This is a genomic window from Tabrizicola sp. (assembly GCF_016792905.1).
In the GTDB taxonomy this organism is placed as follows: domain Bacteria; phylum Pseudomonadota; class Alphaproteobacteria; order Rhodobacterales; family Rhodobacteraceae; genus Tabrizicola.
In genome coordinates, this window is the sequence record NZ_JAEULP010000021.1 from 1 (window position 1) to 55,932 (window position 55,932).

Sequence of the window (55,932 nt, forward strand, 5' to 3'; positions counted from 1 at the left end):
CTGAACGCTGAAACAGTGATCTCGCCGCATTCGGCATGGGCCATTCCACCCGCCAGCGCGAAGCTGGTGAAGGCGGCGGAGAGTAGCAGTTTCTTCATTGATTTCCTCCCTGAGGGGTTTGCAGTTCTTTACTTCGGCCGCAGCTGCGTCATTGGCACATGGCCGGCTGACACGCAGAGTTTGGCGTCGGTTCCCAACCTGACGACCACGAATACGGGGTCGCATGAAGAGCGATTCTCGTCAAGAAAAACGTATCCGATTTTGGCTTTTCGTTTTCCTTTTTGTCCATTTTTGTATTCCAGAATCCTGCCGATGGCGCCATCTCTCCCAAAGGAGCCGTGGCCACCACCCTGCTAGGAATCCGGTCCGAGTTCACGGCGCGTACGCGGAAATCGGCGACCCGTCTGCGCCGATGGTCTTCATGAGTCCGATGACCTTCTTCAGGTTCTCCCGAAAGTCTCCGCCCGGAACGAACCGCGCATCGAAAAGCGCGCTTCCCATCGTGAAGGCAAACGGGCCGATCTCGGCGACCAGGCGCATGCGGGCTTCGCTGGTGATACTTCCGGCAATTATGACGTCGGTGCCCGCTCCTGTGACCACCGAACGCGCCAAAGCCACTGGATCACCATCGGCATACCGCCAGGCTACGAGATCCAGCCCGTGGACGGCTTTCGCCGCAACCAGCCGTCGTGCATCCGCGACGATCTCCTCGACCGTTCCTCTGAGCGTGACCGGGCTGCCGGAGACGTCGCCGAAGAATGGAAAATACCGGATCGGCTTGTCCCTGAGGTATTCCGAGACGGACGGATAGAAGAGCGTGCCCGTGAGATAGTCGAAGCCCAGGTCCACCGCCATACGGGCATTCTCCAGGCAGGACTCCTCGTCATAGGTTACGACTTCGAGGCAGGTCACTTTCCCGGCGGCCTTCATATCGGCCAAGAGCGCACGCGTTTCCTCGGCAGAGATGCCAACGTTCTTGAAACCCCAAAACTCCACCGGCAGGTCCCGGCAACTCCGGAAAACATCCCGCGCGTTCGGGACGGTCACGTCGTTCAACGTGAGCATGACAATCAGTTTGGCGTCCATTCCCGGAGCGTTCCTTGTATCTGAGGCATGGAAGGGAAAGGGCTGCTGGGCACCCCTTTCCAGTTTGCGGCGCTAGACCCGGACAGACCCCGTGCCCGGCGCGTTGTCCCTGATCGAGTAATTCGCCAGAGCCGGGACGAGGTGCAGCACCCAATAGAGCGCGCCCGCGACCGCGAAACCGAGCAGGCTTGATGTCGTATAGTCGAAGATGGGCAGCCGACCGCGGTAGGCGATGGGATCGAAGACCGCCAGACCGACCGCCACGCCGGCAGCCAGGCAGACAAAGCCGATCAGGTTATAGCCGCCGGTGTATTCGTAGGCCCGGTTGCAATCGACTTCATAAGCTGCCCGCAGGTTCAGCCGCTGTTTCCGGATCACGAAGTAGTCGACGAAGAGAAGGCCCATGACTGGCCCGTACACATAGGCCGCGACCGAGATCATCGCTCCGAAATAGGTGATGATTTCACCCCACAGGACGATAAGCGCGGTGTAGGCCCCAAGCACCAGCACCAGCAAGTTGAACGAGGCGCGCGGAAAGGCCGACTTGTAGACGACCGACCACATGTAGGCGCCGGTGCCGTGCGTTCCGATGTTTGCGAAGGCGACCATCAGCAAGGTCATCAACGCAACCGGCGCACCACCGACGGCCGACAATTCAAGCGCGAGGTCCGACCCCATCGTACCGGTCTGGATGAACATGACGATGGCCAGCGCGCCACCCGCGACGATGAAGAGCGGAGTGACGACGCCGTAGGCTACTACGGTAGCCCAGTAGCCGTTCGACTCGGTCCGGCAGAGGCGGGGAATGATTGCGGTGCTGGCACACCAGGAAAAGGCAAAGGCGAAAGACGCCTCGACCCCGGCCGCATACGGCTCCAACGGACTGCGATAGGAACTGATATCCGGTTGATAGGTCAAAAGATCCGCCATCGGCACTGCAGTGAAAGCAAGAATCACGGCAATGACGCCAACAGCAAACAGGGCCGGAACCACCAGTCGGTTCACCCACTTGATGGCGATTGGCCCGACGATCGCCAGCCAAGTTCCGACGCCCACGCAAAGAAGGCCCAGAGGCTTGTGCAGAGCGGGCGAGAGTTCGACACCAAAGATGTGGAACAAGTTGATCGTCGTGCTGGCAAAGATGTCCGCATTGACGCCGAACCAGGGGAAGTTGATCACGATGATCAACACGATCATCACCCGGATTCCCTTGGTTCCGAACACCGCCTTGAGCCACTGCCACATGTCGATGCCGTAGCGAACGGCGAATACGACCGGAAGCATGTAAAGGGCCAGCGCGAAGATATTCCCGGCGAATGCCGCCACCGTCAGCTGCTTGAAGTTCAGCATCGATGCCATGAACCCGCCCTGGGTGTAGCACCATGTCGCAACGCCATAGCCGCTCAGGACAAGCATCGCGTCCCAGAAGCCGAACTGCCGCTCCCCCGGCATTACGGGAAGAACGCCGAACTCGGCCTCCTTCTGGATTGCTGTATTAATTGTTGATTTTCCAGACATCTTGTCCTCTCCCCGCCCGACAGCCCGGGGGCCGTCACATTCCCGCGCCTGCGATCAAGAACCCGCCACTGACCATGATCGTAAGCAGTGCAAGTGCCCAGTCCGTGCCCGAGAAGCTGCGTGGGAACACGTGCTCCCGCCGCTCCATCGCTTCGACACGCTGCCTGACTTCCTGGTTGAAGCTGGCGCTCCATTCATTCTCGTTCATCGGACTCCCCTCCCTCTTGGTACGTGGCCGGCATGATCCGACTCAGCACCAAAGTTGTTGTACAACTATCCAGATGATGGACTACATTTCGGACAACACGTCAAACAAAATCGCACAAGCGGGCCAGAAACAGCTTCTCGGGACTTGCAGACCGACCAACCGATGACTAACCTTTGGGCATGTCTGTTTCCGCCGGTCCCACACAAACCAAGCCGACGCGCCTCAGCACCACCTCACGCATCGGCGATGTTCTTCGCCAGCGGATCGAGGCGGGCGAATGGCCGGTGGGTAAACGACTCCCGTCAGAGCCGGACCTCGCGCGGGAACTTGAGGCAAGCCGAGGCTCGCTTCGCAGCGCACTTGCTGCCCTCGAAAATGAAGGGCTCCTGCAACGCCGACACGGCTCGGGCACCTATGTCGCTCAGCCCCGTCAATTGGTCAGCAGCCTGCACGTGAACAAGAGTGCAGACCAGATGATCTCCGAGACGGGGCGCACCCCGGGGACATCGGAGCTGGCATGGCGAAGGCTGCGCGCCAGCACCGATGTCTGCAGGCACCTGAACATTCCCGACGGCAGCGAAGTCTTCGAGCTCTTCCGTGTCCGCACCGCCGACGGTCGTCCGGTGACCGTTTCGTTCGACTATGTCTCGACTGCCGTGATCCCGGACCAGCCGGCGCTTCTCGGCCCTTCGTTCTACTCCTTCCTCGCCGACGTCTGTGGCGTGCGGATCCGCTATGGTGTTGCCGAGCTGATACCGGCAACTGCCGACGCTACGATCGCAGCGCATCTCGGGACCGCACAAGGTGCGCTTTGCCTCCTCTTGCGGCAGGTCGATTTCGACGAAGGGAACAAGCCGATTTCCTATTCGGTCGAATACCACCTCGCCGACGCGTTCCGTTTCGAACTCCTGCGCTCCGGTCCCAGCGCGTCCGCAGATGCCACGGGCTGACACGGCATCAGGCAGTCTTTCCCTGGAAAGCCGAGCGAGAGCCCTCCAGGACCTCCAGACGACCGAGATCGACCTTTTGGTCGTCGGCGGAGGGATCACCGGTGCCGGCACTGCCCTCGACGCGGCAACACGCGGACTTAACGTCGCGCTGCTCGAACAGGGGGACCTCGCCAGTGGTACGTCCTCCAAGTCCAGCAAGATGATCCACGGCGGCTTGAGGTACCTTGAGCAGCTTCGGTTCGGCCTGGTTCAGGAAGCGCTTGCGGAACGTGAGCTTCTCGCGACCGTCATCGCGCCGCACCTCGTCCGGCCGATCCCGTTCCTGGTTCCGATCAATGGCTGGATCGAGCGGTTCTATTACGGGGCCGGTGTATGGCTTTACGATTGGCTGGCGCGAAAAGGCAGCTTCCCCAAAGCCAGACACCTCTCTCGCGAGGAGGTCGCGCGCATTGCATGTTCGCTGCGTACCAATCGTCATTCCGGCGCGATCCAGTTCTGGGACGCTCAGGAGGACGATGCCCGCTATGTTGTCGAGACCGCCCGAACAGCGGCCGCCCACGGTGCCCGGATCTGCACCTATTTCCGCGTCGAGAATCTGCTCAGGAACAGGGGGCGGGTAATCGGTGCCATTTGTCGCGACCTTGAGTCCGACGAACCCTTCACTGTTCGGGCCCGACACGTCATCTGCGCTACCGGTGCCTCGTCGCAACAACTAACCCACCACAAGCCTCCCTATCCAAGGATACGCCCCTCGAAAGGCGTGCATATTCTCTTGCGCCGCGACCGACTGGAGCTGCAAGCCGGTCTTATCGGTCGGACATCAACCGGCCTTCTGTTCATTATTCCATGGGGAGACCATTGGCTGGTCGGCGACACCGACACGGACTGGGACGACCGCGAGTGCTCACCTGTCGCGGACAGCGTGGACATCGGCATTCTCCTCGACCGACTCAACGCTGTTCTCACTGCCGATATCCGCCGCAGGGACATCGTGTCCACGTTTGCGGGCCTGCGCCCCCTCGCCGCCACGAGGCCCGGCGGAGACTCGAAGTCGACCAGCCGCTCGCATGTCGTAACCTCGCCGGAGCCTGGCCTGACCGAGATCTTCGGCGGGAAGTACACCACATACCGGCTCATGGCAGAGGCTGTCGTCGACCGGGCGTTGCTGGACCTTCCGGCCAGACTGCGGCGACCATCTTGCACGCGCACGATCCAGCTGATCGGAGCGGACCGCCTAATCGAAATGAAGACTGCCCTCCCCGGTCTTGCAGTCTCGACCGGCCTTCCTTTGGAAACGCTTGAACGGCTCTTGTCGAAGTACGGCTCTCGGATGAGCGAGGTCCTGGACCTGCACGATCCTGAACATGCAGTGGAAGCTGGTAAAACACTTCTTGAAGCCGAGATTCTTCAAGCCTGCCGCCATGAAGGAGCTCTGCACCCGGGCGACATCCTTGATCGCCGCACCCGGTTGAGCCTGACCTCTCCCGAAACGCTCACGGCCCTCACTGAGCGTGTATCCCGGATCTTGGCGAAGGAGTTGAACTGGACCGACTCCAGGCGCCTGTCCGAGCGCGACGCCTACCTACACAACTGGCACCAAAGCCAGTGTGCGCTTTCGGCAGCGTCGGGGAAAGGTTAGCTGCATTTCAGCACGACCGAGCCGACCGTCTTCCGGTTCTCGACAGCAGCCTGCGCCAGTGCAGCATCCTCGAGCGCAAACCCGGTGATCTCGCCCGGCCGGATCGTCCCGTCGAGCAGGGCCGAGAAAAGCCTTGCCCCTGCCGCCTCGAACTCCTTCCGGTCTGACGTGTAATGGGCAATCGACGGCCGCGTCAGATAGAGTGAACCCAGGCTTCCCAGTTGCGCAATTTCGACCGGCGGGACGGGACCCGAGGTTTCTCCAAAGCTCACCAGCAGGCCCCTCGGGCGCAAGGATTTCAATGAACCCGCAAAGGTGTCGGCCCCGACAGAGTCATAGACCACGCGCACCCCTGTGCCATCGGTCAATTCCCTGACCCGGGCGGCAAAGTCTTGCTTTCGGTAAAGGATCACATCGTCGCAACCGTTCGATAATGCCAGCCTTGCCTTCGCCTCCGATCCGACTGTGCCAATGACGCGGGCTCCCTTCGCCTTCAGCCATTGGCAGGCGATCGATCCAACGCCCCCGGCTGCCGCGTGGAACAGAACGTTATCCCCCACCTGAACGTCGATGCAGCGATGCGTGAGGTACTCCGCCGTCAGCCCCTTGAAGATCGTCGCGGCCACAACATCGTCCGAAAGGCCGTCCGGGACTTTCAATGCACGGGCCGCGGGCACGTTACGCTCGGTCGCATAAGCACCCGGTGGACCTCCGACATAGGCGACCCGGTCGCCGGGATAGAACCCCGCCACTCCCTCGCCAACCGCGACGACCACGCCGACACCTTCAACACCGATACCACTGGGAAGCGGAAGCTTCGGCGCAAATACCCCCCTGCGATGGTAGATATCGATGTAGTTTACTCCAATAGCCCGCTGTCGCAGCCTGATCTCGCCCTTGCCGGGGAGGGGCACGTCCAGCTCTTGCACGTTTAAGACATCAACAGAACCGAACTCCGAAAACAGAAAGGCTTTTGCCATGGCAGGTTCCCTTTGCATCTTTTCGGCGCGTAATCGCTTGTCAGCAGGGAAATTAGAACAGCTATTGTCGGGAAGCAGGTTTCCAGGAATGGAAAGCAGATGGACTGGAACGATCTCAAACCCTTCCTCGCTGTCTCTCGCGCCGGCTCCCTGTCCGGTGCTTCGGCGGTCCTCGGCGTCAGTACGTCGACCGTCAGCCGACGGATCGAGGCGCTAGAGACGGCCATCGGGACACGCCTCTTCAAACCACATCGCGAAGGTTACCATCTCACCGATGCGGGCCGGACCCTCCTGCCCTTCGCCGAGAAGGCCGAGACAGACATCGCGGCCCTTCTGCGTGCCTCCAAAGCACCTGAAGACCACCTGCGGCCGGTCCTGATCGAAGCGCCCGAACTTCTGGGCCAAGCCGTTCTGCTCCCGGCACTCGCTGTCCTGCTGGCAGATCATCCCGCACTTCGGATCGAGTTGAACAATTCGGTTCGTTCGATCAGTCTCAGAGACGAGGGTCCCGACATCATCTTCCGCCTCATGCGGCCCACACAGGGCCGATACCGGACACGTCGTGTCGCAAAGATCGGCTTTGGGTTCTATGCCTCACGCGATTACGTCCAGCGCCATGGTGTACCGACCGACCCACAAGATCTCGCGGGAAAACGGTTGATCGGATGGACCGATGCCTTCTCTCACTTGATCATGGCGCAATGGCTCAATGAACTTGCGCCCCACATTGCCCCATCACTGCGCTTGACCTCACTCGGCTCGCAGATGGCGGCTGCGCTTGAAGGCTTGGGCTGGGCAGTGCTTCCCGACTTTGCCGCTAGATCGACGCCGTTGGTGAGAGGGTTGGGAAAAGACTACTCCCTGAACTGCGATCTGTGGATGTTGGTGTCAGAAGAAGCTGAGGACGCACCTATGGTTCAGGTCGTCAAGGACCGGCTTGTGGATGCCTTGCATTCTGCATTGGCGTCTTCAGGCCCGCGCCGTAATTCAGCGAATGACGTCAGGTCGCATCCTGGTGTGTGACTCGGCGATAGGCTACGTGGACCTGTCGCGGTTTGGTGCCGCTCCTTTGATCACGTAATGTGCAGCAAAGGAGATGAACCATGGGCACAGGCAGAACGGATGAATTTCGCAAGGACGCGGTGCGGATCGCGCTGACGAGTGGGCTTTCGCGGCGTCAGGTTGCGGATGATCTGGGCGTCGGCTTGTCGACCTTGAACAAGTGGGTGAACGCACACCGCGACACGGATGTCGTCTCGTCCGAGGATCGCGAGCTGGCACGAGAGAACGAACGGCTTCGGCGCGAGATCCGCATCCTCAAGGAGGAGAGGGACATCCTAAAAAAAGCCACCCAGTTCTTCGCGAGCCAAAAGCCGTGAGGTTCAGGTTCGTCGAAGAACAGCGCGGGGCTTTCCCGGTCGACCGGCTGTGCCGGGTGATGAATGTCAGCCCGCGTGGCCTGCGGGCCTTCCGCAGCCGTCCGGCCAGCCGCAGGCAGCACATGGACATGGTCGTTCTGGCGCACATCAAGGAGCAGTCGCGGCTGAGCCTGGGCAGCTATGGCCGCCCCAGGATGACCGAAGAACTCAAGGAGGTTGGCGTCGATGTCGGGCACCGGCGTGTCGGGCGACTGCTATGACAACGCCGCCGTTGAGACCTTCTTCAAGACGATCAAGGCCGAACTGATCTGGCGCCGCGCGTGGGAGACCCGACGCCAGGCCGAAACCGCCATCTTCCAATACATCAACGGCTTCTATAACCCGCGCCGTCGGCACTCAGCATTGGGAGGCAAAAGCCCCTTGGCCTTCGAACGCCAAGTGGCCTAAACGAGCAATGGGAGCGGCACCAAACCGCGACAGGTCCAACGCGGATTATCCCATGCAGCCTGAATGAGGCGCTCAGAAGGTGCGTCGTAGAACTACATTGGGCGTCGGGAGATCACTTAGCAGGATGCTGAAGACTGACCAGATCTCCATGGGGTCTTATAACTATGCTTACATCGCATTACATTTGAGGGACGTACGAGGGAAGCGGACAACCCCATGAAAGCGTCGTTTACAGTGGAACCAGAATGTCCAGAGGACCTGCAGGGGTCACTCGCGGTGGCATGTCCTGGCCAAGACCATTTGCATCCGAATTATCGTCGCGCTTGCCGAGAATGTGTGAACAAGATTTGCGCGAGAATGTGGGCCATCGGTCTGGACGATGACGGAAACGCGCTCCCAGCAAGTGATAGGCCGTTTTGTGGCGCCAGAACTAGAGCAGGCGGAACCTGCCGGCACAAGGTCGTCCCGTACATGGCGCGCTGCCGGTTCCACGGTGGAAAGTCAACGGGCCCGAGGACCTTGGAAGGGAAGACTCGCATTGCGGAGGCTCAACGGCAACGCTGGGCGAGATGGCGGCAGCGTCAACAGAAGGCCGACGACGACAAACACTGGAAGCTGGCGGGGAGTGTCGACGGCTTCCGAGGATGACGTCAAGCCGAGTTAAGCTTGCGATAAGCCTCTGAAGACAGCCAACCAGTTACGACCTTCTGGAACGATTTGTCATTCATGAACCGTGCAAATATCTCCTCGTTCTGATCCATGCGTTCGACGAAAAGCGCCTCAAGTAGGTTTTTGAAGACGAGTTCAAACTTGTCGCCAGGATTGGCGGCTGCCGCCTGCCTCAAGGCTCCATCAGAGATCGCTGCCTCTACAATTTGGTCGAAGAAGAGCTGATCCGCCTGATTGAAGTCAGTTCCGAACCGGTCGTTGACGACGTCGATGAGCCGCGACAACGGAATCGCTTCTTCGTGCAACACACCGGTACCGACCTCGGACGGTCCATCTAGCTTGTTGGCCTGACCATCATTTAGGCTGATCGAGCCTTCGCTGATTTTCTGCAACCGGTAGTATTCGAGCCGCACCTCATCATCGAACTGGTAGGAAGGGCCAGTTCCGCGCTTTGGCAGCTTAGTCGCAAGATGCCGAAGGAAGACGTAAAGGCGTTCAAGATCCGTGTCCTGATAGGGAATGATCTGGCTGAGGAATCCGTAGAGACTGCAAAAGGCCATCAACTTGCCGCGCCACAGCTCGGCTTCGTCGGGCTTCTCCTGCTGGGTCTCCTTGAAGATGGCCACACAAGGATCAAGCGCGGCGTTCATTACCTGATGATCATTTGGGCTCTGGCGTTGGCGCGGCTTGAAATAGATGGCGCTGAAGCGGTCCACGTCTGCAACGATATAAATGCCCTCGGCGTCCAGTTCGCTCTTCAGCTCGTACATTCTGGCCGGATCGACGTCCTCGCCGACCTCCGCGCCTTCGAAATAGGTCTTGAACGCCTCGCGGATCTCATCGGGCTCGTTGACGAAATCGAGGACGAAGGTGTCTTCCTTCAGGGGGTGGATTCTGTTCAGGCGAGATAGCGTCTGCACCGCCTGGATGCCGGCAAGCCGCCGGTCCACATACATCGTGTGCAGCAATGGTTGATCGAAGCCCGTTTGGTACTTCTCGGCGACGAGCAACACTTGGTATTCCTGCGTAGCAAAAACCTCCGGCAGTTCCTTCTCACGGACGCCGAGGTTCATGCCCTCCTCGGTATAGGTGACGTCCCTCATATTGTCGTCCGTGACTGCGCCTGAGAAGGCCACCAGCGATCTGATTGCGTAGCCCTTCTCCTTCACGTAGCGATCGAAACTCTGCTTGTAGCGAACGGCCTCGAGCCGCGAACCGGTCACCACCATGGCCTTTGCGCGGCCACCGATCTTGTGCTGCGTGGCCCCGTGGAAGTGCTCAATCATCACTTCGGTCTTCTGAGCGATGTTGTGCGGATGAAGCTTAAAGAACCGCGCGAGGGCGCGTGCTGCCTTCTTCCGCTCGACGTTCGGATCATCCTCGCTTGCCTTGAGCAGCCGGAAATAGGTGGCGTAGGTCGTGTAGTGCTTCAGGACGTCGAGGATGAAGCCTTCCTCGATAGCTTGGCGCATAGTGTAGCGATGGGCAGCTTTGCTGTCGCGCCCGAAAACCTTGAGCGTCCTGTGCTTCGGCGTAGCAGTAAACGCGAAGAAACTGAGGTTTGCCTGCCTGCCACGTTTCGCCATGGACCGATACAGCTCGTCCATGCCGTCTTCGTCATTCGCCGCCATGGCTCGCGCAGCCTCTTCGCGAAGGCCTTGCCCGCCGAGAACTTCCCTGACGTCGGTTGCCGTCTCGCCGCCCTGCGAGCTGTGTGCCTCATCAATGATCACCGCACACCGGCGCATCTTCAGCACGCCTCCTTCGGCGTCGCCTCGCTCTTCGGCGATCTTGGCCAACTGACGCGAGACGAATGGAAACTTCTGCAGGGTGGTGATGACGATCGGCACGGCACTTTCGAGTGCTTCCGCCAGCTGGCGCGAGTCCTCGTCGATCTTCTGGACGACGCCGTGCTTGTGTTCGAACTGATAAATCGTGTCCTGAAGCTGTTTGTCCAGGACCACGCGGTCAGTGATGACGATCACGCTGTCGAAAACCCGCGCGTTCGCTTCGTCATGCAGCGATGCGAGCCTGTGCGTCAGCCAGCCGATGGTGTTGCTCTTTCCGCTGCCGGCCGAGTGTTCGATCAGATAGTTGTTGCCCACCCCTTCTCTCAACGCTTGGTCCACTAACAACCGGACCGCTTCAAGCTGGTGGTACCGCGGAAAGATCATCGTTTCCTTCTTGACCTTTCGACCTTGGTCGTCGCGCTTCTCCTCGACCTGGAGATGAATGAAGCGCGCCAGGAGGTCGAGCAGGCTATCTCGCTGCAGCACCTCTTCCCACAGATAAGCCGTTCGGTAGCTTCTACCTTTGGGATCAGGCGCATTACCGGCGCCACCGTTGTTTCCCTTGTTGAAGGGCAGGAAGTGGGTGGCCGCACCGGCAAGCCGGGTGGACATGAACACTGTGTCCGTGTCGGCGGCAAAGTGGACCAACATACGCCGCTTGAATTCAAAGATTGGCTCGCGTGGGTCGCGATCATGCCGGTACTGGTGCAGGGCGTGCTCGACAGTCTGTCCGGTCATCGGGTTCTTGAGCTCGACCGACACGACTGGAATGCCATTGACGCTCAGTACGACGTCTAGGGACTTTTCGGATGTCCTGGAGAAGTGCAATTGCCGCGTGAGCCCGACGCGGTTGGCGGCGTAGCGAGCTTCCAACTCCGGGTTCAGCCCGTGCGCAGCCTTGAAGAATGCAACGCGAAGAGTCTTGCCGTAGCACTTGAAGCCGTGACGCAAGGTGGCCAGAGAGCCCTCTCGGTCCATCCACTTGGTCAGATCGGCCAGGACTTGGGAGCCAGTTTTCTCCCCATGGAGCGCCTCCAGAGCCTTCCATTCCTTCGGCTGTGTGTCGCGGATGAAGGAAAGGACGGTCTCGGGAAAGATGGCGCGATCACGGTCGAATCCCGACGCAGGTTCCGGCACGGTACCATTCGCCAGCATCGTAGCTTCGATGACGGTCTCGAATGCACCTTCTGAATGTCGCGAATGGTTCATTTGGTTGCACCTGCCAACTTCTCTTTCATGAACCAGACCGCTACTGGGCTGAAGGGCTGATGTTCTAGACCATTCACTCGGCTGTTGATCTGCTGCGGAATCTTCGTCTTGGCGTTTGGGGTGGAGCGCCACCATGCCAGTACCGAATCTAGGGCGGCTTTTCGATTGCTACGAAGAAACCCAATATTCAAGCCAAGGACCTCATTCAATTGTGAGTTGAAGTCCACGTCGTTGCTTTCAATTGTACCATCAAAGAGATAACGTACTTTAGTCTCGATCATATGAGCGCTGTCTGCTGGGTTCCACTTAAGGTCTAGATTCCCCTTTTTTGTATCGCAATGTTGTTCAGCCGCTGATCGTCCATCTCCGCCCAGACAGGCGCCTAGGAGGTTCGCATAGACGAGTTGCAGTCCGGCATGATCGGATTGGCATCTCCAATGCTCAATTTTCATCGAAGTCGAGTCAGCGCGGATCCGCCCAGTGCAATAGCAGCACAGGCCTTTCTGTTCGCCGACAAGCGCGGCTCGCAGTTCATCCTTTTGAGTATAGTTGTCGTAGTTGCTGTGTGCTTTCGCCCGATGTTCTGTCAAACTCTTGGGTTCTGCGCCCTTGGTGATCATCCTCATTCGTCCTCCTCCAAGAAGTCGAGGAGGGTCATTGCACGCGTGATTTCCGGATCATCTTCACCAATATCTTCGGAAAGAAGCTTTATTTCGGCCTTTGCAGCTTCTGATTTGCCATCGCCTATTAGCTTCGCAATTCTTGCTATTCTAGCTTCGACGCCTGCATTCCTTGGTCTTGTGTCCATGACCTCTTCAAGGATACGGCTCGAGTCGATACCGAAAGAGCGCGCCGGCGAATATACTTGGCCGTCCTTGATCAGCAGGATTCTGTCGTGAGCTACTTCGCCAATTACCTGCGGTGAATGGGTGGTGGCAATAAACTGGCAACCATGGAACGTCTCCGTCAAAAGGGGCACAATCTGCCGCTGCCAAAGCGGGTGCATGTGCATGTCGATTTCGTCGATAAGAACAACTCCGATGCCGTCTCTGACAGGATCTTCGAGGTTTGGATTGGCTTGCGAGAGGCGGCGAGCTAGGTCGAGCGCCAGCGCAAGAACGCCTCTCTCACCCTCAGAGAGATATCGGACGTCGAGTTCAATACCGTCCTTCGAAATCAGAAGACGCGGCTTGTCCGCGCCATTGGTCGCCCTCAGGCCCGTGCAGGTGGGCAAGAAACGCGCTGTTGCAGACCTGAGAGCCTCAAGGTGGCTGCCCGCCCGCGGCAGTTCATCTGCAAGCGCCTCTTGCGCAAGCATCCAGGAAGCAAGCTCCCGCAGGTGTAGCGGCCGCACATCGGAAAGCGCATCGGCATAAGCCGAAGCGGGCCCAGACTGCGCCCGGCCGCCCCTTATCTGTTCGTCGGATGGGTGGGAACGACGCGTTCCGAAATAGACCGCGATCGGCTGAGAGCCAGGCGGATACGGTTTCGACAGCCGCAGTGGCGTGAACTCCTCCCTTTCAGGCGTCTCGATGGTCCCTTCGCGTACCGATCCTTCCTTGCCCTCGACAAATCTCTCCCGCGGCTTGTGCAATAGGAAGCGCTGCTCGGCGTCATCAGGAAAGCGAAACAAGACGTCCACGGTCAACGATGCGGCGCCCAACCGAATATCATCTGCTGAGAACGCCAAAGGCGCCGCACGGCTTGCCGTGAACTTGGGCATGACCCGGGACAGTGACACACGTAGTGCCTCAAGCACACTGCTCTTGCCGACGCCGTTGACACCCACCAGCAACGTGAACTGCGGATCGAAGTCAAAGGTCGCCTGGTCAAACCCACGAAGGCCGGCAACGCTGAGCTGTCTAATCTTCATGCGGCCTCCGAGATTTCGAGCTGGCCGGTCACGGCGGCCGCGATCAGGGCTGCGCGGCGTTCTTTCAGCAGGGCGATGGAGTTCTCGGTCGCAGTGCGCAGGCGGTCGATCTTGGCGGTCTCGGTGCTGATGTGTTCGACGATCTTTTGCTGTTCATCGAGCGGCGGCACCGGCCACCAGGTTTCGAAGAAGCCCTCGGGATAGAGCCGCAGTCGGGAGGACCAGACACCCTTGGAATAGCGGGTCACTTCCTGCGCGAAGATCGGGATGCGGACCAGCGCATCGACGTAATCGGGCAGCAGGCGCGGGTCCGGGGTGTAGACATTGTAGGCGGGGCTGACGATGCCATCGACGCGGGCGGTGCCCATGGCGCCCATCCAGGCCCAGAGGGTGTTGATGGCGAGGTCCCCGGCGAAGCACAGCTTGTAGCCCGCGGTGCTTTCAGCCTCGAACATGTTCACGTCCTTCTCGGACCGGGGGGTGACGCCGGTCAGGTGAGAGACCGTCAGCATTTCCTCTTCGCCGGTCTGGGACCGCTGGTCGCGTTCGGTGAACAGCCAGCGCGACCGCTCGATCTCCCAATGCGCAGGGATATCGCCAAGCCAGTCGATGCCTGACGGGCGCAGGGGCGCGGAAGGGTCGAGGCCGCGCATGACGGCCTCGGCCACGATGGCACGCCGCTTCTCGGCCATCAGGTCGAGGAGTTTCTGCTTGGCAGAGATGAGGGCGTCGATTTCGGCGGTTTCAACTTCCACATAGTCAGCGATAAGTTTCTGGGCCGAGATTGGAGGCAAAGGGATCGCAATGTCTCCGATCTCCGATGCGTTGATCGCGGGGTAACTGATGCCGGTCGATCGCTTCTCCACTTCGGCCAGAAACGTCGGCTCGCGAAGGACATACCGGCAGAATTTCGCGTCCATCATTTCAGGACGCGGCCTGATCACCGCAAAGCCGGTCGAGACGATAAGATTCTCGGGCGGATTGGTGATCGGCGCAATAGCCTGAAGGTAAGTCCGAACCGTAGAGATTATGACATCACCGTCGCGAACAATACGCCGCGCCCGGCTCGGTGCGGCTTCGAAACGATAGGTTGCGATCTGATGTACTGCCCCTGACGAGTTCACGTTTCCAATGTCGATGTACTGAATCTCGAAATCTGGATCGACATCTTCGGTCAACGTCTCATCGTTGATTGTAGCTGCAAACTTCAGTCGCTCCCGCGGGAACAGGTTGTGGGACATCACGCCGTCACCTCCCGCAAAAGCCGAAGGATCTCGTCCTCCGCCTTCTTCAGGTCTGCGTCGATGTCGACCAGCCTGCGGGGCGGAGTGAACTGATAGAAGTGGCGATTGAAGTTGATCTCGTAGCCGACCTTGTCCTTGCTCCGGTCCATCCAGGCATCGGGCACATGCGGCAGAACCTCGCGCGCGAAGTAGGCGTCGATATCCTCTTTCAGGGGCACGTTCTCGAAGTCGCGCAGGTCAGGGTCGGCCTCGAAACCCTTGCCTTCCCTGACCTTCTCGGCCTCCGGATCCTTCTCGGTGAACACGTTGCGGAACAGCTTGACCTCGGGCGCGCGCCAGCGGGACTCGCGCTTTTTCAACAGCTTCTCGATGCTGGCCCAGACCTTGTTCCAATCCAGTTCCGGCTCGCGCCCCAGCGCCTGGTCGATCGCCTGAATGTCGTCGAGTAGGTGCGGTGCCGCGTCGAGGAAGCGGGCCTTGTCCTCGACCATCATCCGATAGCGCAGCCGGAGCGGACGTTCGACGGTGACGCGGGTATAGCCGAAATCGGCATTGTCGAAGATCTTGGACTTGGCGTTCTGCGCGTAGCCGCCGTAGAGGCGCACGATCTCGGCGATCTGATCGGGTTCGTCCGGGCGATCATCCCCTTCGGGCGCCTTGCCCGCGCCGATCTTGCGGCGCTTGTCGCCCTGGCTGCGTCCCATGGGCATCCAGATGTCGCGCGCGTCGACCAGTTGGATGGTGCCCTTGCGATGGTCGGGCTTGTTGTTGGTGACGACCCAGATGTAGGTGCCGATCCCGGTGTTGTAGAACATCTGTTCCGGCAGGGCGACGATGGCCTCGAGCATGTCGCGTTCGATGATCCATTTTCGGATGTTGCTTTCGCCGCCGCCCGCGCCCCCGGTGAACAGGGGTGACCCCGAGAATACGAGGGCCGCGCGCGAGCCATACTTCTGTGCCTTCGGATTGACGTCTTCGAACTTCGAGATCATGTGCTGCAGGAACAGCAAGGAGCCGTCGTTCACACGCGGTAGGCCCGCGCTCCACGGGCTGTCCTGCGGGGCCTTTTCATGGCGCCGGACGATTTCCTTCTGCTGCTTTTTCCAGTCCACGCCGAAAGGCGGGTTGGCGATGAAATAGTCGAATGTCTGCCCGTCGAACTTGTCGTCGGTGAAGCTGTCGCCGTACTGAACATTCTCCCCACCACCGTTGTGGTCGACCTGCTTCATGAGCATGTCGGATGCGGCCGTCGCGAAGGCGCGCTTGTTGTAGTCCTGGCCGTAGACGTAGAGCTTCGCTTCCTTGTGGTGATCGCGCATGTAGCGCTGTGCCTCAGCAAGCATGCCCCCCGTGCCGCATGCCGGGTCGAGCATGCGCATGACGGTGCCTGGCTTGCTGAGCACGTCGTCAGCATCCATGAAAAGAAGATCGACCATAAGGTGGATCACCTCGCGGGGCGTGAAGTGATCGCCCGCAGTCTCATTGGCCAGTTCGTTGAATCGTCGGATGAGGTTTTCGAATACGAGGCCCATCTGATCGTTCTTTACCCGGTCTGGATGCAGATCGACCTTCAGGAACTCTTTCAGCACGAGGTAGAGGATGTTCGCCTCGTCCATCTTCTCGATTTCGTTGGTGAATTCGAAGAAGTCGAATATGCGCCTCACGTTGGCCGAGAAGCCACTGATGTATGACGAAAGGTGGCGTGCCAAGTTGGGGGTATCGCCGATCATCGTTTGGAACGTCATCGGCGAACGGTTATGGAAGCGGTGCCCGGATGCCTTGTTCAGCATCCGGTCGAGAGCATCGTCCTCCAGCCTTCCACCCTTTCGCTTTTCATACTCCGCCAGAACCTGGTCCTTTGTATTGGCCAGCACGCAATCGAAGCGGCGCAGAACGACAAGCGGCAGCATGACGCGCTCATACTGCGGCGGGCGATAGGGCCCGCGCAGGAGGTCCGCGATCTGCCAGATCAAGTTCGCCAGGTCCGAGTGGCTTGCCATGTCGTTCAGTCTCCTGCCGGTTTGTCCGGTCTGTTGTTGTGCTGATCAGTCTTCTTGCCCCGGGCGTTTGCCCGATGCCCCGGAAGCCACCTGCTTCTTCGCCTTTGCCGTCAGTCGCTCGAATTCTTCAACGGCAAGCACCACGACGACAGACCGGCCGTACTTCTCGATGGCAACAGGCTCCGCCCTCGCCATGTCGATCAGCCGCCCAAAGGCGTTCTTGGCATCGCGCGCCGACATGCTTTGCATGGTGAGCTCCTCCCCGAGTTGGAGCTACTTTAGCCAAGATGTGAAGTGCTGGATAGACGCTCAAATCGAGGGCGAGGGAACTCGGCCGGTACAGCTCTACTTGCACATCGGTCACGGAGACGCGTGCGTTCGGCTTGCACCAAGCTATACCCTCAATCCTGTCGAAAGTGCGACTGGACAGGGGACAGACGGGACACCCCTACAGGGGGGTGTCCCATTTGTCCCCCCTTGGACAGTTGAGAAAGTTGGGACATTTGTCCCTTTTGTCCCATTTGTCCGGCTCTACCCATCGTCATTTACCTTCCACACGTAGCTGTCAAATTGGCGCACTAGGCCGTCGTCCATTAGCTTTTCAACAGCGCGATCGAATGCCTTTTTCAGGGCCGCGGGATTGTCGCTCGCTGTGATCCCATGCCGGCCGCACATCACCTTCCAGTCGCTGAGACTGACAACCGGACGGGTCGGATAGTTCGGGCTGCTGATGATGCGCCCGTTTTCGATAAGGGCTTCCGAAAGGGCCTGCATGGCCACGTCAGGTTTCTGCGAACCGCGTGGCCTTCTGGCGTTGGGCTTTGCGTCAACATCTCCATCCAGGCGCGGAACAAGGGTCGTGCCCCCGCTGGGCGTGTCCACGACGTCGAGGCGGAAACCCCACTTGCCGTTAGAGTCCGCGTCCTTGTGCCGGTCCACCGTCAGGATGGTTGTCAAATTATGCTTTACGCCTTCGGCTTTCAGGCGGGTGTCGAAGCTTCCCCAGAAATGCGTGTGCATCCGGGCGCGGGTTTCGTCAGCCCAGCCAGTGTGTGCCACGGTCAATACCGCACATCCTAACTCGCGCATGATTCGATTGACATTGCGCACCCAAGCCGTCGCTGTCTCATGGACGGTTTCCGGACCGGACATGGACGCGCCGAATATATCGACCAGGACCAGCGTTGGGAGTTCGGGAAGTCCGCGCCCCACCTCGATCAAGGCGTCAACCCAATCCGGCCGATCAAGCATCACCTCATCCGGTATGACCACGATGTTGCGACGAAGGGCTTGCGGAATCTGGTGCGCATCCATCCAACCGGGGATCCTCTGCTTTGCAACACCGCGCGACCCTTCGGTGGCGACGTAGATCACTCGGCTAGGCTTCCCGGCTGTGGTCCCCTGCCAGCTGCTGCCGGTAGCGACCGCACAGGCCATGTCGATTGACAGGAAGGTCTTGAAGGCATTCGACTTGCCAAAAAGCAGAGCCGATGACTTTCTGGCTAGAACGCCTTCAATCAGCCATTCCGGATCATCCAATGCCAGCATGTCGTCATAGGACCAGACGCGTAGCTTGGGTTTGTCGACGATTTGCTCGGCGCGCTCCCCACTTGGAAACCGCATCACGTTCCCCGCCGCTTCCGTGGCGTAGGCCTCATCCGGCAGAGGCGGCGGGCAGCCGTCATCGTCATCCACCGGCGGGGCCAGCTTCAGTTCACGCAGCCACGAGGCGTCATAGTCGAGGGTCATGCTGCGCCTCGCTTGACATAGTCCAGGAACGCCGCGCGGTCAGGCGCCGAAAGGCGGTTGAAACTTGCAAGGGCATAGGCCTTGCGTTCGGCCTTGCTGGCGAACGCGGCCCATTCGTTGGCCTCTTGCATCACAAAAGCGAAGACCGGGTCGGGCGCCCCGGCACGCATGGAAAGCAACGCAGCTTCCATGATCGCCAAAACGTCATCCCGCTCGCACTCGGCAATCGCGGCGCACAGGGCAGTTGCCGCCAGTGCCCGGTTGCGGTATTCCTCGGTCGTAAAGCTTTCCCAAAGCTTATCAGCCCCGGTTGCGCCCGCCAGCGCGCCGGGGTTTTCGTTTTCAACGCTTTCGTTCAGGGTATCAGGTTCACCGCTCGTGCTTGATTTGTCCTGATACGAATTGTAACCCAAGCCATTGAAGTCGCTAACTAGCAGGCCGGATTGCAAATCCGTGAAGACCGGTTCGATTCCGGTACCCGCCTCCACTCCCCTCACGGACAGCCTTGCAGCCATTGCCCGTCGGCCACGGTAGCGGCAACTTGTTGACGTCGGGAAGAAAAAGGGGTGAAGGCGGCCTTGGCGCAGGCTATACTGCGCCCGGACAGAAGAATGGCGCCGAAAGAAACCGGCAATCCAGGGCAGGCGGAGACGATCATCCTGCTGCGGATCGCTTGCAACGGCGCAAGGCTGGAGGCAGCAGTGGTCGGCAAATTCCTTCTCGGCATGGTTACGGGCGGCTTGGTGGTCACGGGGGGGCTGGTCGTCGGATCGCTCCTGTTCCCGACCAGGCCCGCGAACGACAACGCGCCGGTCGCAGCGGCGGAAGCGCCGATTGCGGCACCCGAAGCGACCGCCCCGGAAGCCGGAGCCAAGGCCGATCCGGTCGAGATCGCGACCCCGGTCGAGCCCGAAGCGGTCGTCGCCACTCCGGCCGAGCCTGCGGCAGATCCTGCTCCCGCTGTGGCTGCTGTGCAACCGGAGGAACCGGCGGCGCCTGCCCCGGCAGAGGGCGAAGGCACTGCGGCAAACGAAGCGGCCACCGCGGTCGCGGGCGATGTGGCGAAACCATCGACCGAGGCCGCGCCGTCGAAACCGGCCGAGACCACCGCCGATGCCGCGGCAGAGACGCCAGAACCGGCGGCCCCGGTCGAAGCTGCCGTACCGGCCGGAACCGTGGTCGCGGAGGCCGGAACGGCAACGCCTGACCCGGCACCGGCAGCAGAGCCTGCCACCGTGGAGGAAGCGGTCGAGACCGCGACGCCCGCGACCGAGACCGCGGTTGTCGAGCCTGCGCCCGACGCTGCGCCCGACGCTGCAACCGTCGAAACGGCCCCCGCTGAACCCGCGCCGGTCGAGGCCGCGACGACTGTCGACGCCCAACCCGCCGACGCCGCCCCCGTCGAGCCTGCACCGGTCGAACCGGCTCCGGTGGAACTCGCCCAGGTGGAGGAAAGCCCCGCCGTCGTGCCGGCGCCGGAACCGGAGCCCGCCCCCGCAGCCGAACCTGCTCCGGTCGTGACCGAACCCGCAGCCGAAGCGCCGGCCGAGGCGGCGGTCGAGGAGACACCAGTCACCGAGGCTGGCACCGCCCCCGCAGCGGAGGCACCGGCGACGGCCGCAACGGAAAGCCCGGTTGCCGAAGTCCCGACAACCGAAACTCCGGTTGCCGAGGCCTCCGCAACGGAGGCCGCGACAACCGAGATCCCCGCGACCGATCAACCGGCCACCGAACAACCCGCAACCGAACAACCCGCAACCGAAGAGCCTGCAACCGAACTCGCCGAGACCGCGCCGCTGCCGGAGACCGCGCCCCTGCCGGAGACCGAAACCGCGCCGGGCGCCGAAGTCGCCGAGATGCCGGGCACCAAGCCCGCAGCACTGCCCGGCGCGGCTGACGACAGCACCGCGACGGCCGTGACCGAGGAGAACGGCTCGACCTTCAAGCCCGCGCCCGGCCTGATCCGCGCGGGGGAAGGCGTGATCATCGGTCGCGGCACCGAAACAGCCGTGGACCCGGCTGCGGACAACGGCAGCGCCCCGGTCGATCCGCGCCCCATCGCGCAATTTGCCGCGACCTTCGAGAACCCGGCAGCGAAGCCGCCCTTCGCCATCGTTCTGATTGATGACGGCAGCCCTGACCTTGACCGCACGGGGCTGGCCACCCTGCCCTTCCCGGTCAGCTTCGCGCTGGACCCGCTGGACCCCGCCACGCCCGACCGCGCCGCGATCTACCGCGCCGCAGGAAAGGAAGTCGTGATGCTGGTGACGGGCATCGCCGAGGGTGCCCAGGCGTCGGACGTCGAGGTGGCCTTCCAGTCGATGGAACAGGGATTGCCCGAAGCGGTCGCGGTGATGGATCTGGCCAGCCCGGTGTTCCAGAACAACCGCGGGCTCGCAAGCGCCGTGGTCCCGATCCTGAAGGCGGAGGGCCGCGGTCTCCTGACCTGGGATGAAGGGCTGAACGCCGCCGACCAGGTGGCCCGGCGCGAAGATCTTGAGGCCGCCGTCGTGTTCCGCAACCTTGACCAGGGTAGTGGCGACAAGGTCGCGGTGCGACGGCTCCTGGACCGGGCGGTGTTCAAGGCCGACCAGAATGGCCGTGTGACCGTGGTTGGTACCGCCGATCCCGCGACGGTTGCCGCCCTTCTGGAATGGACGGTCGAAGGCAAGGCCGCCACGGTGGCGCTGGCGCCGCTGACGGCGGTGCTGAAGGTGGACTGACGGTGCGGTCTTAGCTGTTTCCGCGCCCGGCGAAACGGCCGGCATCCTCGGCCGCGCGACGCAGGGCGTTGGATTTGTTGACGGTTTCCTGGTACTCGGCTTCAGGGTCGCTGTCGAAGACGACGCCGCCCCCGGCCTGGATATACAGCGTCTCGTCCTTCAGGACCGCCGTGCGCAGCGCGATGCAGAAGTCCATCTCGCCGTTGGCAGCGAAGTAACCCACGCCCCCGCCATAGACGCCGCGCTTTTCCGGCTCCAGCTCGTCGATGATCTCCATCGCCCGGACCTTCGGCGCCCCCGACACGGTGCCTGCGGGAAGGCCCGCCAGCAGCGCCGACAGCGCGTCCTGTCCCTCGCCGATCTCGCCGACCACGTTCGACACGATATGCATGACGTGGCTGTAGCGTTCGATGATGAAGGTTTCGGTCGGTCGCACCGTGCCAACCTTCGCCACCCGGCCCACGTCGTTCCGGCCAAGGTCGAGGAGCATCAGATGCTCGGCCCGTTCCTTGGGGTCGGCCAAGAGGTCGGCCTCCAGCGCGCGGTCCTCTTCCGGCGTCGCGCCCCGCTTGCGCGTCCCGGCGATGGGGCGGATCGTCACCTCGCCATCGCGCAGCCGAACCAGGATTTCGGGCGAGGCCCCGATCACCTGGAAGCCGCCGAAGTTGAAGAAGAACATGAAGGGCGAGGGGTTGGTGCGCCGCAAGCTGCGGTAGAGCGCGAAGGGCGGCAGGGTGAAGCGCTGCGACCAGCGCTGGCTCGGCACCACCTGGAAGATGTCGCCGGCGCGGATGTACTCCTTGGCCCTCTCGACCGCGGCCTTGTAGCCCGCATGGCTGAAGTTCGACTGCGCCGGGCCGACCGGGGCCTCCTCGCCCAGGTCGCGCGCCGCCGAAGGGGCCCGGTCAAGGTCGCGCAGCGCGTCCATCACCCGCTCGGCGGCCTGCGCATAGGCCGCCCGCGCCGATAGGCCAGAGGCAACCCAGGCCGGGGCCACCACCGTGACATCGCCCTTCACCCCGTCGAGCACGGCCACGACCGAGGGGCGGATCAGTTCGGCATCGGGCAGGCCCAGCGGATCGGGGTTCACGTCCGGCAGGTGTTCCACCAGGCGGATCATGTCATAGCCGAGATAGCCGAAGAGCCCGGCAGAGACCGCAGGCAGCCCCTCGGGCATCTCGATCCGGCATTCGGCCAGCAGGTCGCGCAGGGTTTGCAGCGGGTGCCCGGCCAGATCGGTGAAGCTTTGCCGGTCAAACCGCGCCTCGCGGTTGATCCGGCTTCTGTCGCCATGACACTGCCAGACAAGATCGGGCTTCATCCCCACGATGGAATAGCGGCCCCGGACCTCGCCGCCCGTCACCGATTCCAGCATGAAGGTGTCGGCCCGGGCATCCCCGAGCTTCAGCATCAGGCTGACGGGGGTATCGAGGTCCGCCGCCAGCCGCGCCCAGACGATCTGGTTGCGGCCCGCGTTCCAGCCCGCCTCGAACTCGGCAAAACCGGGGGACAGCTGCATCAGGGCAGGCTCGTATGGACCGCGTTGATCGCGGCCTGATCAAGCGTGATCCCGGCCCCGGCGGTCAGCGCGGCGGTGAAGGCGGCGAAGGCATCCTTCGAGATCGCCTGCCGGGCCTGCGCGTCCAGCGAGGCCCGGAGCGCCGTCGCATCCTCACCCTCGGTGGCGGCGGGCAGGATCTTGTCAAGCTGCACCACGGCAGTGAAGCCATCCGCCTCGATCACCTGAACGCTGCCCTCGGCCATCTTGAAGATATCGGCAAGCAGGGTTTCCGGCGCATCGGCGACAGCACCCGAGCGCGCGGTTTCCGGCGTCGCGTCGACGATGCCGAAGCTGCCGATCCGGGCGCCGCCTTCCACGCCTGCCTTGATCTCGGCAGCGCGGGCGGACAGCGCCTTGGCAACCGCCTCCTTGCGCCAGTCCTCGGCCACCTTCTCCTTCGCCTCCTCGAAGGGGATCGGCGCGGCAGGCACGATCTCGTCCAGGCGCAAAGCGACGACGCCGCCGTCGTCCAGCACGATCGCCTCGGGGAAATCGCCGTCCTGCACCGCCTCGGCCGCGTCGCGGAAGGCCGGGTAGCCCTCGATGGTGGTGTCGCCCTGCTGGCCCGGAACATAATCCAGCGTGGCCAGCGCAAGACCCGCATCCTTGCCAAGGTCCTCCAGCGTCGCGCCCCCGGCCAGAAGATCGTCGATCTCCTCCACCCGGTCGCCGATGACCTTGCGCGCGGCCTCGACCTGCATCTCGGCGGCGAGCGTCTCGCGCGCGTCGTCGAAGCTGGTTTCCTCTGCCGCAAGAACAGAATTCACCCGGTAGAGCGCCGGGCCAAGGTCGCTGGCCACCGGCCCGGCCACCGCGCCTTCGGCCGCGGCAAAGACCGCATCGCCAGCCGCGCCCAGGTCGGCCTTCGACACATCGCCCTGGTCGATCGCATCGAGCGTCAGCCCGCGTTCGGCCACCAGCGCGTCAAAGGTCGTGCCCGCATCGAGCTTGGCCCTGGCCGCATCGGCGCTGGCCTGATCGGGGAACACCAGCCGGTCCACGATCCGCCGTTCGGGAACCACGAACTCGGAAATCCGGTCGTCATAAAGCTTCTTCAACGCCGCCTCGTCCACCGGCTGGTCCTTGGCAATCGCCTCGGGCAACAGCGAGGCATAGGTGATACGCTTGGCTTCCGGCCTGGTGAAGCGGTCGATATGGGCGTCGTAATGCGCCTTCAACTCGGCATCGGTCGGCTCGGCCACCGGGGTCGCCAGGTCCGCCTCGGACAGGCGCAGCATGGAAAACCCCCGGCGCTCGGCGACCCAGGCATACAGCGTATCGGTCAGCGGCTTCGGTGCGGCGAACCCTCCGCCGACCGCGCCCTGCAACAGCTCGCGGCTGATGTCGCGCCGCAGGTTGCCTTCGAACTCCGCCTCGGACAGCCGGTTGCGGTCCAGCGTGGCACGATAGGCCTCACGGTCGAAACCGCCCGATGCGCTCTTGAAGCTGTCCATCTTCATGATCTCGGCCGCGACGACTTCATCGCCGACCGAAAGGCCGACAAGCTGCGCCTCGTTGTCGAGCGCGGCCCGCGTGAGCACGCTTTGCAGCACCTGCTTGTCAATGCCGAAGCTCAACGCCTCCTGCATCGAAAGCTGCTTGCCGAACTGCTGCGACAAGGCGTTGACTTGGGTCCGCAATGCGCGCGCATAGTCGTCCGTGGTGATCTCGACCGAACCGACCGAGGCGATCTTGGTCATCCGGCCGGAAAAGTTGGTGACGCCGAACCCGCCAAGCCCGATGATCAGCATCCCCATCAGCGTCCAGACCGCGGCTTCCTGTGCCTTGCCGCGCGGGCGTTTCGCTTCTTCGGTCGGGATCTTGGCCATGGCTCTGCCTTCGGGTTGTTCGCTTGCGGTGAATAGTGGGAAGGCCGCGGGGGGGCAAGATCAAGATCGCCCGCCCCGCAGCGCTCACGCAGCTGTCAGGCCCGGAAGGCCGCCAGCCGCCGGATCACCTCGGCGATACCCTTCGCGTCGACATTGGCAAAGGCGATGCGGATCTGCCGCTTGCCCGCCGCCGACCCCTCGGGCTGGAACATCGTCCCCGGCAACATCAGAAGCGAGGCCTCGCTGACCAGCCGCTTGCACAGCACGTCGCTCGCCATGTCATAGGGGTGTTCGACATAGGCGAAATAGGCGCCGCATCCCAGAAGCTTCCACCCTTTCAGGGTTGCGAAACCCTCGATCATCGCCTTTCGGCGGGCGAGGATTTCGTCGCGTTCCCCGGCCACCCACTGCCGCAGGTTCCGCATCCCCCAGAGCGCGCCGATCTGGCCCAGCTGGCTCGGGCAGATCGCGACGGTGTCGAGGAACTTCTCCACCTCCGCCAGCCGGGCCTGGCTGGCGATGACGGCCCCCACCCGATGCCCGGTCAGGCGGTAGGCCTTCGAGAAGCTGTAAAGATGGATCAGCGTGTCGGCCCAGCCGGGATCGGCAAACAGGTCATGCGGGGCCCCCGTGCGGCTGTCGAAGTCGCGGTAGGTCTCGTCCACGATCAGCGCCACACCCTTGGCCCGGCACAGGTCGCGGAAAGCCGTCAGCGTTTCCGCCGGATACTCCACCCCGCCGGGATTGTTCGGGCTGACCAGCACGATGGCGCGGGTCCGGTCGGTGATCAGCTTCGCGGCAGCCTCCGCCGAAGGAATCAGCGTCGCGTCGGTCTCCAGCGGCACCGTCGTCACGGCGGCCATGTCGAGCCACATCTTGTGATTGAAGTACCAGGGCGTGGTCAGGATCACCTCGTCCCCCGGTCCCGCCAGCGTTGCCATCACCGTGCAGAAGGCCTGGTTGCACCCCTGGGTGATCGCCACCTGCGACGGCCGGATGGCACCGCCATAGATCGCCGACCACTGCGTCGCGATTTCCTCCCGCAGGGCGGGCATGCCCAGCACCGGGCCGTAGAGATGCGCCTGCGGATCGTTCAGCGCGGCATCCGCCAGCGCCTGCCGCAGGCCCAGCGGCGGGCTGTCGACCGGGGCCGCCTGGCTGACGTTGATCAGCGGGCGGTCGGCGGGGAAAGTGACCCCCTCGACCCAGCGCCGCGCCTCCATCACCGGGGGCGGCTCGGTCGCGGCAAAGGCGGGGTTCAGGGGCAGGGTCATCGGTCGGTCCATCCGTGGCGGGTCCCGCGCAGTGTCCCCGGATGGCGGGCGGTTGCAAGCCCCCTCGTCTTCCGCGCAATATTGATTCTTGGTACCTGTTGGCATAACCTGCGCTTCTCCAGATGAAGGACCAATGCGATGCCCCGCAACACCTCGGTTTCCCTTGGCGACCACTTCAGCAATTTCATCGACACCGAGGTCAGGTCGGGGCGCTACGGTTCCGCCAGCGAAGTCGTCCGGGCCGGGCTGCGCCTGTTGCAGGAGCATGAGGCGAAAGTGAAGGCGCTGGAAGCCGCGCTGATCGAGGGCGAGGAGTCTGGACAGGCCGGTCCGTTCGATTTCGAAGCATTCAAAACCAGAAAGCGGGCGGAGTATGAGGGTCGATGAAAGATCTCTCTTTCTCGCGCCGGGCTAACGCAGACATGGACTCAATCTGGGACTACAGTGCCAAGAACTGGGGACCGGACCAGGCTGACGACTATACCGACATGATCCGGGATACTTGCCAGTGGCTTGCATCTGGCCGGAAGCACGGGCGAAAATCGAGCGTTCGACCCGCTTCCCTGAAATACAACTGCGGCTCACATGTCATCTGGTTCAAGGAGATGGATGATCGGATCGAGATCATCCGCATCCTGCACAGCGCTCAGGACATTGAGCGCCACCTGCACGACTGACGGTTCAATCCGCCCCGCGCATCGGCTGGACGTATTGCAGAGCCATGTCCCAGGGGAAGAAGATCCAGGTGTCCTGGCTGACGGATGTGATGTAGGTGTCGGCCTGCTTCTCGCCCTCGGGCTTGGCATAGACGCAGGCGAAATGCGCCTTGGGGTAAAGGCCGCGGATCAGTTCCAGCGTCTTGCCGCTGTCGACCAGGTCGTCGACGATCAGGATGCCCGATCCGTCGCCCATGATGTCGGCCTGTGGCGCCTTGATCACCTGTGCTTCGCGGCGCTGGTCGGCCTTGCCGCCGCCGGAGTGGTAAGATTTCACCGAAATGGAATCCACCACCCGGATGTCCAGCTCGCGGCTGACGATCATCGCCGGCACCAGCCCCCCGCGGGTGATCCCCACCACCGCCTTCCAGGTCCCGCCCTCGCCGGGCCCCTTGCCGTCCAGCCGCCAGGCCAGCGCGCGGGCGTCGCGGTGGATCTGGTCCCAGCTGACGTGAAATCCCTTTTCATGCGGCAGGCGGTCGGCGGACATGGGTCCCTCCTTCAGGTGGCGACGATCTTCACGCCCAATAGGGCCAACGCGGCCCCGAACGAGCGGTCGATCACGGTTTTCAGGCTGATGTAAGCCGCGCGGGTACGGTCCAGCGAGAAGATGCGGGCGACAAGGCTGTTCCAGGCCGTTTCGGCACCCAGGATCAGCAGGATCAGGCAGGCCAGCACCCAGGTGGGCGTGCCGGGGCCGATGGTGCCAAGGAAGATCGAGGAATACATCACCACGGCCTTCGGATTCGACAGGTTGGTCCAGAGCCCCAGCCGGTAGGCCGCGAAGGGCGACCGCGGGACGGGACGGGCGTCCTCGGCGATGAAAGGCTCTTTCGCGTCGCGCCAGAGATGCCAGGCCATCCACATCAGATAGGCCGCCCCGCCGATCTTCAGCGCCCAGAGCAGCGACGGTGCGGCGTCGAAGATCAGGTGCAACCCGAACATCGCCGCCAGCGCCCAGATGACCGCGCCGCTGGCGATGCCGAAGGCCAGCATCACGCCGGTGCGGAAGCCCTCGGTCAGCCCGGTGCGGGCCGACATCAGGACCGCCGGGCCGGGCGAGACCACGGCGAAAAGCACAAGTCCCGCAAAGGCCAGGAAGGCTGTGAGGCTCATGCCCGGGCGCGGCTCACTGGCCGCCCTCCTTCTTGCCGGTGACGATGTCGATGTCCGGCGCGTCGATCGCCTTCATGCCGACGATGTGATAACCCGCGTCGACATGCAGGTTCTCGCCCGTCGTGCCACTGCCAAGGTCCGACAGCAGATACAGCGCCGCCTTGCCGACCTCTTCCTGCGTCACGTTCCGCCGGAGCGGCGAGTTCAGCTCGTTCCAGCGCATGATATAACGGAAATCGCCGATGCCGCTGGCCGCCAGCGTCTTGATCGGCCCCGCTGAAATCGCGTTCACCCGGATGCCGTCCTTGCCCAGGTCCTCGGCCAGGTACTTTACCGAAGCCTCCAGCCCCGCCTTGGCCACACCCATCACGTTGTAATGCGGCATCACCCGTTCCGCGCCGAAATAGGTCAGCGTCAGAAGGCTGCCGCCCGGCCCCATCATCGCCGCCGCCCGCTGGCAGACGGCGGTGAAGGAATAGACCGAGATGTCCATCGCCAGCGCAAAGCCCGCGCGCGAGGTGTCGACATAGCGCCCGCGCAGCTCATTCTTGTCGGCGAAGCCGATGGCATGGACGAGGAAGTCCAGCTGCCCCCATTCCGCCTTCAGCGCGGTGAAGAGGGCGTCGATGCTCTCGTCGCTCGCCACGTCGCATTCGTAAAGATGCGGCTGGCCCAGGCTTTCCGCCAGGGGCTCGACCCGCTTCTTCAGGGCCTCGCCCTGGTAGGAAAACGCCAGCTCCGCCCCCTGCCCCGCCACCGCCTGCGCGATGCCCCAGGCAATGGACTTGTCGTTCGCAAGCCCCATGATCAGGCCGCGCTTGCCTTGCATAAGTCCGGTTGACATTCCTGACCCCTCGCCCTTTTCGTTGCCTTGACGTGTAGGCGAAGCGGGGCCGCCCTTCAAGGCAGGTCCTTAACGCAAAGGCAGGAGTCGCGCATGGACCGTTCGGGCATCTTCGCTGGCAGCGATCCGTTCGCGCTCGCCCGCGCATGGCTGACCGAGGCCGAGGCGCAGGAGCCGAACGACGCGAATGCCATCGCGCTGGCCACGGTCGATCCGGACGGCATGCCGAACGTCCGCATGGTGCTGCTGAAAGAGATCGAAGCCGATGCTTTCGTCTTCTACACCAACTACGGCTCGGCCAAGGGGCAGGAGATCGCCGCCGCAGGCAAGGCCGCCTTCGTGATGCACTGGAAGTCGCTCCGCCGCCAGATTCGCGTCCGCGGCATCGTCACCCGCGAGGACGGCCCCCAGGCCGACGAATATTTCGCCAGCCGCAGCCTGAAATCGCGCCTCGGCGCATGGGCCAGCCACCAGTCGCAGCCCCTCTCCTCGCGCGAGGCATTGATGGCCGAAGCGGCGAAGGTCGCCCTGACCAAGGGCCCGAATCCTGCCCGCCCGCCCTACTGGGGCGGCTTCAGGATCCATCCGGTGGAGATCGAGTTCTGGGCCGATGGTGCCTTCCGGTTGCACGACCGCTTCCGCTGGTCCCGCGCTGCCGTAGCGGCAGGCTGGACGGTCGAAAGATTGAATCCGTAGGTTTCCGGGGACTTGGCCGTTTATCTGTGGATCAACTGCTGAATAGCCCTTGATCACAGCGGGATTATTCCCCCAATTGTGCCGCCAAGGGCTCATTCTGGGGAGAAGGCCTTCCGAATGTCAGAAGATGAAGAGGTCATGCAGATCGTGCATGGTCGGGTTAAGTGGTTTGATCCTTCCAAGGGTTTCGGGTTCATCGTATCAGACCAGACAGATGCAGACATCCTGCTCCACGCGAACGTTCTGCGGAACTTCGGGCAGGGGTCGGTGGCAGATGGTGCCGGGATCGAAGTGAAGGTCCAGAGGACCCAGCGCGGCGTTCAGGCCGTGGAAGTCGTGCGGATCGATCCGCCCGAGGGTGTCGTGCTGCCCTTTGGCGAGGATGCCGCGCAGCTGGTCAGCGCCGACATCCTGGCCCTGCCGATGGAGCCTGCGCGGGTGAAGTGGTTCGACAAGGGCAAGGGCTTCGGTTTTGCCAATGTGTTCGGCCGTCCTGAAGACGTCTTCGTGCATGCCGAGGTGCTTCGGGTCTCGGGTTTTGCCGATCTGGCCGCCGGCGAGGCCGTGGCGCTGCGCATCATCGAGGGGCGGCGCGGACGGATGGCCGTCCAGGTGATTTCCTGGGAATCCGCCGGGCGGGAGAAGCCCTGATGGCGTCCCTGCGCCATGCCGTCTGTCTGGCTCTGATGACGCTGCCCGGCACTGCCTGGGCCGAGGCCGCCTGCGCGCCCGATCGGCTGGACCTGCGCTGGGATGGTGGACAGGAAAGCTTTGCGGTCGAGCTGGCCGATACCCCCGACGAACGCGCGCAGGGGCTGATGTTCCGCACCGAGATGGCTCCGGCATCGGGAATGCTCTTCGTCTACGAGGTGCCGCGCCGTGTGCAGTTCTGGATGAAGAACACGTTGATTCCGCTGGACATGGTGTTTGCCGACGCCACGGGAACGGTGACGCGGGTCCATTCCGGTGCAGTGCCGGGTGATCTCACGCCCATCGACGGCGGCGAGGGGGTGCAGTTCGTGCTGGAGATCAACGCGGGCCTGGCCAAGAAGCTCGGCATTGTGCCCGGCAGCGCGCTTCGCCACCCGGCAATCCCGGGCGCCGGCGCCGCCTGGCCCTGCGAAGGCTGAGGCTTTTCTTTCCGGCCCACTCCGTTTATGGAAGCCGCAGTCGGGGCGTAGCGCAGTCTGGTAGCGCGACGGTTTTGGGTACCGTAGGTCGCGAGTTCGAATCCCGCCGCCCCGACCATCCGCCCCCAAAGTTCGCGACGGTTGCCCAGGTTTCCTGAGGAAGAAACTTGTCAAAATCCTTGCTCAGGGATTTTGGCTCCCGGTCGATGCCTTGCGCGACAGGCCCTCGGGGCGCATATCTCGGCCATGACCATCGCCTTCGACCATTCCTACGCCCGCGACCTGCCCGGCACCTATCTGCGGGTTGCCCCTGACCCCGCGCCTGCGCCGCGGCTCTTGTACCTGAACCGCCCACTTGCCGCCGATCTTGGTCTGGACCTTTCCGACGCCGAGGCCGAGGCCTGGTTCTCCGGCGCCTCCCTTCCCCCCGGCGCCGACCCCATCGCCCAGGCCTATGCCGGCCATCAGTTCGGTGGCTTCTCGCCCCAGCTCGGCGATGGCCGCGCGCATCTTCTGGGCGAAGTGCTGGCACCGGACGGCCACCGCTTCGACATCCAGCTGAAAGGCTCCGGCAAGACCCCGTTCTCGCGCGGGGGCGATGGCAAGGCGGCAGTCGGCCCGATGCTGCGCGAAGTCCTGGTGTCGGAATTCATGGCGGCCACCGGCGTGCCCACCACCCGCGCGCTTTCGGTCGTCGCAACGGGCGAAGAGGTCTGGCGCGACACGAAGCTGCCCGGCGCGGTCCTTGCACGCATCGCCGCCAGCCACCTGCGCGTCGGGACCTTCCAGTTCTTCGCCGCCCGGGGCGAGCGGGACAGGGTCAAGGCGCTCGCCGACTATGCCATCGCACGGCACTACCCCGACCTTTCGCAGGTGGAAAATCCCTATCTCGCGCTGCTCGACGCCGTCATCGCCACCCAGTCCCGGCTGATCGCGGAATGGATGGGCGTGGGCTTCATCCATGGCGTGATGAACACCGACAACATGGCCATTTCCGGCGAGACCATCGACTATGGCCCCTGCGCCTTCATGGAAGGCTATGCGCCGGGCACAGTCTTCTCCTCGATCGACCACCAGGGCCGCTATGCCTATGCCAACCAGCCGCTGATCCTTGGCTGGAACCTCGCGCGGCTGGCCGAGACGCTGCTGCCGCTGCTCGACCCGGATCAGGACAAGGCCGTCGACATCGCCAACGACCGCCTGTCCGGCATCGCGCCGCGCTACCGCGCCGAATGGACCGGCGTGCTGCGCCGCAAGCTTGGTCTGGTCGGCGAAGACCCCGCCGACGCCCAGCTTGCCGAAGACCTGCTCTCCGCGATGGAGGGTGCCGACTGGACCCTCACCTTCCGCCGCCTCGCCGACGCAGCCGCCCTCCGCCCCCTCTCCAGCGACTTCACCAGGATGGAAGTCTGGCTCCCCCGCTGGCGCGCCCGCGCCGGGGAAGGCGCGGCGCAGCGGATAGCAGCAGCCAACCCCGCCGTGATCCCGCGAAACCACAAGGTCGAGGAAGCCCTGACCGCCGCCACCGCAGGCGACATGGCCCCCTTCCACGCCCTCCTTTCCGCCATCCAGTCCCCCTTCGCCGAGGCCGAACCCTACATGCTCCCCGCGCCCACCGGCTTCGGCACGTACGTCACCTACTGCGGCACCTGAGTTGACGGGGCGGCCCCGCCCCGCCACCATGGGCCCCATGGCCGACCGCTCCGACATTCACGACCGCCTCGCCGCCTCGCTCCGCGCCGCCCGCAAGGACCGCGGCCTCTCCCTTGACGCCGCAGCGAAACTGTCCGGCGTCTCCCGCTCGATGGTCAGCCAGATCGAGCGCGGCGAATCCTCGCCCACCGTCGCCACGCTCTGGGCCCTGACCCAGGCCCTGCAGCTTGACTTCGCCGGCCTCCTCGAAGGCCGCCCCGCCCCCGGCATCGAAGTGACCCGCGCCGCCGCCGCCCCGGTGATCGACCGGAGCGGCGTCACCATCCGCATCCTCTCCGCCCCCGAATCCGTCGGGAGCCACGAGGTATATGAACTCCGCTTCGCCAAAGGTGCCCGCCTCACCTCCGAGGCCCACTCCCCCGGTTGCCGCGAGCACCTGACCGTCCTCGAAGGCCGCCTCACCGTCACCTCGGGCGAGGCGACCGACAGCCTTTCCCCCGGCGATGTCGCCCGCTACCCCGCCGACCGCCCGCATGAGATCGCCGCCACGACGACCGCCCGAGCCATCCTCATCGTGCAGGACAGCTGATTTCCAGTTTAACGGATTGCCATCCGCCAAGTTGACACGCGCCCCGCCTTCTGCCAGTTTCCGCGAAACCGGAAAGGATTCTGCCATGACGGATAGTTCAGCCTTCCTCGACCATATCACCGCGACCCTCGCCAGCATCGACGCCGAAGGCCTGATGAAACGCGAGCGCCTGATCACCGGCGCCCAGGGTGCGCATGTGCAGATGGATGGGCGCGAGATGCTGAACCTCTGCGCCAACAACTACCTCGGCCTCGCCGACGACCCCCGCCTGATCGCCGCCGCCAAATCCGCGATGGACGACCACGGCTTCGGCATGGCCTCGGTCCGCTTCATCTGCGGCACACAGGACCTGCACCGGCAACTCGAAACCCGCCTCGCGCAGTTCCTCGGCCATGACGACTCGATCCTCTTCGCCGCCTGCTTCGACGCCAACGGCGGCCTCTTCGAACCCCTCCTCGGCCCCGAGGACGCCGTCATCTCCGACGCCCTCAACCACGCCTCGATCATCGACGGCATCCGCCTCTGCAAGGCGAAACGCTACCGCTATGCCAACAGCGACATGGCCGACCTCGAAGCCCAGCTGAAACAGGCCCGCGCCGATGGCGCCCGGTTCATGCTGATCGCCACCGACGGCGTCTTCTCGATGGACGGCTTCTACGCGAATCTCCCCGATATCCGCGCGCTGGCCGACCAATACGGCGCGCTGGTCATGGTCGACGACTGCCACGCCACCGGCTTCACCGGCCCGAAGGGCGCAGGCACCCCCGCCCGGGCCGGAGTGCAGGTCGACCTCCTGACCGGCACCCTCGGCAAGGCGCTCGGCGGCGCCTTGGGCGGCTACATCGCCGGGCCCCAGCCGGTGATCGACCTCCTCCGCCAGCGCGCCCGGCCCTATCTCTTCTCCAACGCGCTCCCCCCCGCCGTCGTTGGCGCCGCGCTGGCCGCGCTCGACATCGTGGAAGGGGCCGACGACCTGCGCGCCCGCCTCACCGCCAACGCCACCTACTGGCGCGATGGGCTGACGAAAGCCGGTTTCACCCTCCTCCCCGGCAGCCATCCGATCATCCCCGTCATGCTTGGCGACGCGAAACTCGCGCAGGCCATGGCAGCCGATCTTTTCCAGCGCGGTGTCCATGTCGCAGGCTTCTTCTTCCCCGTCGTCCCGAAGGGCCAGGCCCGCATCCGCACCCAGATGAACGCGGCACTCACCCGCGACGACCTCGACTTCGCCCTGACCGCCTTCCGCGCCGCAGGCAAGGCTACCGGAGTCCTCAAATGACCAATGAAATGAAAGTCCTCGCCAAGTCGAAACCCGAACCCGGCCTCTGGATGGAGACCCGGCCCGTCCCCGAGATCGGCCCCGATGACGTCCTGATCCGCATCCACAAGACCGGCATCTGCGGCACCGACATCCATATCTGGAACTGGGACGCCTGGGCGCAGAAGACCGTCCCCGTGCCGCTGGTGACAGGTCACGAATTCGCCGGTGAGATCGTGGAAATCGGCAAGAACGTCGAGGGCCTGACCATCGGCCAGCGCTGTTCCGGCGAAGGCCACCTGATCGGCAAGACCAGCCGCCAGAGCCGTTCGGGCAAGTTCCACCTCGACCCCGAAACCCGCGGCATCGGCGTCAACGAACCCGGCGCCTTCGCGCAATACCTGCGGCTCCCGGCCTTCAACGTCGTGCCCCTGCCCGACGCGATCGATGACGAGATCGGCGCGATCCTCGACCCCCTGGGCAACGCCGTCCACACCGCGCTTTCCTTCGACCTGATCGGCGAGGACGTGCTGATCACCGGCGCCGGTCCCATCGGCATCATGGCCGCCGCCGTCGCGCGGCACGTCGGCGCCCGGCATGTGGTGATCACCGACATCAACCAGGCCCGGCTCGACCTTGCCGGGCAGGTCGCCGACGTGGTGCCGGTCAATGTCGCCACCACCGACCTGAAATCCGTCTATCCCGCGCTGAAGATGTCTCAGGGCTTCGACGTCGGGATGGAGATGTCGGGCAGCCAGCAGGCCCTCGACCAGATGGTCGAGCACATGGTCATGGGCGGCCGCATCGCCATGCTCGGCATTCCCCCCGGCAAGTCGCCGGTCGACTGGTCGCGCATCGTCTTCAAGGCGATCACCATCAAGGGCGTCTACGGCCGCGAGATCTTCGAGACCTGGTACAAGATGATCGCCATGCTGGAAAACGGCCTCGACATCCGCAAGGTGATCACCCACCGCTTCAAGGTCGACGCCTTCCAGGACGGCTTCGCCGCCATGCGCTCCGGCCTCTCGGGCAAGGTGGTGCTGGACTGGACCTGACCGGCGCACCGCCCAGAAGCCCATTCACCTGGCCCCAAGTATCCCCGCCGGAGGCTCGCCCGAGCCGGTTGCGCGTCCTTCACGCGCAGAGGCGAGACGAAAGGCTTGCGCGCCAGCGCTCGATTTATCAACCGCCCCGACCCGCGAACCGTCTGGGTCTCACAAGACCATGCCGCCGGAAGCGCCTCCCCTCCCCCTCGTGGCAAGGGGCCGGGGGTGGCGCTCCCCCGCCAGTCCCGGACCGCCGCCGAAATGCCCCGAAATAGCCCCGCCCTGTTAACTCCCCGCTAACCAATCTGCGGCGAGTCTGCCCGGGTGGATCAAGGGAACACCAGCATGGACGGATCGAATCCCGCAGACTTCGCCGAGGCACCGATGGCCGCCTTCCGTCCGGCCGAACCGGCCCTTGCCGCCCCGACCCTCGCAGAAGGCCCGCGCTTCCGCGTCCGCTCCCTCAACCTCGCTCCGGGAGAGGCGACCGCGCTGCAATCCCACCTGCACCGCTCCGGACACTGGGTCGTCGTCGAAGGCACCGCCGAGATCACAGTGGGCATTCGCGCCCGGCTGGTGGGCGAGGGCGAGGCGATCCACATCCCCCTCGGCCAGCCGCACCGGCTGGAAAACCCCGGCCGCCTGCCCGTGCGGCTTATCGCCGTGGAAACCGGCTGCTACCTCGGTGAGGACGACCTGATCCGGCACGAAATGCCGTAGGGGCACCCGCCTGACACCGGGCGAAAAGTTAACACCACCCTAACGCCCGCGAGAAAGCCTTTTACTCATAATGGGTTGAATGATTTGTCCACCGTGGACATATCCGGTGGTGTCGCGGTTTACACCGCCCCCCGCATCGGCGATAACCAGCCGGAACCGGCCCGAAGGTGACGCGATGCTCCTCCTGATCGACAACTACGACAGCTTCACCTGGAACCTCGTCCACTACCTGGGCGAGCTTGGCGCGGATGTCGTCGTCAAGCGGAACGATGCCCTGCAAGTCCAGGACGTGATCGCGATGCAGCCGGAGGTGATCGTCCTCTCCCCCGGCCCCTGCGACCCCGCCGCCGCCGGGATCTGCCTGCCCCTGACCAGGGCCGCCGCCACGGCGGGCATCCCCCTCCTCGGCGTCTGCCTCGGCCACCAGACGATCGGCGAAGCTTTCGGCGGCAAGGTCGTCCGCTGCCACGAGATCGTCCATGGCAAGATGGGCACCATGCACCATTCCGGGACAGGCGTCTTCCGCGGCCTGCCCTCGCCCTTCCAGGCCACCCGGTATCACTCCCTCGTGGTCGACCGCGCCACTCTGCCGCCCGAGCTGGAAATCACCGCCTGGCTGGAGGACGGCACGATCATGGGTCTGCGCCACCGCCAGCACCTGATCGAGGGCGTCCAGTTCCACCCGGAAAGCATCGCCTCGGAACACGGCCACCAGCTCCTCCGCAACTTCCTCGACGAAGCTCGCGCGAAAGTCCCGGCATGAGCGACACCCTGAAGCCGCTGATCGGCATCGCCGCCAACCGACCGCTGACCCGCGCCGAGGCCGAAGCCGCGTTCAACGCGCTCTTCGAGGGCGAAGGCACTCCCGCGCAGATGGGCGGCTTCCTGATGGCGCTGCGGACGCGGGGCGAGACGGTCGACGAATACGCCGCCGCCGCCAGCGTGATGCGGTCGAAATGCAACCCGGTTCAGGCCCCGCCGGGCGCGATGGACATCGTTGGCACCGGCGGCGACGGCAAGGGCACGCTCAACATCTCCACCGCCACGGCCTTCGTCGTCGCGGGCGCGGGTGTGACCGTCGCCAAGCACGGCAACCGGAACCTCTCGTCCAAGTCCGGCGCGGCCGATGCGCTGACCGAACTGGGCCTGAACGTGATGGTCGGCCCCGAAGTCGTCGAGAAATGCCTCACTGAGGCCGGGATCGGCTTCATGATGGCGCCCATGCACCACCCGGCGATCCGCCATGTCATGCCGGTCCGGGCCGAACTTGGCACCCGCACGATCTTCAACATCCTGGGGCCCCTCACCAACCCAGCCGGGGTGAAGCGGCAACTGACCGGCGCCTTCTCCGACGCGCTGATCCGACCGATGGCCGAGACGCTCCTGACGCTGGGGTCCGAGAAGGCCTGGCTCGTCCACGGCTCGGACGGCACCGACGAGATCACCATCTGCGGCCCGACCTCCGTCTCGGCGGTCGAAAACGGCACCGTGCGTGACTTCACCGTCCACCCGGAAGACGCAGGCCTTTCCCCGCACCCGTTCGAGGCGATCCTCGGCGGCACCCCGGCCGAGAACGCCGCCGCCTTCCGCGCACTTCTCGACGGCGCTCCGGGCGCCTACCGCGACGCGGTCCTTCTCAATGCCGCCGCCGCGCTGGTCGTTGCGGACAAGGCGGGAACCCTGCGCGACGGCGTGGCGTTGGCCCGGGCGTCCATCGACTCCGGCGCCGCGAAAGCCAAGGTTGACGCCCTGCGCCGTCTGACGAACGCCTGAGAGGCTCCCCATGTCCACCATCCTCGACCGCATCAAGGCCTACAAGCTGGAGGAAGTGGCCAGGGCCAAGGCCGCTACGCCTTTGGCCGACCTCGAAGCGACCGTCAAGGCCGCTTCCCCGCCGCGCGGCTTTGCCCGTGCCCTTCGTGAAGCGACGCTGACCGGCTACGGCCTGATCGCCGAGATCAAGAAGGCCAGCCCCTCCAAAGGCTTGATCCGCCCCGACTTCGACCCGCCGGCCCTTGCCAAGGCCTACGAGGCCGGGGGCGCCACCTGCCTTTCCGTCCTGACCGACGCACCTTCGTTCCAGGGGGCCGATGACTACCTTGTCGCCGCCCACGATGCCGTGGCCCTGCCCTGCCTGCGCAAGGATTTCCTGTATGACACCTACCAGGTCACCCAGTCCCGCGCGCTGAATGCCGATTGCGTGCTTCTGATCATGGCCTCGCTTGACGACAGCCAGGCGGCCGAGCTGGAAGCCGCCGCGATGGGGCTTGGCATGGATGTGCTGATCGAAGTGCATGACGAGGCCGAGCTTGACCGGGCGGCGCTCCTCAAATCACCGCTGATCGGCATCAACAACCGCAACCTGCACACTTTCGAGGTGACGCTCGACACCACGCGCCGCCTTGCCCGCCGGGTGCCGGAGGACCGGATCATCGTCGCGGAAAGCGGGCTTCACACGCCTGATGACCTTGCCGACCTCGCGCAGTATGGCGCGCGCTGCTTCCTGATCGGCGAAAGCCTGATGCGGCAGGACGACGTGACCGCCGCGACCCGCGCGATCCTCTCGCATCCGCTGACGGCGCAGGGCGGGCTGTGAGCGGCCCCGACAAACAGCCGCTGTCGCATTTCGACGACCGGGGCCAGGCCCACATGGTCGACGTCTCGGCAAAGCCCGTGACCGACCGGGTCGCGGTTGCCGTAGGCGCGGTGCGGATGACCACGGAAACGCTGGCGCTGATCTCGGAAGGTCGCGCGAAGAAAGGCGATGTCCTTTCGGTCGCGCGACTGGCGGGGATCATGGCGGCGAAGAAGACCTCGGACCTGATCCCGCTGTGCCATCCGCTGCCGATCACCAGGGTCGCGCTGGAGCTGATGGCCGACCCCGCCCTGCCGGGGGTGCGGATCGAGGCGACCGTCAAGACCTCGGGCCAGACCGGGGTGGAGATGGAGGCGCTGACCGCCGTCTCGGTCGCGGCGCTGACGATTTATGACATGGTCAAGGCGGTCGAGAAATCCATGGTCATCGACGGGGTACGTCTGATCCTGAAAGATGGCGGCAAATCAGGTCGTTACGAGGCGAAATGATGATTTCGGTAGAAGAGGCGCTTGCCCGCTGCCTGGCCCTTGCTGCGCCGTTGCCGCCGGAAACCGTGCCTCTGGCGCAGGCCGCCGGGCGCTGGATGTGCGCGCCCGCCGTCGCCACCCGCGACCAGCCGCCGTTTTCCGCCTCGGCGATGGATGGCTATGCGGTGCAAGGCGACCCCGGCCCGGACGACAACTTCCTGGTCATCGGCGAGGCAGGGGCCGGCCATGCCTTCACCGGGCAGGTCGGCCAGGGTGAGGCGGTGCGCATCTTCACCGGCGCCCCAGTGCCGCAAGGCGCGACGCGGGTGATCATCCAGGAAGACGTGGTGAAGGTCGGCGACCGGATCATCCTGCGCGAGGGGACCGAAGGCTCCACCAACATCCGTCCGCAAGGCCAGGACTTCCGCACGGGCGACAGCCTTTCCCCCCGCCGCCTGCGACCGAACGATCTTGCGCTTTTGGCGGCGATGAACATCCCCTCGGTGCAGGCCAGCCGTCGCCCGGTGGTGGCGCTGATCGCCACCGGGGACGAGTTGGTGATGCCGGGCGAAGACCCCCGCGCCGACCAGATCATCGCCTCGAACAGCTTCGCCCTGAAGGCGCTGATCGAGGCCGAGGGCGGGACAGCGCGCCTCCTTCCCATCGCACGGGACACCGAGGCGGAGCTGGCGACCGTGCTTGGATTGGCCGAGGGTGCCGACCTGATCGTCACCATCGGCGGGGCTTCCGTCGGGGATCATGACCTGGTGGGCAAGACCGCAGGCCTCGACCACAGTTTCTGGAAGATCGCGATGCGCCCCGGCAAGCCGCTGATGGCGGGGCGGTTGAACGGGGTGCCGATGCTCGGGCTGCCGGGCAACCCGGTTTCGGCCGTGGTCTGCGGGCATCTGTTCCTGTTGCCGATGGTCCGGGCGATGCTGGGCGACCCTTCTCCAGCGCCGCAGGCGCGGAAGGCAAAGCTGGCCGTTGATGTCCCCGCCAATGGCCCTCGGGCCCATTACATGCGGTCGCGGCTTTCTCCCGGCGAAGGGGTGCCAGCAATCACCCCCTTCGACCGGCAGGACTCCGCGCTCCTGTCGATTCTCGGGCAGGCCGACGCGCTCCTGATCCGTCCGGTGGCCGATGGCCCGCGTGGCGCAGGGACCATGGTCGACTACCTGCCACTTTGACCCCCCATGGATATTTCTTGACACAAACCGGGAACACGGGCAGAACATTGTGTTAACACACGCTGTTGGGGGCCCGATCATGCTGACACGCAAGCAGTTGGAACTTCTGGACTTCATCAAGACGCGGATGGACCGCGACGGGGTGCCGCCCTCGTTCGACGAGATGAAGGATGCGCTCGACCTGCGCTCGAAGTCCGGCATCCACCGGCTGATCACCGCATTGGAGGAACGCGGCTTCATCCGCCGCCTCGCCCACCGCGCCCGGGCGCTGGAAATCGTCAAGCTGCCAGAGGCGATGGAAAAGCCGGGCTTCTCGCCCAAGGTGATCGCGGGCGACAAGGTCGATCCGCCGCGCGGCGCGATGCCGGTTTCCTCGGTGCATGCGCTGGAACTGCCGGTGATGGGCCGGATCGCAGCCGGTGTGCCGATCGAGGCGATCTCCGAGGTTTCGCACCACATCGCCGTGCCGGGCTCGATGCTCTCGGGCAAGGGCCAGCATTATGCGCTTGAAGTCAAAGGCGATTCCATGATCGAGGCCGGGATCAACGATGGCGACATCGTGGTGATCCGCGAACAGTCGACCGCCGACAACGGCGACATCGTGGTGGCGCTGGTCGAGGATCACGAGGCCACGCTGAAACGCTATCGCCGCCGTGGCAACATGATCGCGCTGGAAGCCGCCAACCCGGCCTACGAGACGCGGGTGTTTCCCGACCACCTGGTCAAGGTGCAGGGCCGCCTTGTCGGGCTGATCCGCAGCTACTGAGCGGCAAGTTTCAGGCCTTTCGCGGACAGGTCCGGCAACCGGGCCTCGCGCAGGGGCGGCGACCACAGCCGTCTTGCCCCCTTGGTCGTCACGATCCGCAGGCCCCCGCCCTCGCGCCAGATGGCCAGCGGGCCGGTGGCGGAAAGGGTCTTCGCGTCGATCAGCGGGCAGGCTTCGGGTGCGGCTGCGGCCTCGGCGGCCAGGATGACCAGCTCTGCCGACTGGCAGACTTCGGGCAGCTTCGCTTCGGCTCCCTTCCCCGACAGCGCCACGGCATGCAGCCCCGCCAGATCGAACCAGCGCTCGCCCTTCGGGCCGTCGAAGCCCGGCCGTTCCGCCGCCAGCGCCTGCGCAGCCAGGTCGCCATCGTTCTGCAACCAGTTCTCGGCCGCGAAGCCGCCGCCCTTGGGCGCGGAAAGCGCCCGACCTTCCGGCCCCTCCAGACCCAGAAGCCTGCCATCACCCGAGACCAGCAGCACTGGCCGCTCCGCCGTCAACCACAGGACCAGCGCCGCAAACACAGGCACCACGCCCGCCAGTTGCACCTTCCCCCGCCACAGGATCAGCCACAGCGCCCCAAGCGTGAAGAGCGGCAGCACCGAAGGATCGGGAGCGGGGATCGCCGTCACGGATCCCTCCAGCCCCGCAATCCAGTGCGCCACGAACAGGATCCAGCGCGCGCCCTGTTCCATCACCCAGAGCGGCAGCGCGGCAAGGCCGAACGGCGCGAGGAGTGCCGCCACCGCCCCCGCGGGCATGATCACCGCCCCCATGACCGGCACGGTCAGCAAGTTCGCGATCAGCCCGTAATCGGTGAAACGGTTGAAATGCGCTGCCGCATAGGGCGCGGTCGAAAGGCCGCCGATCAGCGAGGACAGCACCAAGGTGAAGACCGGCATCAGCCAGCGCGGGATGCGCTCGCGGTAGATGCTGCCGTCCAGTGCCGCGAAGCCGGTGATCAGCGCGATGGTCGCTGCGAAGGACATCTGGAAGCCGGGGTCGAGCAGGCTTTCGGGCCGGGCAAGCAGCAGCAGCATCGCCGCAACCGCCACCGACCGCAGCGTCAGCGCCCGGCGGTCCAGAAGCACCGCGCCAAGGAAGACCGCGATCATGATGAAGGCACGTTCGGTGGCCACGTTCGCGCCCGACAGCAGCAAGTAGAAAAGCGCGACCGCGAAGCTGACCACGGCCGCCACCTTCTTCGTGTTCACCCGCAACGCAGCGAAAGGCACCAGCGCCAGACCGTAGCGCAGCAGCGCAAAGACGAAGCCGGTAAGGAAAGCCATGTTCATCCCGGAGATTGCCAGCAGATGCGCCAGCGAGGAATCCCGCAGCGCCTGCACCGTGTCCTCGGTGATGGCCGAGCGATCCCCCGTCATCGCGCCTGCCGCGAAGGCCCCCGCCTGTCCGTCCATGTGCGCGAGCATGCCCTGCGTCAGCCAACTGCGCAGCCGGTCGACGGGCAGCGCCCCGCCTGTCGGTTCCTCCAGCAGAAGGACCGGCGTCCGGGTGTAGCCGACGGCGCCCAATTGGTCGAAAAAGGCCATGCGGCGGAAGTCGAAAGCCCCGGGTTCCACCGGCCCCTCGGGTGCGGCAAGGTTCGCTGTCAGGATCACGACCTGCCCCGGTGTCGGGTGCAGCCAGTTTTGTTCGTCCTGCAACGAGATGCGGACGCGCAGGGGTGTCCGCGCGGGCGAAACCTCCTGCAGCACCACCTGGTCCAGTGTCAGCCGCAGCGCATCGGACTGCGAGCGGTCGATCTCGACGATCCGCCCCTCGACCGGGCCGTAGTAGCGGAAGCCCAGCATCGGCGCGTCGAGGGAATGGGCGCGGATCCCGGCGGCGATCCAGCCTGCGGCCGCGGCGGCGAGGGCGAGGCCCAGCGGGCGCGCGAGTTCAACCTTCGTGGCCAGCACCAGACCACCCGCCAGCAGGAGAGCCGCTAGCGAGTAGCTTCCGGCCCCCGGTTCCACCGGAACCGAGAACCAGGCGCCGATCCCGCAGCCGACCAGCACGGCGATCCACGGGAAAAGCATCCCCCGTGCCGATTGCAGCGCCTGAAGCGGCCACAGGAGGACCCGCCAGACCGTTCCGACCGCGGCCACCTTGTTTCCCACCCCGCGATTGCCTAAACCCGCTGGAATCCTAAGCCGGCCATGGTTTCCGAAAGGTTAACGCCTGATGTCTTCGCAAGTTGTCACCCGCTTCGCACCCTCGCCCACGGGCTACCTGCACATTGGCGGCGGCAGGACGGCGCTTTTCAACTGGCTTTATGCCCGCGGACGGGGCGGCAAGTTCCTGCTGCGGATCGAGGATACCGACCGCGAAAGGTCCACCCCCGAGGCGACTGCGGCGATCCTGCGGGGCCTCACCTGGCTTGGCCTCGACTGGGACGGCGATGTCGTCAGCCAGTTCGCGCGCAAGGACCGCCATGCCGAGGTCGCGCATGAGATGCTTGCGCGAGGAACGGCCTACAAGTGCTTCTCGACACAAGAAGAAATCGCCGCCTTCCGCGCCGCCGAGGAAGCCGCCGGGCGTTACCCGGTATTTCTCTCGCCATGGCGCGACGCGGACCCGTCCACGCACCCCGATGCCCCTTACGTCATCCGCATGAAGGCCCCCCGAACGGGAGAGACGCTGATCGACGACCAGGTGCAGGGTCGCGTCACGATCAGGAACGAGACGCTCGACGACATGATCGTCCTGCGCTCCGATGGCACGCCGGTCTACATGCTTGCCGTCGTGGTCGATGACCATGACATGGGCGTCACCCATGTGATCCGGGGGGATGACCACCTGAACAACGCCGCCCGGCAGCAGATGGTCTATGACGCGATGGGCTGGGCGGTGCCGGTCTGGGCGCATATCCCGCTGATCCACGGGCCGGACGGCAAGAAGCTGTCGAAGCGGCACGGGGCGACGGGGGTCGAGGAATACCAGGCGATGGGCTACCCGGCAGCGGGGATGCGCAACTACCTGACGCGGCTTGGCTGGGCGCATGGCGATGCCGAGATCTTTACCAGCGAAGACGCGATGCAGATGTTCGACCTGTCCGGAATTGGTCGAGCCCCGGCGCGGCTCGACTTCAAGAAGCTGGAAAACACCTGCGGGCATCACATGGCGATGGCCGACGATGCCGCACTGCTGCATGAATTGCAGGCCTTCCTTGTCGCCGCGGGCCGTGATGCGCTGACCGAAGCGCAGGTTGAGCGGATGAAGATAGCCCTGCCCTTCCTCAAGAAATCTGCGAAGACTTTCCCGGAACTGATGGAAAAGGCGACATTTCTGCTTATCGAGCGCCCCATTTCCCCCGACGCAAAGGCAAGCGAGGCGCTGGACACGGTATCCCGTGGTATACTGAAATCATTGACGCCGCGACTGCAAAATGCTAGCTGGACAAAGGACGCACTGGAACCGATCCTGAACCAGATTGCCGAGGAAAACGGCATCGGGTTCGGCAAGCTTGCAGCGCCTCTGCGGGCCGCGCTTGCGGGCCGGACTGTAACACCTTCCGTCTACGACATGATGCTGACCATCGGTCGTGAGGAAACCGTCGCCAGGCTGTCGGACGCCGCCGCTTGAAGTCGCGCCCCCCGGCCTTGAAGCCGCCCCGACCGGGGTGCAGGATAGCCAATGGCCGCCCCTGCCAGGGTGCGACCGCCATGATCGGGGAGAACCATGTCGGACAACGCTGCCAAGCTTGAGCTAAACGGGACCACCTATGACCTGCCCGTTCTCAAACCCACCCTCGGCCCTGATGTGCTGGACATCCGCAAGCTTTACGGCGAGGCGGATGTCTTCACCTTCGACCCGGGTTTCACCTCGACCGCCGCCTGCGAAAGCGCGATCACCTTCATTGATGGCGACGTGGGCGAGCTTCTGTATCGCGGCTATCCCATTGAACAGCTGGCCGACAAGTCGACGCATCTCGAAGTCTGCTACCTGCTTCTCTATGGTGAGCTGCCGACCTCGTCGCAACTGGCCGATTTCACCCAGCGCGTGACCCGGCACACGATGGTGCACGAGCAGATGCACTACTTCTTCCGCGGCTTCCGTCGCGATGCGCATCCGATGGCCACGATGGTGGGCGTCGTCGGCGCGATGGCCGCCTTCTACCACGACTCGACCGACATCAACGATCCCTGGCAGCGCGAGGTCGCCGCGATCCGGATGATCGCCAAGCTGCCGACCATTGCCGCGATGGCCTACAAGTACTCGGTCGGCCAGCCCTTCGTCTATCCGAAGAACGCGCTCAGCTATTCGGGCAACTTCCTGCACATGTGCTTCGCCGTCCCGGCCGAGGATTACGTCGTCTCGCCGGTCCTGGAAAAGGCGATGGACCGCATCATGATGCTGCATGCCGACCACGAGCAGAACGCCTCGACCTCGACCGTGCGGCTGGCGGGGTCGTCGGGTGCCAACCCCTTCGCCTGCATCGCGGCGGGCATCGCCTGCCTCTGGGGGCCCGCGCATGGCGGGGCGAACCAGGCGGCGCTGGAACAGCTGCGCGAGATCGGGACCGTCGACCGCATCCCGGAATTCATCGCCAAGGCCAAGGACAAGACCAGCGGCATCAAGCTGATGGGCTTCGGCCACCGGGTCTACAAGAACTTCGATCCCCGCGCGAAGGTGATGAAGGAAAGCGCCGACGAGGTGCTGGGCCTTCTCGGGGTCGAGAACAACCCGCTCCTTCAGGTCGCCAAGGAACTGGAGCGGATCGCGCTGGAGGATGACTACTTCATCTCGAAGAAGCTGTACCCGAACGTCGACTTCTATTCCGGCATCATCCTGGAAGCGATGGGCTTCCCGACCGCGATGTTCACGCCGATCTTCGCGATTTCCCGCACCGTCGGCTGGATCAGCCAGTGGAAAGAGATGATCGGCGAGAAGAACCAGAAGATCGGTCGCCCCCGGCAGCTGTACATCGGCCCGGCCAAGCGCGACTACGTCGACCTGCGCCACCGTTGAGGCATCGCATCATGCAAGACAAAGGCCGCCCTCGGGGCGGCCTTTTCCTTCTGAACGCTCGCTTCTAGCCGCGCCCGTCAAGCGTGCCGACGCCCCGGTAAAGCTCCGGCCGCCGATCGCGAAACAGGCCCCAACTGGCCCGAAGCGCAGCAATCGCCTCCAGGTCGAACTGGTGCGTCAGAACGCCCTCCGTCACCCGGTCGGCCTTGGCCATCAACTGCCCGGCATGGTCGGCGATGAAGCTTGACCCGTAGAATGTCACCTCGCGCCCGTCCGGCGCCACTTCCGTCCCGATCCGGTTCGAGGCGATCACCGGCATGATGTTCGCCGCCGCATGGCCGCGCATCGTCATCTCCCAATGCGGCTGGCTGTCATAGCCGGGCGCGGGCGGTTCCGAGCCGATGGCCGTCGGGTAAAACAGCATCTCCGCCCCCATCAGCGCCATCGAGCGGGCGCATTCCGGGAACCACTGGTCCCAGCAGATGCCCACGCCGATCCGGCCAAAGGCGGTGTCCCAGACCTTGAACCCGGTGTCGCCGGGCGAGAAATAGTATTTCTCCTCATAGCCCGGACCCTGCGGGATGTGGCTTTTCCGGTAGAGCCCCAGCACGCGGCCATCCGCATCGACCATGGCGAGCGAGTTGAAGAAGGCCTGGCCCGCGCGTTCGAAGAAGCTGACCGGGATCACCACGCCCAGCTCGCGCGCCAAGGCGGCGAAGCGGCCGACCAGCGGGTTGCCGTCCAAGGGCTTGGCCAGGTCGAAATACTTCGGATGCTGCTCGATGCAGAAATAGGGGGCGGCGAACAGCTCCTGGATCAGCACGACCTGCGCCCCCTGGGCCGCGGCCGCACGCACCAAGGCTTCGGCCTTTTCGGCGTTGGCGGGCAGGTCCCAGCTGCAGGCGAACTGCGTTGCGGCAACGGTGACGGATCTCATGGGGCGCGGCCTTTGCACAGGGTTTGCCGCAGCCTAAAGCGCGGCCTCCGCCGCTTGAAGCCCTATTCTGCCGGTTGCTCGCTGGGCCAGCGCGTCCCGGCGGCAGCTATTGCCGTGGCGTGCAGCCGTTCCGAACGGTCGCGCCCTACCAGCCTTGGTCGCCGCAAGAGGAACGCCTTGCCCCAGCTGCGCCAGGTCCCGACCATCGGCGCCTCTGGATCGCAGGGAAACCGGGATCGCCAGCCCGCGGGCAGCGCGAGACCCAGCGCCTCGGCCCGTTCCAGCATCCAGACAAGGGGGATATTGGCCAAGGGCCGCGCCGCCGCGAAATCACCGATCTGTCCGCCAATGTCGGCATGGGCGCCGCGGAACCAGACCTGCTCGACGTTGCCCTCCCAGCCCGGCGGGCAGTCCCACAGGACCGGCGCAAAGGCCTCGCGCGTCTCGTTCAGGGCCAGGGCGTGATAACCGTGACGGATCGAGCTGCCAAGCTGATGGCTGTGAAAGCCGTGGCGGTCCTTCGCGAGCATCCAGAAGAACGGCAGCCGCAGCCCCAGCGCCTTGACCGTATCCCAGACGCCCACCATCTCGATCGGCGCTTCCGAATGGCAGAACCGCCGGACGAAGGCTTGGCTCGACAGGCTGTCCGACGCCCGTTCATAATGCCGCCAGGCCAGCCGAACCGCCCGTTCCGTGGCATGCTCCCGCTTCAGAAGCCCGACCCGGTCGATCACGCCCGCAAGCGAGCGCACCGCATAGGCGCCCCGCGAATATCCGAACAGGAAGATCCGGTCCCCTTCGCGATAGCCCGAGGCAAGCCAGCCATAGGCCCGCTGAATCTGCGGCGCGGTGCCACGCCCCTCCAGGATCGCCACGCCGCGCAGCCAACCTTCCCACTGCATCCCGGGTTCATAGTACAGCCGCCGGTTGGCGTGGCGGCCCATTTCCTGCAAGAGCCGGAAGAGAAGCCCCGCATTGCCCTCCTGCCCCGGCTCCACGCTCGACATTGTGCCATCCAGAATCACCACATGGTCGACGACCCCGCGAACCCGACCCGGAACCGGCGCGGGCGCAGGTTCCACCTCGGCCTCGACCGTGCGGCGGAAGAAACTGCGGATGCGATCCAGAAGGCGCATGGGCCTCCCCTTGCAGAGGTCGGCCCGCCCGCGTCCAGCGTGGCCATGCTAAAAAGCTAAACGCCCGGCGGGATTTGTCCAGCCGGGCGCCACGATTTCACGAAGGTTTTCAGACAGTCAGAGTTTCAGGCTCAGGACCGTTGCCATCTGCAACTCGCCAAAGCCGTTGAAGCGGGTATTGGTGACGGTCGAATAGGACCCCATCCCCTGCCAGATCACGAAATCGCCCTCGGCCAGATCGGACGGCAGCGAAATCTCTCCCGGCAGCCGGTCGACCGAATCGCAGGTCGGGCCGAAGACGATGCGTGAAACCGGGTCGCCCTTGCGCTTCTCGCCTGCGGGCGTCAGCACCTCGATCCGGTCGATCACCCCGATCATCGGCAGTTCGGTCAGCGAGCCGTAGACGCCGTCGTTCAGGAAGACATGCGTCCCGTCGCGCAGCGCCTTGACCCGGGCGGCCAGCGCGAAGGCATCGCCGCACAGTGCCCGGCCCGGCTCGCAGACCAGCGCCGGGCGATCAGCGCCGAAGGCCTCGGTCGCGACGCGGTCGATCAGGGCGAAGGTTTCCTCGATCTGCGGCACGATCCCTGTCATCCGGTGGTTCGGGAAGCCCCCGCCCACGTTCAGCCGTGCGATCTTCACCCCCGCCGTCCTCGCGATCACCGCCGCCTCGCGGATATAGGCTTCCCAGGCATGGGGGTCAGTGCATTGCGTGCCGGGGTGGAAGGTGATCGAGGGGATATAGCCCGCCTCGGCCACGGTCTTCAGAAGCTCCGCCGCCAGCTCTTCGGTCGCGCCGAACTTGGCGCCGAAGTTGTAGGCGGCCCCCGCAACCGGCAGCTTGAAGCGCACCGAGATCTCGGTGCCTTCGACTGGTACCATCTCGATCAGCTTCGCCAGTTCCGACTTCGAATCGACGCTGTAGCTCTTCACCCCCCGCTCGACGGCATAGGCGATCTCGTGCCGCGCGCGGACCGGGTTGTTGTAGTGGATCGCCGCATCGGGCGCCAAGCGGCGGATCAGGTCGATCTCGAAGGGCGAGGCGCAGTCGAAGCCGCGCACGCCCGCCGCCGCCAGGTTCTCCACCATGGCCTCGCCGGGGTTCGACTTGACGGCATAGGTGACAAGGCCCGGGAAGCCGTCGATGAACCGGCGCGCCGCGGCCTGTGCAGCGGACGGCGCGAAGAACAGCACCGGGTTCTCCGGCGCCTGTTTCTTCAGAAAATCGGTCGGGTTGGTCCAGATTGTCTTGGAGAGTCCCATCGGCGTATTTCCCTTTGCCAACAAGACGCTTCGCCCTTCCCTCGTGCAGCTTCGGGACCGGGCACCAGCGTGGTTTCAAGTGAACCAGGCCAGGTGCGTATGAGCCGCCCTTTTCCTGCAATCGAGGATGCCGCATATGGTGTACAAACTCACCGAACAAAACTATATAAATGCACGTTTTCATAGTTATAATGCCGAAAAGGGACGACATTCTGCATGGATGAGCTGGATCGCAACATCATCGGGCTTCTCTCCGCCGACGCACGGGTTTCGGTGGCCACCCTCTCGCGCCGGTTGAAGGTCGCGCGGTCGACGATCCAGGCCCGGCTGGAGCGGCTGGAGACCTCTGGCGTCATTGCCGGCTACACGCTGAAACTGGGCGAAGCCGCACGGGAAGGTCGGCTGCGGGCGTCCGTCCTGCTCACCATCGAACCCCGCTCGCAGGCGGCCGTGCTGGCGCGACTGCGCTCGATTGCCGAGATCGAGCGGGTGTTTACGACCAGCGGTCGCTTCGACTTCCTGGTGCAGGTCGCCTGCCCCAATACCCAGGTGCTCGATTCGGTTCTGGACCAGATCGGCGCGATGACAGGGGTGCGGGCCTCGGAGAGCCTGATCCACCTGTCGACGAAGATCGACCGGGCGGTGTGATCCGAGCGGGGGCAGGTCCGGGCCATTATTGCCGGTTCCGAAACGATCTGTCCGCCAACCGCCCGGCAATGGCTTGACCCAAGTCAAACCCCGGCAGAGCGGGGCACTCTAGACTTTGCGGGCTTCTTACGTTCCTTGTCAGGTGCGCCCATGGAATTCGGTCTGTTCTTTTTCGCCAATGACACCTCCGGCGCCGGTCAGGTTGGCAAATACGACCTGATCTTCGAGGCCGCCCGCTGGGCCGACCAGAACGGCATGGCCCGGCTCTGGGTGCCGGAACGGCATTTCCACAGCTTTGGCGGGCTGTCGCCGAACCCCTCCGTCCTCGCCGCCGCCCTTGCGGGAGTGACGAAGCGCATCCAGATCTGCGCCGGCAGCGTGGTCCTGCCGCTGCACGACCCGATCCGCGTGGCCGAGGAATGGTCAATCGTCGACAACGTCTCCGGCGGCCGGGTGGGGCTTGGCATCGCCAGCGGCTGGGTGCCGAATGATTTCGTCATCTCGGGCCACCAGGACGATTTCCGGAACCGCAAGGAAGTGTTCCGCGAGCGGACCGAGATGCTGCGCCGGTTGTGGCGGGGCGAGCCGCACCGCGTGACGAACCCGCTGGGCGAGGACTTCGATGTCCGCGTGATGCCGCGCCCGGTGCAGCCGGATTTGCCGATCTGGATCACTGCCGCCGCCAACCCTGAAACCTTCCGCGAAGCCGGGGCGATGGGCGCGAACGTGCTGACCCATCTTCTCGGCCAGACGGTCGAGGATCTGGCCCAGAAGATCGTGACCTACCGCGCGGCCAGGGCGGCTGCGGGACATGACGGCCGGGGCACCGTCACCCTGATGCTGCACACGCTTGTCGGCGATGATGACGAGGAGGTGCATGACCTCGCCCGCCAGCCGATGATGAATTACCTTGGCGCGTCCTTCGACCTTGCGTCCCGGCATTTGGCCTCGGTGCCCTTCCTGAAGGACCCCAGCCGCATCGACGTGACGCAGTTGACGCCGGAACTCGCCGAAGCCGCGCTGGAAGCCTCGTTCGAGAAGTATTTCTACATGGGCAGCCTCCTCGGCTCCTACGACAAGTGTCTGGCGACGGTGGACCAATTGGCCAGGCTGGACGTGGACGAGGTGGCCTGTCTGGTCGACTTCGGGGTCGATCCGGCGGTGGTGATGAAGGGGCTCGAAAACCTCAACGTGCTGCGGAAACTCGCCAATCCGGAGCCCCTGCGCGCTGCGTGAAGTCGCGCAGGGACCGTTGGCGCGGAAACTGCCCGGCTCTCGATCAGGGAACGGCCTGCACCGAACGGGAAGCGATTGCCAAGTCCGTCCTTCCCCGGCTAGGCTCGCCCCGTCACTCAGCACGAAGGAGGAAGCCGGTGCGCCGCCATCGCTTCCAGCACGCAACCGGCCCTGTCTCTGCCCCGCGCCTGACCTCGCGGGGCTGACCTCGGGCCGCATCGCCGTCTCAACGTCAGCCTTTCCGGCACGGCTTCCTGTGCCTTCCTGATCCGTTGAGACCGCCATGTCCCTGATTTCGCTCAAAGACCTCTCGCTGACCCGCACGCACGTCCTGTTCAAAGACCTCGGTCTTTCTATCGCCAAGGGGGATCGCCTTGGCCTTGTCGCCGCGAACGGCAAGGGCAAATCCTCCCTCTTGCGGATCATGGCGGGCATCGACGAAGCCACCACCGGCGCGCTGACCACCGCGCGCGGTCTGGTCGCCGCCCTCGCCCCGCAGGACCCGCCCGCCCACCTCCTGCCCCTCACCTTCCACGATGCCGTGCGCAATGCCCTCGCGCCCGAAGTCGCCGAAACCGAAGGCTGGCGCGTGGACATCCTGCTGGATGACCTTGCCGTCGATCAGGCCACAAGACAGCGCCTTGTCCGCGACCTCTCCGGCGGCTGGCAGCGGACCATGCTGCTCGCCCGGGCCGCCGTGATCGAACCCGACCTCCTTCTCCTCGACGAACCGACCAACCATCTCGACCTTGGCCGCATCGGCGTGCTGCAACGGTTCCTGGCCGCCCTTCCGCGCGACTGTGCCGTCGTCGCGGCCAGCCACGACCGGGCTTTCCTGGACGACACCAGCACCCGGACGCTCTTCCTGCGCACCGATACCAGCGAGGATTTCCCCCTGCCCTATTCCCGCGCCCTTGCAGCCCTGCAGGAGCGCGACACGGCACGCGGGCGGCAGTTCGAAAACGACATGCGCAAGGTCCGCGCCCTGCGCCAACAGGCGGCAAAGCTGAAGAACATCGGCATCAACTCCGGGTCCGACCTTCTGGTGGTCAAGACCAAACAGCTGTCCGACCGCGCCGACAGGCTGGAAGACAGCGCTAAGCCCCTGGTCGCGGAACGGTCGGCCGGATCCATCCGCCTGACCAACAGCGGCACCCATGCCAAGGCGCTGGTGACGATCAAGGACATGACCATCACCACGCCGGACCAGCGCGCCCTGTTCCGGTCCGGGCAGTTCTGGATCGAAAACGGCGACCGCGTGGCCCTTCTCGGCGCGAATGGCACCGGAAAGACCCGTCTCGTCGCGCGGATCAGGGCTGCCATTCAGGGCGAAGGCGCCGATATCCGCCCGGCTGCAAGCCTCAAGCTCGGCTATTCCGATCAGGCGCTGGCGCAGCTTGACGGCTTTGCCTCGCCCTGGGAGGCGGTCAAGGCAAGCGCCGATATCGCCGACCAGCTGGCACGGTCGCAGCTCTCGGGCGCAGGCATCGCCATCGACGCCCAGACCGCGACGATTGCACGGCTGTCAGGCGGCCAGAAGGCCCGGCTGGCCATGCTGATCCTGCGGCTGGCGCAGCCGAACTTCTACCTGCTGGACGAGCCGACCAATCACCTCGACATCGAGGGCCAGGACATGCTGGAAAGCGAGCTGGTCGAACATGGCGCCGCCTGCCTTCTGGTCAGCCATGACCGGGCCTTCGTCCGCGCCGTGGCGACACGTTTCTGGGTCATCGAGGGGGGTCGGCTGACCGAAGTGGATGACCCCGACCCGGTCTTTGACCGGCTGATGCGGGGATGACCTCAGGGGGCGGGCCGGATGCCCGCTCCCCCGGCGTTCGGCCCCTTGTCTGCGGTAGCGGAAGTGTAAAGAACCGGTAAATGTCCGCGGCCAACCCATTGTTTTTAAAAGGGCAGAAATTCTGTCCACCGTGGACACCTCTCTCACCCGCCTGCGAACAGCCCCGCATGGAGCCGTCGAAGTTCCGCCTTCTGGACCTTCCCCATCGCATTCCTCGGCAGTTCCTCCAGCACGATCACCCGCTTTGGAATCTTGAAACCCGCCAGCCGGTCCCGCAGCGCCGCCCGCACCACCTCGGGGTCGACCCCGCCCACCACGCAGGCCACCACCGCCTCGCCGAAGTCCGGGTGCGGCACCCCGATGACAGCCGAGGCCGCAACCCCCGGCAGCTCGTCCAGCGCCGCCTCGACCTCGGCCGGGTAGACATTCAGGCCCCCGGTGATCACCAGGTCCTTCTCCCGCCCCAGGATCGACAGGTAGCCCCCGGCATCGAAGGCCCCCATGTCGCCGGTCACGAACCAGCCGTCCCGGAACTCCTCCGCCGTCTTCTCCGGCAGCCGCCAGTAGCCCTTGAAGACGTTCGGCCCCCGCACCTCGATCGCCCCCGCCTCGCCCTGCGGCAGCGCCCCCTCCGGCCCAGTGATCCGCACCTCCACCCCCGGCAGCGGCATCCCCACGGTCCCCGCCTTCCGCTCCCCCTCATAGGGGTTCGAGGTGATCATGTTCGTCTCGGTCATCCCGTAGCGTTCCAGGATCGCATGGCCGGTGCGGTCCCGCCACTCGGCATGGGTCGCCGGGGAGAGCGGCGCCGAGCCGGAAATGAAGAGCCTCACCCCGGCGCAGACCTCGCGGGTCAGGCCGGGGTCGGCGAGGAGACGGGTGTAGAAGGTCGGCACCCCCATCATCACCGTCGCCTTCGGCAGCGCGGCCAGCACGGCGGCGGGCTGGAAGGCTGGGTGGAAGATCATGCTGGCGCCGGAGTAAAGGACGCAGTTGGTGGCGACGAACAGCCCGTGGGTATGGAAGACCGGCAGGGCGTGGAGAAGGACGTCGCCCCCGGTGAACCGCCACAGCGCCACCAGCGCCTCGGCGTTCGAGGCGAGGTTTTCGCGGGTCAGCATCACCCCCTTCGACCGGCCCGTGGTGCCGGAGGTGTAAAGGATCGCCGCCAGATCGTCGGGGCCGTGGTCGGGGTCGTCGAACGCTGCCCCCTGCCCCGCAGCCGTCGCCAGCAGCTCGGGCAGCGCCATCACCCGCGCGCCAAGGGCGGCGAGGCCGGCCACCCTTGCGGGATCGGTGACGGCGAGCGCAGGTTCAGCGTCGGTCAGGAAATGCGCGGTCTCGGCGACCGTGTAGCCGGGATTGACCGGCAGGAAGATGACGCCGGTCCGCAGGCAGGCAAGGTATAGCGACAGCACCGCCTCGCATTTCTCGGCCTGAAGCAGCAGCCGGTCGCCCTTGCGCAGCTCCAGCGCCAGCAGCGCGTTCGCCAGCCGCCCCGTCTGATCCAGCAGCGCGGCATAGCTGACGGGACCATCCTGCAACCAGACCCGACGCGGATTCTCCGCCGCCTGCTTCAGCTTCGCGATGATGTCGGTGCTCATGGCCCTCTCCCCTGCTTGCGGCATTTAGGCAAGCTGGCGGCGGAACCGCAACCGGCTGTCGCCGATCAGGCGCGGATGATCTTCGGCGGGGTCACGGCGATGCGGAATTCGGCCTCGACCGCGTCCGCCCCATGGACCTGCGCCAGCTTGATCAGCGCGAACCGGACCCGTGCCACTTCGCGGTAGTAGGACAGGAACGCCGCGTTCAGCGCCGCGCCCGAGACGGCGCCGATCACCGGCACCGCCTGCGCAGCCAACTTCTGGCCCAGAACGACGGCCAGCCTCGGCGCGATGGTCTTGATCAGGTTCTGCACCGTCGACCCGGTCAGCGCCAGGCGCGAGGCCAGGAATGAAGTGTTCACGCCATCGTCCTGCGCCAGCGGGCTGCCGGCGGCAAAGACCTGCAGGCATTCGGCGCGCACCCAGTCCTCGTCGGGATCAAGCCCTGCCTCCCGGGCCTCGCTGCGGATCATGTTCAGGATGAGCGTCACCGTGACCGGCAGTTCGGCCACCGCCGTCGCCAGCCCCCCGGCCCCGCCTGCCGCGCCTGCGGCCACGGCGGCTAGCATCGGCGCGCGGTCGCCAAGATCAGGGGCGCGACCCGCCAGCCCGTAGGAGGTTTCCAGCGCCTGCGCCGTCAGCCGCTCAAGCTGGGATCGGACGCCTTCGGGCAACAGCGAGAGCTGGCTTTCCAGCGTCAGGCCCAGCCGGTTCACCAGCCGGATCACCGGGCCATTCGCCCGTTTGTAGCGGCGGGCGAGCGGGGCGATCTCAGCGGCAAGGTCGGTGGCGGACGGCACGGGCAGGTTCTGATCCATGAGGAATGATATGGCCCCGCCAGGCCCGCACGCAATCCCGTCAGGTCGCTTTCGTGACCACCCCGGTCACGCCGTCCCAAGCCCCCGCCTTCAGGTCCAGCCCCAACACGCGGTCGGGGTTGGTGGGGGGCGGCATCTCCACCCCGGTCAGCTTCCTGAACCCGAAGCGGGCATAGTAGGGGGCGTCGCCGACCAGCATCACCCGTTCCCAGCCCAGCCGCCGCGCCTCGCCCAGACTTTCGTTGATCAGAAGGCCGCCCAAGCCCTCGCCTTGGTGGGTGGGGTGGACGGCGACGGGTCCTAGAAGCAGCACGTCATGTTCGCCGATCAGCGCGGGCCAGTAGCGGATGACGGCGGCAAGCGCGCCGCCATCGTCGCGCAGCGTCAGGCAGAGGGGCGCAACAGTCGGCACGCCATCGCGCAGGCGATAGGAGGACAGCGCCGTGCGGCCGGGGGCGAAACAGAGGTCGTAAAGCGCCTCGACCTCCCACCAGTCGTCTTCAGTCTCTTCCTCAAGCCGGTACACGCCTGTGCTTTCCCACCTGTCTTGCCGCTCCGAATCCGCTGGCCCGAAACCACTGGAAACGCGCCGTAACATGGCGCAGTCTC

At 64.6% G+C, this 55,932-nt stretch carries 51 protein-coding genes, 1 tRNA gene and 1 pseudogene; 28 read left to right on the top strand and 25 right to left on the bottom strand.

All coding sequences use genetic code 11. The annotated features are described in order from the left end of the window. Positions 1-372: 372 nt before the first annotated feature. From JNL31_RS04020 to JNL31_RS04030, 3 genes are all read right to left on the bottom strand, one after another. A complete protein-coding gene (locus JNL31_RS04020) occupies positions 373-1,086 on the bottom strand; it encodes a hypothetical protein (protein WP_294970314.1) in 714 nt (237 codons plus the stop codon). A gap of 72 nt (positions 1,087-1,158) precedes the next feature. Next, entirely contained in the window at positions 1,159-2,604 is a 1,446-nt protein-coding gene (locus JNL31_RS04025; protein ID WP_294970318.1) for a cytosine permease, read from the bottom strand. 34 nt (positions 2,605-2,638) lie between these two features. Beyond that, on the bottom strand, positions 2,639-2,812 hold the full coding sequence (locus JNL31_RS04030; protein WP_294970321.1) for a hypothetical protein: 174 nt from the start codon (positions 2,810-2,812) through the stop codon (positions 2,639-2,641). A gap of 179 nt (positions 2,813-2,991) precedes the next feature. Here JNL31_RS04030 and JNL31_RS04035 point away from each other — a divergent pair, with 179 nt between their 5' ends. Together JNL31_RS04035 and JNL31_RS04040 are read left to right on the top strand one after the other, a co-directional pair. After that, positions 2,992-3,762, top strand: coding sequence for a GntR family transcriptional regulator (locus JNL31_RS04035; RefSeq protein ID WP_294970324.1), 771 nt, complete (start codon positions 2,992-2,994; stop codon positions 3,760-3,762). Next, positions 3,749-5,401 (top strand): glycerol-3-phosphate dehydrogenase/oxidase, encoded by a 1,653-nt coding sequence (locus JNL31_RS04040; RefSeq protein ID WP_294970327.1) that lies wholly within the window; start codon positions 3,749-3,751, stop codon positions 5,399-5,401. Before JNL31_RS04035 ends, JNL31_RS04040 begins: the two co-directional genes overlap by 14 nt. On the opposite strand, the gene JNL31_RS04045 is transcribed toward JNL31_RS04040, so the two are convergent. Continuing rightward, complete coding sequence (locus JNL31_RS04045; RefSeq protein WP_294970330.1) at positions 5,398-6,381, bottom strand: quinone oxidoreductase; 984 nt, start codon at positions 6,379-6,381, stop codon at positions 5,398-5,400. The two genes, JNL31_RS04040 and JNL31_RS04045, sit on opposite strands and share 4 nt — an antisense overlap. A 99-nt stretch (positions 6,382-6,480) precedes the next feature. Between JNL31_RS04045 and JNL31_RS04050 the strand changes: the two genes are divergently transcribed. The 3 genes and pseudogenes from JNL31_RS04050 to JNL31_RS19120 all read left to right on the top strand — a co-directional run bounded on the left by JNL31_RS04050 (position 6,481) and on the right by JNL31_RS19120 (position 8,855). Beyond that, positions 6,481-7,404, top strand: coding sequence for a LysR family transcriptional regulator (locus JNL31_RS04050; protein WP_294970333.1), 924 nt, complete (start codon positions 6,481-6,483; stop codon positions 7,402-7,404). A gap of 80 nt (positions 7,405-7,484) precedes the next feature. Continuing rightward, positions 7,485-8,207, top strand: a pseudogene (locus tag JNL31_RS04055) (transposase). A 357-nt stretch (positions 8,208-8,564) separates the two neighbouring features. Further along, complete coding sequence (locus tag JNL31_RS19120; protein ID WP_366928914.1) at positions 8,565-8,855, top strand: HGGxSTG domain-containing protein; 291 nt, start codon at positions 8,565-8,567, stop codon at positions 8,853-8,855. Between the two features lie 2 nt (positions 8,856-8,857). Here JNL31_RS19120 and JNL31_RS04060 read toward each other — a convergent pair whose 3' ends face one another. From JNL31_RS04060 to JNL31_RS04095, 8 genes are all read right to left on the bottom strand, one after another. Further along, positions 8,858-11,875 carry a type I restriction endonuclease gene (locus JNL31_RS04060; protein ID WP_294970335.1) on the bottom strand — a complete coding sequence of 1,006 codons (3,018 nt, stop codon included), beginning with the start codon at positions 11,873-11,875 and terminating at the stop codon, positions 8,858-8,860. Then, positions 11,872-12,501 (bottom strand): retron system putative HNH endonuclease, encoded by a 630-nt coding sequence (locus JNL31_RS04065; RefSeq protein ID WP_294970338.1) that lies wholly within the window; start codon positions 12,499-12,501, stop codon positions 11,872-11,874. The genes JNL31_RS04060 and JNL31_RS04065 overlap by 4 nt, the downstream gene beginning before the upstream one ends. Then, positions 12,498-13,748: an AAA family ATPase gene (locus JNL31_RS04070; RefSeq protein ID WP_294970341.1), complete on the bottom strand. Its 1,251-nt coding sequence runs from the start codon at positions 13,746-13,748 to the stop codon at positions 12,498-12,500. Before JNL31_RS04070 ends, JNL31_RS04065 begins: the two co-directional genes overlap by 4 nt. Beyond that, positions 13,745-14,989: a restriction endonuclease subunit S gene (locus JNL31_RS04075; protein WP_294970344.1), complete on the bottom strand. Its 1,245-nt coding sequence runs from the start codon at positions 14,987-14,989 to the stop codon at positions 13,745-13,747. Before JNL31_RS04075 ends, JNL31_RS04070 begins: the two co-directional genes overlap by 4 nt. After that, on the bottom strand, positions 14,989-16,992 hold the full coding sequence (locus tag JNL31_RS04080) for a class I SAM-dependent DNA methyltransferase (protein ID WP_294970347.1): 2,004 nt from the start codon (positions 16,990-16,992) through the stop codon (positions 14,989-14,991). The genes JNL31_RS04075 and JNL31_RS04080 overlap by 1 nt, the downstream gene beginning before the upstream one ends. A gap of 45 nt (positions 16,993-17,037) precedes the next feature. Then, positions 17,038-17,241: a type II toxin-antitoxin system Phd/YefM family antitoxin gene (locus JNL31_RS04085; protein WP_036732765.1), complete on the bottom strand. Its 204-nt coding sequence runs from the start codon at positions 17,239-17,241 to the stop codon at positions 17,038-17,040. Between the two features lie 282 nt (positions 17,242-17,523). Next, the gene (locus JNL31_RS04090; RefSeq protein WP_294970353.1) at positions 17,524-18,741 is read right to left on the bottom strand and encodes an AAA family ATPase; all 1,218 of its coding nucleotides are present in this window, start codon (positions 18,739-18,741) and stop codon (positions 17,524-17,526) included. Next, on the bottom strand, positions 18,738-19,256 hold the full coding sequence (locus JNL31_RS04095; RefSeq protein WP_294970357.1) for a hypothetical protein: 519 nt from the start codon (positions 19,254-19,256) through the stop codon (positions 18,738-18,740). Before JNL31_RS04095 ends, JNL31_RS04090 begins: the two co-directional genes overlap by 4 nt. 96 nt (positions 19,257-19,352) lie before the next feature. On the opposite strand from JNL31_RS04095, the gene JNL31_RS04100 reads away from it, so the two are divergent. After that, on the top strand, positions 19,353-21,464 hold the full coding sequence (locus JNL31_RS04100; protein ID WP_294970360.1) for a polysaccharide deacteylase family 2 protein: 2,112 nt from the start codon (positions 19,353-19,355) through the stop codon (positions 21,462-21,464). Between the two features lie 10 nt (positions 21,465-21,474). On the opposite strand, the gene trpE is transcribed toward JNL31_RS04100, so the two are convergent. The 3 genes from trpE to JNL31_RS04115 all read right to left on the bottom strand — a co-directional run bounded on the left by trpE (position 21,475) and on the right by JNL31_RS04115 (position 26,128). Beyond that, positions 21,475-22,983 carry an anthranilate synthase component I gene (gene trpE, locus JNL31_RS04105; protein WP_294970363.1) on the bottom strand — a complete coding sequence of 503 codons (1,509 nt, stop codon included), beginning with the start codon at positions 22,981-22,983 and terminating at the stop codon, positions 21,475-21,477. After that, positions 22,983-24,854 (bottom strand): peptidylprolyl isomerase, encoded by a 1,872-nt coding sequence (locus tag JNL31_RS04110; RefSeq protein ID WP_294970366.1) that lies wholly within the window; start codon positions 24,852-24,854, stop codon positions 22,983-22,985. Before JNL31_RS04110 ends, trpE begins: the two co-directional genes overlap by 1 nt. Before the next feature lie 95 nt (positions 24,855-24,949). Beyond that, on the bottom strand, positions 24,950-26,128 hold the full coding sequence (locus JNL31_RS04115) for an aminotransferase (RefSeq protein WP_294970369.1): 1,179 nt from the start codon (positions 26,126-26,128) through the stop codon (positions 24,950-24,952). Between the two features lie 138 nt (positions 26,129-26,266). Between JNL31_RS04115 and JNL31_RS04120 the strand changes: the two genes are divergently transcribed. Together JNL31_RS04120 and JNL31_RS04125 are read left to right on the top strand one after the other, a co-directional pair. Then, complete coding sequence (locus tag JNL31_RS04120) at positions 26,267-26,515, top strand: type II toxin-antitoxin system ParD family antitoxin (RefSeq protein WP_294970371.1); 249 nt, start codon at positions 26,267-26,269, stop codon at positions 26,513-26,515. Then, positions 26,512-26,805 (top strand): type II toxin-antitoxin system RelE/ParE family toxin, encoded by a 294-nt coding sequence (locus tag JNL31_RS04125; RefSeq protein WP_294970374.1) that lies wholly within the window; start codon positions 26,512-26,514, stop codon positions 26,803-26,805. The genes JNL31_RS04120 and JNL31_RS04125 overlap by 4 nt, the downstream gene beginning before the upstream one ends. Positions 26,806-26,809: 4 nt before the next feature. Here the strand turns inward: JNL31_RS04125 and gpt are convergent, their stop codons facing one another. The 3 genes from gpt to fabI are packed head-to-tail and all read right to left on the bottom strand — an operon-like array spanning position 26,810 to position 28,804. Beyond that, on the bottom strand, positions 26,810-27,334 hold the full coding sequence (gene gpt / locus JNL31_RS04130; protein WP_294970377.1) for a xanthine phosphoribosyltransferase: 525 nt from the start codon (positions 27,332-27,334) through the stop codon (positions 26,810-26,812). Between the two features lie 11 nt (positions 27,335-27,345). After that, positions 27,346-27,960 carry a LysE family transporter gene (locus JNL31_RS04135; protein ID WP_294970380.1) on the bottom strand — a complete coding sequence of 205 codons (615 nt, stop codon included), beginning with the start codon at positions 27,958-27,960 and terminating at the stop codon, positions 27,346-27,348. A gap of 13 nt (positions 27,961-27,973) precedes the next feature. Then, complete coding sequence (gene fabI / locus JNL31_RS04140) at positions 27,974-28,804, bottom strand: enoyl-ACP reductase FabI (protein ID WP_294970381.1); 831 nt, start codon at positions 28,802-28,804, stop codon at positions 27,974-27,976. Positions 28,805-28,897: 93 nt separating this feature from the next. On the opposite strand from fabI, the gene pdxH reads away from it, so the two are divergent. From pdxH to lexA, 15 genes are all read left to right on the top strand, one after another. Further along, the gene (gene pdxH, locus JNL31_RS04145) at positions 28,898-29,500 is read left to right on the top strand and encodes a pyridoxamine 5'-phosphate oxidase (RefSeq protein WP_294970383.1); all 603 of its coding nucleotides are present in this window, start codon (positions 28,898-28,900) and stop codon (positions 29,498-29,500) included. Between the two features lie 117 nt (positions 29,501-29,617). Continuing rightward, positions 29,618-30,151, top strand: coding sequence for a cold-shock protein (locus JNL31_RS04150; protein WP_294970386.1), 534 nt, complete (start codon positions 29,618-29,620; stop codon positions 30,149-30,151). After that, positions 30,151-30,630: a DUF192 domain-containing protein gene (locus tag JNL31_RS04155; RefSeq protein ID WP_294970388.1), complete on the top strand. Its 480-nt coding sequence runs from the start codon at positions 30,151-30,153 to the stop codon at positions 30,628-30,630. The genes JNL31_RS04150 and JNL31_RS04155 overlap by 1 nt, the downstream gene beginning before the upstream one ends. Before the next feature lie 41 nt (positions 30,631-30,671). Beyond that, positions 30,672-30,748 (top strand) — tRNA-Pro (locus JNL31_RS04160). Positions 30,749-30,876: 128 nt separating this feature from the next. Further along, complete coding sequence (locus tag JNL31_RS04165) at positions 30,877-32,283, top strand: YdiU family protein (RefSeq protein WP_294970392.1); 1,407 nt, start codon at positions 30,877-30,879, stop codon at positions 32,281-32,283. Positions 32,284-32,320: 37 nt separating this feature from the next. Further along, positions 32,321-32,872 (top strand): helix-turn-helix domain-containing protein, encoded by a 552-nt coding sequence (locus JNL31_RS04170; protein ID WP_294970395.1) that lies wholly within the window; start codon positions 32,321-32,323, stop codon positions 32,870-32,872. 85 nt (positions 32,873-32,957) lie between these two features. Continuing rightward, positions 32,958-34,151: a glycine C-acetyltransferase gene (gene kbl, locus JNL31_RS04175; RefSeq protein ID WP_294970398.1), complete on the top strand. Its 1,194-nt coding sequence runs from the start codon at positions 32,958-32,960 to the stop codon at positions 34,149-34,151. Beyond that, positions 34,148-35,185, top strand: a complete 1,038-nt coding sequence (gene tdh, locus JNL31_RS04180) for an L-threonine 3-dehydrogenase (protein WP_294970401.1) — start codon at positions 34,148-34,150, stop codon at positions 35,183-35,185. Before kbl ends, tdh begins: the two co-directional genes overlap by 4 nt. 336 nt (positions 35,186-35,521) lie before the next feature. Continuing rightward, the gene (locus JNL31_RS04185; protein ID WP_294970403.1) at positions 35,522-35,896 is read left to right on the top strand and encodes a phosphomannose isomerase type II C-terminal cupin domain; all 375 of its coding nucleotides are present in this window, start codon (positions 35,522-35,524) and stop codon (positions 35,894-35,896) included. Positions 35,897-36,071: 175 nt separating this feature from the next. Continuing rightward, positions 36,072-36,659 carry an aminodeoxychorismate/anthranilate synthase component II gene (locus JNL31_RS04190; protein ID WP_294970405.1) on the top strand — a complete coding sequence of 196 codons (588 nt, stop codon included), beginning with the start codon at positions 36,072-36,074 and terminating at the stop codon, positions 36,657-36,659. Further along, positions 36,656-37,669, top strand: a complete 1,014-nt coding sequence (trpD, locus tag JNL31_RS04195) for an anthranilate phosphoribosyltransferase (RefSeq protein WP_294970407.1) — start codon at positions 36,656-36,658, stop codon at positions 37,667-37,669. Before JNL31_RS04190 ends, trpD begins: the two co-directional genes overlap by 4 nt. Before the next feature lie 10 nt (positions 37,670-37,679). Then, complete coding sequence (gene trpC, locus JNL31_RS04200) at positions 37,680-38,492, top strand: indole-3-glycerol phosphate synthase TrpC (RefSeq protein ID WP_294970408.1); 813 nt, start codon at positions 37,680-37,682, stop codon at positions 38,490-38,492. After that, entirely contained in the window at positions 38,489-38,980 is a 492-nt protein-coding gene (gene moaC, locus JNL31_RS04205; protein WP_294970409.1) for a cyclic pyranopterin monophosphate synthase MoaC, read from the top strand. Before trpC ends, moaC begins: the two co-directional genes overlap by 4 nt. Further along, positions 38,980-40,149 (top strand): molybdopterin molybdotransferase MoeA, encoded by a 1,170-nt coding sequence (locus JNL31_RS04210; RefSeq protein ID WP_294970452.1) that lies wholly within the window; start codon positions 38,980-38,982, stop codon positions 40,147-40,149. The genes moaC and JNL31_RS04210 overlap by 1 nt, the downstream gene beginning before the upstream one ends. Positions 40,150-40,228: 79 nt before the next feature. Continuing rightward, positions 40,229-40,915 (top strand): transcriptional repressor LexA, encoded by a 687-nt coding sequence (lexA, locus tag JNL31_RS04215; protein ID WP_294970411.1) that lies wholly within the window; start codon positions 40,229-40,231, stop codon positions 40,913-40,915. Here lexA and JNL31_RS04220 read toward each other — a convergent pair. Then, on the bottom strand, positions 40,909-43,020 hold the full coding sequence (locus JNL31_RS04220) for a ComEC/Rec2 family competence protein (protein WP_366928915.1): 2,112 nt from the start codon (positions 43,018-43,020) through the stop codon (positions 40,909-40,911). The two genes, lexA and JNL31_RS04220, sit on opposite strands and share 7 nt — an antisense overlap. Positions 43,021-43,096: 76 nt before the next feature. Between JNL31_RS04220 and gltX the strand changes: the two genes are divergently transcribed. Next, complete coding sequence (gene gltX / locus JNL31_RS04225; RefSeq protein WP_294970413.1) at positions 43,097-44,497, top strand: glutamate--tRNA ligase; 1,401 nt, start codon at positions 43,097-43,099, stop codon at positions 44,495-44,497. Positions 44,498-44,593: 96 nt separating this feature from the next. After that, the gene (locus JNL31_RS04230; protein ID WP_294970415.1) at positions 44,594-45,883 is read left to right on the top strand and encodes a citrate synthase; all 1,290 of its coding nucleotides are present in this window, start codon (positions 44,594-44,596) and stop codon (positions 45,881-45,883) included. A gap of 64 nt (positions 45,884-45,947) precedes the next feature. On the opposite strand, the gene aguB is transcribed toward JNL31_RS04230, so the two are convergent. The 3 genes from aguB to JNL31_RS04245 form a co-directional block, all read right to left on the bottom strand. Beyond that, a complete protein-coding gene (gene aguB / locus JNL31_RS04235; protein WP_294970417.1) occupies positions 45,948-46,820 on the bottom strand; it encodes an N-carbamoylputrescine amidase in 873 nt (290 codons plus the stop codon). 62 nt (positions 46,821-46,882) lie between these two features. Next, complete coding sequence (locus JNL31_RS04240; protein ID WP_294970419.1) at positions 46,883-47,956, bottom strand: DUF2235 domain-containing protein; 1,074 nt, start codon at positions 47,954-47,956, stop codon at positions 46,883-46,885. Positions 47,957-48,073: 117 nt separating this feature from the next. Beyond that, positions 48,074-49,219, bottom strand: coding sequence for a type III PLP-dependent enzyme (locus JNL31_RS04245; RefSeq protein WP_294970421.1), 1,146 nt, complete (start codon positions 49,217-49,219; stop codon positions 48,074-48,076). Positions 49,220-49,435: 216 nt separating this feature from the next. On the opposite strand from JNL31_RS04245, the gene JNL31_RS04250 reads away from it, so the two are divergent. The 3 genes from JNL31_RS04250 to JNL31_RS04260 all read left to right on the top strand — a co-directional run bounded on the left by JNL31_RS04250 (position 49,436) and on the right by JNL31_RS04260 (position 52,901). Beyond that, positions 49,436-49,867, top strand: coding sequence for an Lrp/AsnC family transcriptional regulator (locus JNL31_RS04250; RefSeq protein WP_294970423.1), 432 nt, complete (start codon positions 49,436-49,438; stop codon positions 49,865-49,867). A 150-nt stretch (positions 49,868-50,017) separates the two neighbouring features. Beyond that, on the top strand, positions 50,018-51,103 hold the full coding sequence (locus JNL31_RS04255; RefSeq protein ID WP_294970425.1) for a MupA/Atu3671 family FMN-dependent luciferase-like monooxygenase: 1,086 nt from the start codon (positions 50,018-50,020) through the stop codon (positions 51,101-51,103). 283 nt (positions 51,104-51,386) lie between these two features. Next, positions 51,387-52,901, top strand: a complete 1,515-nt coding sequence (locus JNL31_RS04260; RefSeq protein ID WP_294970427.1) for an ABC-F family ATP-binding cassette domain-containing protein — start codon at positions 51,387-51,389, stop codon at positions 52,899-52,901. Between the two features lie 143 nt (positions 52,902-53,044). On the opposite strand, the gene JNL31_RS04265 is transcribed toward JNL31_RS04260, so the two are convergent. The 3 genes from JNL31_RS04265 to JNL31_RS04275 form a co-directional block, all read right to left on the bottom strand. Continuing rightward, positions 53,045-54,505: an AMP-binding protein gene (locus tag JNL31_RS04265; protein ID WP_294970429.1), complete on the bottom strand. Its 1,461-nt coding sequence runs from the start codon at positions 54,503-54,505 to the stop codon at positions 53,045-53,047. A 65-nt stretch (positions 54,506-54,570) separates the two neighbouring features. Beyond that, entirely contained in the window at positions 54,571-55,323 is a 753-nt protein-coding gene (locus JNL31_RS04270) for an EcsC family protein (protein ID WP_294970431.1), read from the bottom strand. Between the two features lie 40 nt (positions 55,324-55,363). Continuing rightward, the gene (locus JNL31_RS04275; RefSeq protein WP_294970433.1) at positions 55,364-55,849 is read right to left on the bottom strand and encodes a GNAT family N-acetyltransferase; all 486 of its coding nucleotides are present in this window, start codon (positions 55,847-55,849) and stop codon (positions 55,364-55,366) included. Positions 55,850-55,932 lie beyond the last annotated feature (83 nt).

Coding starts and splice junctions, on each gene's coding strand:
- kbl (WP_294970398.1), top strand. CDS start 32,958: ATGACGGATAGTTCAGCCTTCCTCGACCATATCACCGCGACCCTCGCC.
- JNL31_RS04240 (WP_294970419.1), bottom strand. CDS start 47,956: ATGCGCCTTCTGGATCGCATCCGCAGTTTCTTCCGCCGCACGGTCGAG.
- JNL31_RS04260 (WP_294970427.1), top strand. CDS start 51,387: ATGTCCCTGATTTCGCTCAAAGACCTCTCGCTGACCCGCACGCACGTC.
- JNL31_RS04095 (WP_294970357.1), bottom strand. CDS start 19,256: ATGGCTGCAAGGCTGTCCGTGAGGGGAGTGGAGGCGGGTACCGGAATC.
- JNL31_RS04045 (WP_294970330.1), bottom strand. CDS start 6,381: ATGGCAAAAGCCTTTCTGTTTTCGGAGTTCGGTTCTGTTGATGTCTTA.
- JNL31_RS04135 (WP_294970380.1), bottom strand. CDS start 27,960: ATGAGCCTCACAGCCTTCCTGGCCTTTGCGGGACTTGTGCTTTTCGCC.
- JNL31_RS04150 (WP_294970386.1), top strand. CDS start 29,618: ATGTCAGAAGATGAAGAGGTCATGCAGATCGTGCATGGTCGGGTTAAG.
- JNL31_RS04050 (WP_294970333.1), top strand. CDS start 6,481: ATGGACTGGAACGATCTCAAACCCTTCCTCGCTGTCTCTCGCGCCGGC.
- JNL31_RS04025 (WP_294970318.1), bottom strand. CDS start 2,604: ATGTCTGGAAAATCAACAATTAATACAGCAATCCAGAAGGAGGCCGAG.
- pdxH (WP_294970383.1), top strand. CDS start 28,898: ATGGACCGTTCGGGCATCTTCGCTGGCAGCGATCCGTTCGCGCTCGCC.
- tdh (WP_294970401.1), top strand. CDS start 34,148: ATGACCAATGAAATGAAAGTCCTCGCCAAGTCGAAACCCGAACCCGGC.
- JNL31_RS04250 (WP_294970423.1), top strand. CDS start 49,436: ATGGATGAGCTGGATCGCAACATCATCGGGCTTCTCTCCGCCGACGCA.
- JNL31_RS04270 (WP_294970431.1), bottom strand. CDS start 55,323: ATGGATCAGAACCTGCCCGTGCCGTCCGCCACCGACCTTGCCGCTGAG.
- trpE (WP_294970363.1), bottom strand. CDS start 22,983: ATGCAGCTGTCCCCCGGTTTTGCCGAGTTCGAGGCGGGCTGGAACGCG.
- JNL31_RS04070 (WP_294970341.1), bottom strand. CDS start 13,748: ATGAAGATTAGACAGCTCAGCGTTGCCGGCCTTCGTGGGTTTGACCAG.
- JNL31_RS04020 (WP_294970314.1), bottom strand. CDS start 1,086: ATGGACGCCAAACTGATTGTCATGCTCACGTTGAACGACGTGACCGTC.
- lexA (WP_294970411.1), top strand. CDS start 40,229: ATGCTGACACGCAAGCAGTTGGAACTTCTGGACTTCATCAAGACGCGG.
- JNL31_RS04065 (WP_294970338.1), bottom strand. CDS start 12,501: ATGAGGATGATCACCAAGGGCGCAGAACCCAAGAGTTTGACAGAACAT.
- JNL31_RS19120 (WP_366928914.1), top strand. CDS start 8,565: ATGTGGGCCATCGGTCTGGACGATGACGGAAACGCGCTCCCAGCAAGT.
- gltX (WP_294970413.1), top strand. CDS start 43,097: ATGTCTTCGCAAGTTGTCACCCGCTTCGCACCCTCGCCCACGGGCTAC.
- JNL31_RS04265 (WP_294970429.1), bottom strand. CDS start 54,505: ATGAGCACCGACATCATCGCGAAGCTGAAGCAGGCGGCGGAGAATCCG.
- JNL31_RS04040 (WP_294970327.1), top strand. CDS start 3,749: ATGCCACGGGCTGACACGGCATCAGGCAGTCTTTCCCTGGAAAGCCGA.
- trpD (WP_294970407.1), top strand. CDS start 36,656: ATGAGCGACACCCTGAAGCCGCTGATCGGCATCGCCGCCAACCGACCG.
- JNL31_RS04185 (WP_294970403.1), top strand. CDS start 35,522: ATGGACGGATCGAATCCCGCAGACTTCGCCGAGGCACCGATGGCCGCC.
- JNL31_RS04115 (WP_294970369.1), bottom strand. CDS start 26,128: ATGACCCTGCCCCTGAACCCCGCCTTTGCCGCGACCGAGCCGCCCCCG.
- gpt (WP_294970377.1), bottom strand. CDS start 27,334: ATGTCCGCCGACCGCCTGCCGCATGAAAAGGGATTTCACGTCAGCTGG.
- JNL31_RS04100 (WP_294970360.1), top strand. CDS start 19,353: ATGGCGCCGAAAGAAACCGGCAATCCAGGGCAGGCGGAGACGATCATC.
- JNL31_RS04120 (WP_294970371.1), top strand. CDS start 26,267: ATGCCCCGCAACACCTCGGTTTCCCTTGGCGACCACTTCAGCAATTTC.
- JNL31_RS04110 (WP_294970366.1), bottom strand. CDS start 24,854: ATGGCCAAGATCCCGACCGAAGAAGCGAAACGCCCGCGCGGCAAGGCA.
- JNL31_RS04030 (WP_294970321.1), bottom strand. CDS start 2,812: ATGAACGAGAATGAATGGAGCGCCAGCTTCAACCAGGAAGTCAGGCAG.
- fabI (WP_294970381.1), bottom strand. CDS start 28,804: ATGTCAACCGGACTTATGCAAGGCAAGCGCGGCCTGATCATGGGGCTT.
- JNL31_RS04255 (WP_294970425.1), top strand. CDS start 50,018: ATGGAATTCGGTCTGTTCTTTTTCGCCAATGACACCTCCGGCGCCGGT.
- JNL31_RS04230 (WP_294970415.1), top strand. CDS start 44,594: ATGTCGGACAACGCTGCCAAGCTTGAGCTAAACGGGACCACCTATGAC.
- JNL31_RS04155 (WP_294970388.1), top strand. CDS start 30,151: ATGGCGTCCCTGCGCCATGCCGTCTGTCTGGCTCTGATGACGCTGCCC.
- JNL31_RS04035 (WP_294970324.1), top strand. CDS start 2,992: ATGTCTGTTTCCGCCGGTCCCACACAAACCAAGCCGACGCGCCTCAGC.
- JNL31_RS04090 (WP_294970353.1), bottom strand. CDS start 18,741: ATGACCCTCGACTATGACGCCTCGTGGCTGCGTGAACTGAAGCTGGCC.
- JNL31_RS04085 (WP_036732765.1), bottom strand. CDS start 17,241: ATGCAAAGCATGTCGGCGCGCGATGCCAAGAACGCCTTTGGGCGGCTG.
- JNL31_RS04125 (WP_294970374.1), top strand. CDS start 26,512: ATGAAAGATCTCTCTTTCTCGCGCCGGGCTAACGCAGACATGGACTCA.
- trpC (WP_294970408.1), top strand. CDS start 37,680: ATGTCCACCATCCTCGACCGCATCAAGGCCTACAAGCTGGAGGAAGTG.
- aguB (WP_294970417.1), bottom strand. CDS start 46,820: ATGAGATCCGTCACCGTTGCCGCAACGCAGTTCGCCTGCAGCTGGGAC.
- JNL31_RS04165 (WP_294970392.1), top strand. CDS start 30,877: ATGACCATCGCCTTCGACCATTCCTACGCCCGCGACCTGCCCGGCACC.
- JNL31_RS04080 (WP_294970347.1), bottom strand. CDS start 16,992: ATGGCAAGCCACTCGGACCTGGCGAACTTGATCTGGCAGATCGCGGAC.
- JNL31_RS04210 (WP_294970452.1), top strand. CDS start 38,980: ATGATTTCGGTAGAAGAGGCGCTTGCCCGCTGCCTGGCCCTTGCTGCG.
- JNL31_RS04170 (WP_294970395.1), top strand. CDS start 32,321: ATGGCCGACCGCTCCGACATTCACGACCGCCTCGCCGCCTCGCTCCGC.
- JNL31_RS04060 (WP_294970335.1), bottom strand. CDS start 11,875: ATGAACCATTCGCGACATTCAGAAGGTGCATTCGAGACCGTCATCGAA.
- JNL31_RS04245 (WP_294970421.1), bottom strand. CDS start 49,219: ATGGGACTCTCCAAGACAATCTGGACCAACCCGACCGATTTTCTGAAG.
- JNL31_RS04075 (WP_294970344.1), bottom strand. CDS start 14,989: ATGTCCCACAACCTGTTCCCGCGGGAGCGACTGAAGTTTGCAGCTACA.
- JNL31_RS04190 (WP_294970405.1), top strand. CDS start 36,072: ATGCTCCTCCTGATCGACAACTACGACAGCTTCACCTGGAACCTCGTC.